54 protein-coding genes (2 of these 54 only partly in view) are annotated in these 56,430 nt (G+C 70.2%); 29 read left to right on the top strand and 25 right to left on the bottom strand.

Going from position 1 to position 56,430, the window contains the following annotated elements; all coding sequences use genetic code 11:
• Window positions 1-226, bottom strand: the beginning of a protein-coding gene (locus WFG93_RS04815) for a DUF3097 family protein (RefSeq protein WP_336645194.1). 617 nt of this gene lie to the left of the window's left edge; only the first 226 of its 843 coding nucleotides appear in the window; it begins with the start codon at window positions 224-226; the stop codon falls past the left edge of the window.
• 122 nt (window positions 227-348) lie between these two features.
• Between WFG93_RS04815 and WFG93_RS04810 the strand changes: the two genes are divergently transcribed.
• The 4 genes from WFG93_RS04810 (at window position 349) to WFG93_RS04795 (ending at window position 4,557) form a co-directional block, all read left to right on the top strand.
• Complete coding sequence (locus tag WFG93_RS04810) at window positions 349-2,337, top strand: TPM domain-containing protein (protein WP_336645193.1); 1,989 nt, start codon at window positions 349-351, stop codon at window positions 2,335-2,337.
• 59 nt (window positions 2,338-2,396) lie between these two features.
• Window positions 2,397-3,137, top strand: coding sequence for a PspA/IM30 family protein (locus tag WFG93_RS04805; RefSeq protein WP_336645192.1), 741 nt, complete (start codon window positions 2,397-2,399; stop codon window positions 3,135-3,137).
• Window positions 3,138-3,199: 62 nt separating this feature from the next.
• Window positions 3,200-4,006, top strand: coding sequence for an arginase family protein (locus WFG93_RS04800; RefSeq protein WP_336645191.1), 807 nt, complete (start codon window positions 3,200-3,202; stop codon window positions 4,004-4,006).
• 68 nt (window positions 4,007-4,074) lie between these two features.
• Window positions 4,075-4,557 (top strand): Fe-S oxidoreductase, encoded by a 483-nt coding sequence (locus WFG93_RS04795; protein WP_336645696.1) that lies wholly within the window; start codon window positions 4,075-4,077, stop codon window positions 4,555-4,557.
• Here WFG93_RS04795 and WFG93_RS04790 read toward each other — a convergent pair.
• Together WFG93_RS04790 and WFG93_RS04785 are read right to left on the bottom strand one after the other, a co-directional pair.
• Window positions 4,536-4,997: an SIP domain-containing protein gene (locus WFG93_RS04790; protein ID WP_336645190.1), complete on the bottom strand. Its 462-nt coding sequence runs from the start codon at window positions 4,995-4,997 to the stop codon at window positions 4,536-4,538. The two genes, WFG93_RS04795 and WFG93_RS04790, sit on opposite strands and share 22 nt — an antisense overlap.
• Before the next feature lie 48 nt (window positions 4,998-5,045).
• Window positions 5,046-5,750, bottom strand: a complete 705-nt coding sequence (locus WFG93_RS04785; protein WP_336645189.1) for a tyrosine-protein phosphatase — start codon at window positions 5,748-5,750, stop codon at window positions 5,046-5,048.
• A gap of 159 nt (window positions 5,751-5,909) precedes the next feature.
• On the opposite strand from WFG93_RS04785, the gene WFG93_RS04780 reads away from it, so the two are divergent.
• Genes WFG93_RS04780 through WFG93_RS04755 form a run of 6 tightly spaced genes read left to right on the top strand, consistent with a single transcriptional unit; the run spans window position 5,910 to window position 11,861 of the window.
• A complete protein-coding gene (locus tag WFG93_RS04780) occupies window positions 5,910-6,818 on the top strand; it encodes an alpha/beta fold hydrolase (RefSeq protein ID WP_336645188.1) in 909 nt (302 codons plus the stop codon).
• Between the two features lie 38 nt (window positions 6,819-6,856).
• A complete protein-coding gene (locus WFG93_RS04775) occupies window positions 6,857-8,383 on the top strand; it encodes an ABC transporter substrate-binding protein (protein ID WP_336645187.1) in 1,527 nt (508 codons plus the stop codon).
• Window position 8,384: 1 nt separating this feature from the next.
• Window positions 8,385-9,332, top strand: a complete 948-nt coding sequence (locus WFG93_RS04770; RefSeq protein ID WP_336645186.1) for an ABC transporter permease — start codon at window positions 8,385-8,387, stop codon at window positions 9,330-9,332.
• Window positions 9,332-10,228 carry an ABC transporter permease gene (locus tag WFG93_RS04765; RefSeq protein WP_336645185.1) on the top strand — a complete coding sequence of 299 codons (897 nt, stop codon included), beginning with the start codon at window positions 9,332-9,334 and terminating at the stop codon, window positions 10,226-10,228. Before WFG93_RS04770 ends, WFG93_RS04765 begins: the two co-directional genes overlap by 1 nt.
• Window positions 10,225-11,028: an ABC transporter ATP-binding protein gene (locus WFG93_RS04760; RefSeq protein ID WP_336645184.1), complete on the top strand. Its 804-nt coding sequence runs from the start codon at window positions 10,225-10,227 to the stop codon at window positions 11,026-11,028. Before WFG93_RS04765 ends, WFG93_RS04760 begins: the two co-directional genes overlap by 4 nt.
• Window positions 11,028-11,861, top strand: coding sequence for an ABC transporter ATP-binding protein (locus tag WFG93_RS04755; protein ID WP_336645695.1), 834 nt, complete (start codon window positions 11,028-11,030; stop codon window positions 11,859-11,861). Before WFG93_RS04760 ends, WFG93_RS04755 begins: the two co-directional genes overlap by 1 nt.
• A 63-nt stretch (window positions 11,862-11,924) precedes the next feature.
• Here WFG93_RS04755 and WFG93_RS04750 read toward each other — a convergent pair whose 3' ends face one another.
• From WFG93_RS04750 to WFG93_RS04740, 3 genes are read right to left on the bottom strand one after another with little or no spacing between them, the layout of a single operon-like run.
• Window positions 11,925-12,428: a GNAT family N-acetyltransferase gene (locus WFG93_RS04750; protein ID WP_336645183.1), complete on the bottom strand. Its 504-nt coding sequence runs from the start codon at window positions 12,426-12,428 to the stop codon at window positions 11,925-11,927.
• Window positions 12,425-13,123, bottom strand: coding sequence for a uracil-DNA glycosylase (locus WFG93_RS04745; RefSeq protein WP_336645182.1), 699 nt, complete (start codon window positions 13,121-13,123; stop codon window positions 12,425-12,427). Before WFG93_RS04745 ends, WFG93_RS04750 begins: the two co-directional genes overlap by 4 nt.
• The gene (locus WFG93_RS04740) at window positions 13,123-13,905 is read right to left on the bottom strand and encodes an SDR family oxidoreductase (protein WP_336645181.1); all 783 of its coding nucleotides are present in this window, start codon (window positions 13,903-13,905) and stop codon (window positions 13,123-13,125) included. The genes WFG93_RS04745 and WFG93_RS04740 overlap by 1 nt, the downstream gene beginning before the upstream one ends.
• Window positions 13,906-14,060: 155 nt before the next feature.
• Between WFG93_RS04740 and WFG93_RS04735 the strand changes: the two genes are divergently transcribed.
• Entirely contained in the window at window positions 14,061-15,383 is a 1,323-nt protein-coding gene (locus WFG93_RS04735; RefSeq protein ID WP_336645180.1) for a bifunctional o-acetylhomoserine/o-acetylserine sulfhydrylase, read from the top strand.
• A 302-nt stretch (window positions 15,384-15,685) separates the two neighbouring features.
• Here WFG93_RS04735 and WFG93_RS04730 read toward each other — a convergent pair whose 3' ends face one another.
• Window positions 15,686-16,438, bottom strand: a complete 753-nt coding sequence (locus WFG93_RS04730; RefSeq protein ID WP_336645179.1) for a hypothetical protein — start codon at window positions 16,436-16,438, stop codon at window positions 15,686-15,688.
• A 438-nt stretch (window positions 16,439-16,876) separates the two neighbouring features.
• Here WFG93_RS04730 and metX point away from each other — a divergent pair, with 438 nt between their 5' ends.
• Window positions 16,877-18,082, top strand: coding sequence for a homoserine O-acetyltransferase MetX (metX, locus tag WFG93_RS04725; RefSeq protein WP_336645178.1), 1,206 nt, complete (start codon window positions 16,877-16,879; stop codon window positions 18,080-18,082).
• A 30-nt stretch (window positions 18,083-18,112) separates the two neighbouring features.
• Here metX and WFG93_RS04720 read toward each other — a convergent pair whose 3' ends face one another.
• From WFG93_RS04720 to WFG93_RS04700, 5 genes are all read right to left on the bottom strand, one after another.
• The gene (locus WFG93_RS04720) at window positions 18,113-18,826 is read right to left on the bottom strand and encodes an NUDIX hydrolase (RefSeq protein WP_336645177.1); all 714 of its coding nucleotides are present in this window, start codon (window positions 18,824-18,826) and stop codon (window positions 18,113-18,115) included.
• A 9-nt stretch (window positions 18,827-18,835) separates the two neighbouring features.
• Window positions 18,836-20,125, bottom strand: coding sequence for an MFS transporter (locus tag WFG93_RS04715; RefSeq protein WP_336645176.1), 1,290 nt, complete (start codon window positions 20,123-20,125; stop codon window positions 18,836-18,838).
• A 70-nt stretch (window positions 20,126-20,195) separates the two neighbouring features.
• Complete coding sequence (locus WFG93_RS04710; RefSeq protein WP_336645175.1) at window positions 20,196-20,528, bottom strand: thiamine-binding protein; 333 nt, start codon at window positions 20,526-20,528, stop codon at window positions 20,196-20,198.
• A 21-nt stretch (window positions 20,529-20,549) separates the two neighbouring features.
• Window positions 20,550-21,803, bottom strand: coding sequence for a hypothetical protein (locus WFG93_RS04705; RefSeq protein WP_336645174.1), 1,254 nt, complete (start codon window positions 21,801-21,803; stop codon window positions 20,550-20,552).
• Window positions 21,804-21,819: 16 nt separating this feature from the next.
• Window positions 21,820-22,653, bottom strand: a complete 834-nt coding sequence (locus WFG93_RS04700; protein WP_336645173.1) for an ADP-dependent NAD(P)H-hydrate dehydratase — start codon at window positions 22,651-22,653, stop codon at window positions 21,820-21,822.
• Between the two features lie 73 nt (window positions 22,654-22,726).
• On the opposite strand from WFG93_RS04700, the gene WFG93_RS04695 reads away from it, so the two are divergent.
• The gene (locus WFG93_RS04695) at window positions 22,727-23,794 is read left to right on the top strand and encodes an NADH:flavin oxidoreductase/NADH oxidase (protein WP_336645172.1); all 1,068 of its coding nucleotides are present in this window, start codon (window positions 22,727-22,729) and stop codon (window positions 23,792-23,794) included.
• A 37-nt stretch (window positions 23,795-23,831) separates the two neighbouring features.
• On the opposite strand, the gene WFG93_RS04690 is transcribed toward WFG93_RS04695, so the two are convergent.
• On the bottom strand, window positions 23,832-24,893 hold the full coding sequence (locus WFG93_RS04690) for a hemolysin family protein (protein WP_336645171.1): 1,062 nt from the start codon (window positions 24,891-24,893) through the stop codon (window positions 23,832-23,834).
• Window positions 24,890-26,206 carry a hemolysin family protein gene (locus WFG93_RS04685; RefSeq protein WP_336645170.1) on the bottom strand — a complete coding sequence of 439 codons (1,317 nt, stop codon included), beginning with the start codon at window positions 26,204-26,206 and terminating at the stop codon, window positions 24,890-24,892. Before WFG93_RS04685 ends, WFG93_RS04690 begins: the two co-directional genes overlap by 4 nt.
• 265 nt (window positions 26,207-26,471) lie before the next feature.
• On the opposite strand from WFG93_RS04685, the gene WFG93_RS04680 reads away from it, so the two are divergent.
• A complete protein-coding gene (locus WFG93_RS04680) occupies window positions 26,472-30,134 on the top strand; it encodes a multifunctional oxoglutarate decarboxylase/oxoglutarate dehydrogenase thiamine pyrophosphate-binding subunit/dihydrolipoyllysine-residue succinyltransferase subunit (RefSeq protein WP_336645169.1) in 3,663 nt (1,220 codons plus the stop codon).
• A gap of 105 nt (window positions 30,135-30,239) precedes the next feature.
• Here WFG93_RS04680 and WFG93_RS04675 read toward each other — a convergent pair whose 3' ends face one another.
• The 3 genes from WFG93_RS04675 to WFG93_RS04665 all read right to left on the bottom strand — a co-directional run bounded on the left by WFG93_RS04675 (window position 30,240) and on the right by WFG93_RS04665 (window position 32,433).
• Complete coding sequence (locus WFG93_RS04675; RefSeq protein WP_336645168.1) at window positions 30,240-31,532, bottom strand: GNAT family N-acetyltransferase; 1,293 nt, start codon at window positions 31,530-31,532, stop codon at window positions 30,240-30,242.
• A gap of 68 nt (window positions 31,533-31,600) precedes the next feature.
• Window positions 31,601-31,843 (bottom strand): zf-HC2 domain-containing protein, encoded by a 243-nt coding sequence (locus WFG93_RS04670; RefSeq protein WP_336645167.1) that lies wholly within the window; start codon window positions 31,841-31,843, stop codon window positions 31,601-31,603.
• The gene (locus WFG93_RS04665; protein ID WP_336645694.1) at window positions 31,840-32,433 is read right to left on the bottom strand and encodes a sigma-70 family RNA polymerase sigma factor; all 594 of its coding nucleotides are present in this window, start codon (window positions 32,431-32,433) and stop codon (window positions 31,840-31,842) included. The genes WFG93_RS04670 and WFG93_RS04665 overlap by 4 nt, the downstream gene beginning before the upstream one ends.
• A gap of 148 nt (window positions 32,434-32,581) precedes the next feature.
• On the opposite strand from WFG93_RS04665, the gene aroA reads away from it, so the two are divergent.
• Genes aroA through bcp form a run of 3 tightly spaced genes read left to right on the top strand, consistent with a single transcriptional unit; the run spans window position 32,582 to window position 35,430 of the window.
• Entirely contained in the window at window positions 32,582-33,907 is a 1,326-nt protein-coding gene (aroA, locus tag WFG93_RS04660) for a 3-phosphoshikimate 1-carboxyvinyltransferase (protein WP_336645166.1), read from the top strand.
• On the top strand, window positions 33,904-34,947 hold the full coding sequence (rsgA, locus tag WFG93_RS04655; protein ID WP_336645165.1) for a ribosome small subunit-dependent GTPase A: 1,044 nt from the start codon (window positions 33,904-33,906) through the stop codon (window positions 34,945-34,947). The genes aroA and rsgA overlap by 4 nt, the downstream gene beginning before the upstream one ends.
• A gap of 9 nt (window positions 34,948-34,956) precedes the next feature.
• Window positions 34,957-35,430, top strand: coding sequence for a thioredoxin-dependent thiol peroxidase (bcp, locus tag WFG93_RS04650; protein WP_336645164.1), 474 nt, complete (start codon window positions 34,957-34,959; stop codon window positions 35,428-35,430).
• 1 nt (window position 35,431) lies between these two features.
• Here bcp and WFG93_RS04645 read toward each other — a convergent pair whose 3' ends face one another.
• On the bottom strand, window positions 35,432-35,851 hold the full coding sequence (locus tag WFG93_RS04645) for a hypothetical protein (RefSeq protein ID WP_336645163.1): 420 nt from the start codon (window positions 35,849-35,851) through the stop codon (window positions 35,432-35,434).
• Window positions 35,852-36,058: 207 nt separating this feature from the next.
• Between WFG93_RS04645 and WFG93_RS04640 the strand changes: the two genes are divergently transcribed.
• A complete protein-coding gene (locus WFG93_RS04640; protein ID WP_071641453.1) occupies window positions 36,059-36,307 on the top strand; it encodes a WhiB family transcriptional regulator in 249 nt (82 codons plus the stop codon).
• Window positions 36,308-36,328: 21 nt separating this feature from the next.
• Here the strand turns inward: WFG93_RS04640 and WFG93_RS04635 are convergent, their stop codons facing one another.
• Window positions 36,329-37,807 carry a sensor histidine kinase gene (locus WFG93_RS04635; RefSeq protein ID WP_336645162.1) on the bottom strand — a complete coding sequence of 493 codons (1,479 nt, stop codon included), beginning with the start codon at window positions 37,805-37,807 and terminating at the stop codon, window positions 36,329-36,331.
• 52 nt (window positions 37,808-37,859) lie between these two features.
• On the bottom strand, window positions 37,860-38,252 hold the full coding sequence (locus WFG93_RS04630) for an Rv3235 family protein (RefSeq protein WP_336645161.1): 393 nt from the start codon (window positions 38,250-38,252) through the stop codon (window positions 37,860-37,862).
• Between the two features lie 138 nt (window positions 38,253-38,390).
• On the opposite strand from WFG93_RS04630, the gene WFG93_RS04625 reads away from it, so the two are divergent.
• Entirely contained in the window at window positions 38,391-38,984 is a 594-nt protein-coding gene (locus tag WFG93_RS04625) for a hypothetical protein (protein WP_336645160.1), read from the top strand.
• A gap of 25 nt (window positions 38,985-39,009) precedes the next feature.
• Here the strand turns inward: WFG93_RS04625 and WFG93_RS04620 are convergent, their stop codons facing one another.
• Window positions 39,010-39,288, bottom strand: coding sequence for a helix-turn-helix domain-containing protein (locus WFG93_RS04620; RefSeq protein ID WP_336645159.1), 279 nt, complete (start codon window positions 39,286-39,288; stop codon window positions 39,010-39,012).
• A 97-nt stretch (window positions 39,289-39,385) separates the two neighbouring features.
• Between WFG93_RS04620 and WFG93_RS04615 the strand changes: the two genes are divergently transcribed.
• Together WFG93_RS04615 and WFG93_RS04610 are read left to right on the top strand one after the other, a co-directional pair.
• Window positions 39,386-40,000 (top strand): hypothetical protein, encoded by a 615-nt coding sequence (locus tag WFG93_RS04615; RefSeq protein WP_336645158.1) that lies wholly within the window; start codon window positions 39,386-39,388, stop codon window positions 39,998-40,000.
• The gene (locus WFG93_RS04610; RefSeq protein WP_336645157.1) at window positions 39,997-41,238 is read left to right on the top strand and encodes an AAA family ATPase; all 1,242 of its coding nucleotides are present in this window, start codon (window positions 39,997-39,999) and stop codon (window positions 41,236-41,238) included. Before WFG93_RS04615 ends, WFG93_RS04610 begins: the two co-directional genes overlap by 4 nt.
• Here WFG93_RS04610 and WFG93_RS04605 read toward each other — a convergent pair.
• From WFG93_RS04605 to WFG93_RS04595, 3 genes are read right to left on the bottom strand one after another with little or no spacing between them, the layout of a single operon-like run.
• A complete protein-coding gene (locus tag WFG93_RS04605; protein ID WP_336645156.1) occupies window positions 41,162-42,382 on the bottom strand; it encodes a pyridoxal phosphate-dependent aminotransferase in 1,221 nt (406 codons plus the stop codon). The genes WFG93_RS04610 and WFG93_RS04605 overlap by 77 nt on opposite strands.
• Window positions 42,379-43,050, bottom strand: coding sequence for a GntR family transcriptional regulator (locus WFG93_RS04600; protein WP_336645155.1), 672 nt, complete (start codon window positions 43,048-43,050; stop codon window positions 42,379-42,381). Before WFG93_RS04600 ends, WFG93_RS04605 begins: the two co-directional genes overlap by 4 nt.
• Before the next feature lie 35 nt (window positions 43,051-43,085).
• The gene (locus tag WFG93_RS04595) at window positions 43,086-44,039 is read right to left on the bottom strand and encodes a carbamate kinase (RefSeq protein ID WP_336645154.1); all 954 of its coding nucleotides are present in this window, start codon (window positions 44,037-44,039) and stop codon (window positions 43,086-43,088) included.
• Window positions 44,040-44,181: 142 nt separating this feature from the next.
• On the opposite strand from WFG93_RS04595, the gene WFG93_RS04590 reads away from it, so the two are divergent.
• From WFG93_RS04590 to WFG93_RS04555, 8 genes are all read left to right on the top strand, one after another.
• Window positions 44,182-45,159, top strand: a complete 978-nt coding sequence (locus WFG93_RS04590) for a DUF2877 domain-containing protein (protein ID WP_336645153.1) — start codon at window positions 44,182-44,184, stop codon at window positions 45,157-45,159.
• A complete protein-coding gene (locus WFG93_RS04585; RefSeq protein ID WP_336645152.1) occupies window positions 45,156-46,451 on the top strand; it encodes a purine-cytosine permease family protein in 1,296 nt (431 codons plus the stop codon). Before WFG93_RS04590 ends, WFG93_RS04585 begins: the two co-directional genes overlap by 4 nt.
• On the top strand, window positions 46,448-47,056 hold the full coding sequence (locus WFG93_RS04580) for an ankyrin repeat domain-containing protein (protein ID WP_336645151.1): 609 nt from the start codon (window positions 46,448-46,450) through the stop codon (window positions 47,054-47,056). The genes WFG93_RS04585 and WFG93_RS04580 overlap by 4 nt, the downstream gene beginning before the upstream one ends.
• A gap of 25 nt (window positions 47,057-47,081) precedes the next feature.
• Window positions 47,082-48,632, top strand: a complete 1,551-nt coding sequence (gene fdrA, locus WFG93_RS04575) for an acyl-CoA synthetase FdrA (protein WP_336645150.1) — start codon at window positions 47,082-47,084, stop codon at window positions 48,630-48,632.
• A complete protein-coding gene (locus WFG93_RS04570) occupies window positions 48,632-50,056 on the top strand; it encodes a DUF1116 domain-containing protein (protein ID WP_336645149.1) in 1,425 nt (474 codons plus the stop codon). The genes fdrA and WFG93_RS04570 overlap by 1 nt, the downstream gene beginning before the upstream one ends.
• Window positions 50,053-51,684 carry a hypothetical protein gene (locus WFG93_RS04565; protein WP_336645148.1) on the top strand — a complete coding sequence of 544 codons (1,632 nt, stop codon included), beginning with the start codon at window positions 50,053-50,055 and terminating at the stop codon, window positions 51,682-51,684. The genes WFG93_RS04570 and WFG93_RS04565 overlap by 4 nt, the downstream gene beginning before the upstream one ends.
• Before the next feature lie 78 nt (window positions 51,685-51,762).
• On the top strand, window positions 51,763-53,283 hold the full coding sequence (locus WFG93_RS04560) for a cytosine permease (RefSeq protein ID WP_336645147.1): 1,521 nt from the start codon (window positions 51,763-51,765) through the stop codon (window positions 53,281-53,283).
• Between the two features lie 30 nt (window positions 53,284-53,313).
• Entirely contained in the window at window positions 53,314-53,802 is a 489-nt protein-coding gene (locus WFG93_RS04555) for a nucleoside deaminase (protein ID WP_336645146.1), read from the top strand.
• 56 nt (window positions 53,803-53,858) lie between these two features.
• Here the strand turns inward: WFG93_RS04555 and secA are convergent, their stop codons facing one another.
• Window positions 53,859-56,430, bottom strand: partial view of a preprotein translocase subunit SecA gene (secA, locus tag WFG93_RS04550; protein WP_336645145.1) — the 3' portion only. 185 nt of this gene lie beyond the right edge of the window; only the last 2,572 of its 2,757 coding nucleotides appear in the window; its start codon lies off the right edge, out of view; the stop codon is at window positions 53,859-53,861.

The following is a 56,430-nucleotide window of genomic DNA, read 5'->3' as shown; positions in this document are numbered from 1 at the left end:
GGCGGCCCTCGATCAGGAACCCGCCGCCGAGGGGGAAGCTGCGCCGACGGCCCTTCCAGTCCTCGAGCTCGACCATTCCGGCTTCCACGCGCGTGATCGCTCCGCAGTAGCCGTCCTGAGCCACTTCGACGACGAGATCCCGGGTCGCCTCGATCTCCGCGCTCGTCACCGTGCCGCGCCGACGCCACCCCTCCGCGAGCACGTCGGTGCCGTATCTGTCGTCCATGCCTTCCAGCGTATGTGTCTGCGCTGAGGGCGAACGGCGAACCCGCCGGGGATGCTGTCGCGCGCAGGTTCCAATGCATAGACTCGTCGCATGGGGCGCGGCTGCCGGTCGGAGGGAACACGATGACACGACGCGGGCTGACTGCGGTCGCACTGCTGCTCGCCCTGTTCGCGGGGGTCTTCGCCGCCGGTGCCGCATCCGCGACCGACCCTGGTCCGCTCGACGGGCGCATCACGGACCACAGCGGCGTCATGCGCGCCGCCGATGTCGCCGACGCGGAGCGCACCCTGAGCGCGCTGCGCAGCGAGAGCGGGATCGACCTGTTCTTCGTGCTGGTGCCGCGCTACACGAACCCCGAGGTCATGGAGGACTGGACCACGCGCACCGCCGAGGGCAACAGCCTGCGTGATGACCAGTACCTGGTCTCGGTCGCGACCGAGGGTCGCTCGTACACGATGTACCGCCCCGAGGGCGCCCGCATGAGCCCCTCGCAGCGCGACGAGATCCTCAACGCGATGTACGCCGACCTCGCGGCGAGCGACTTCAGCCACGCTGTCGTCGCAGGTGCGGACAAGGCGTATGACATCTACGTGCTGGGGCCGCAGCGTGCCGCGCAGGGCTGGACGATCTTCGCCATCGTCGCCGTCCTGGCGGTGATCGCCGTCGTCGTGCTGCTGCTGTTGCGTCGCGCGCGCAAGCGCGCCGCGGCCCGCGCGAAGGCGCAGGCGGATCTGGCCGAGCTGCATCGACAGGCCGGCGTGGCGCTGGTCCGCACGGATGATCTGGTGCGCTCCAGCGAGCAGGAGATGGAGTACGCCCGCGCGCAGTTCGGCGACGAGGCCATCGGCGGGTTCGTCTCGGCGCTGCAGACGTCGCGCGGCAACCTCAACGAGGCGTTCTCGCTGCAGCAGAAGCTGGACGACGAGGTGCCCGACACCGACGAGCAGAAGAGGGAATGGAACGAGCGCATCCTGCAGCTGTGCTCGCAGTCCACGCAGGTGCTCGAGGAGCGCAAGGCGGAGTTCGACGCCCTGCGCGAGCTCGAGCAGAACGCTCCCGCCGCGCTCGAGAACGTACGGCGGATGCGCGCCGCCGCCATCGCCGAGATCGAGCGCGCGGACGGCATCCTCGCCGCGCTCACCTCGACGTACGCGCCGGCGACCATCTCGGCGGTCTCCGAGAATCCCGCAGAGGCGCGGTCGCGTCTGGCGTTCACCGACGAGCAGATCGGGCAGGCCGAGGCGCTGATCGCCGCCGGACGGACCGGTGACGCCGCGGTCGCCATCCGCGCCGCGGAAGGTGCCGTACAGCAGGCGACGCAGCTCGAGGATGCGATCGAGAAGCTGCAGGACGACCTTCGCGCCACTGAGCAGCGGGCGGCAGGGCTGATCTCCGAGCTCACCGCCGACATCCAGACCGCACGTGCCCTGCCCGACATGCAGGGGGCGGTCGCGCAGGCCGTCAGCGCGACAGGCGCAGGTGTGCAGCAGGCGCAGTCCCGGCTCGGACCGAGCGGACGTGACCCGATCGATGCCCTGCGCATCCTGGACGCGGCCAACGCGTCTATCGACGCCGTGATCGCACAGGCGCGCGACGAGCAGGCGCGCATCGACCACGCCCTGCGCACCCTCGGCGCGGTGCTGCACCGTGCTGAGGTGCAGATCTCGACCGCCGAGTCGTACATCCTCAACCGCCGCGGGTCGATCGCGTCGACCGCTCGCACCCGCCTCTCCGAAGCGCAGGCGAACCTCGACCAGGCGCACGGCCTCGCGCAGCGCGATCCCGTGCAGGCGCTCGCGTACGCGCAGCGCGCGGACGCGCTCGCCGCGGAAGCGCTGCGGCTGGCGCAGAGCGACTACAACGGGTTCAGCGGAGGCGGCGGCGGAGGCGACACGCTCGGGGCGCTGCTGGGCGGCATCCTCATCGGTCAGGCGACCGGCGGACGCCACGGCGGTTGGGGTGGCGGTGGCGGCTGGGGTGGCGGCGGCGGCATGCTCGGCGGCGGCGGAACCAGCAGCGGCGGCGGCTTCTTCGGCGGCGGCGGAGGCGGCGGGGGCTTCTCCGTCGGCGGCTTCGGCGGCGGAAGCAGCGGCGGCGGCGGGCACTTCTGACCGCGGCGAGCCGGCGACACAGACATCGAACGACCATCCGACAAGAAAAGGAATCACACATGGCCAAGGAATCCATCTTCGGACGCATCTCCACGCTCGTCCGTGCGAACATCAACTCGCTCCTCGACCAGGCCGAGGACCCGCAGAAGATGATCGATCAGCTCGTGCGCGACTACACCAACAACATCGCGGACGCCGAGTCGGCGATCGCCGAGACGATCGGCAACCTGCGCCTGCTCGAGCGCGACCACGAGGAGGACGTGCAGGCCGCGCGCGAGTGGGGCAACAAGGCGCTCGCCGCCAGCCGCAAGGCCGACGAGCTGCGCACGGCCGGCAACACGACCGATGCCGACAAGTTCGACAGCCTCGCGAAGATCGCGCTGCAGCGCCAGATCGGCGAGGAGCGCGAGGCCCGCGCCGCCGAGCCTCAGATCGCCGCGCAGACCGAGATCGTCGAGAAGCTCAAGGGCGGGCTGAACGGCATGAAGGAGAAGCTCGGCCAGCTCAAGACCAAGCGCAGCGAACTGCTCGCCCGCGCCAAGGTCGCCGAGGCGCAGACCAAGGTGCAGGACGCGATCGGATCGATCAACGTCCTCGACCCGACCAGCGAGCTCGGCCGCTTCGAGGACAAGATCCGGCGCCAGGAGGCGCTCGCGCAGGGCAAGGCCGAGATCGCTGCCTCGTCGCTGGACGCGCAGTTCGAGAGCCTCGAGGACCTCGGCGAGCTCACCGAGGTCGAGGCCCGTCTGGCCGAGCTCAAGGCCGGCGGCACCTCCCGTCCCGCAATCGAATCGGAGTGAGAGCGAGGGGTGGGGGGGGCCCGCCGGGCGCCACCCACCCCTTCCCTCTCCTCGGGAGAGACATGACTCGTTTCCTCATCGTCCCGCAGTGGCAGGGCTCGCCGTCGGCACGCGCGATGCTGCTGACCGACGGCGCCGCCGCCATCGCCGGCGACCTACCACGCCGCGACACGGTCGTGCTGGATGCGCCGCTCGAGGCCGGCGACGCCCTGGGCACCGGCGTGCGCCGGCTGAGCTCACTGCTGCGCACCAGGGAGCTGCTGGCCGAGCGGATGCCGGCTGTCGAGGAGCCGGTCGTCGTCATCGGCGGCGACTGCAGCGTCACCGTCCTCGCCCTCTCGGCTCTCGACACGCAGGACCTGGCCGTGCTGTGGTGCGATGCGCACCCCGACCTGCATGTTCCGGAGTCCTCCCCCTCCGGCGCGTTCGCCGGCATGGCGTTGCGCGCCGTGCTCGGCGACGGTGAGCCGGCACTCGCGCTGTCACCCGCTGTACGGGCCGAGCGCGTCGTGCTGCTGGGCGCGCGCAGCGTCGATGCGGGAGAACAGGAGCCGCTGCGACGCATCCGAGCGATCTCGGCGGATGACGTACAGGATGCGGATGCCGTCGCCGCGGCCGTCCGCGCCACGGGTGCGGCCCGGGTGTGGGTGCACATCGACGTCGACGTCCTCGACCCGCCGGAGTTCGAGGGCGTGTCCGAGGCCGCGCCGTTCGGGGTCGGCGTGGCGGCCCTCACTGCAGCCGTCAAGCGCGTGCGTGCTGACGTCCCGCTCGCGGGAGCGACGATCGCCGGCTTCGCGCCGCGCACTCCCGCCGACGCCGTGCTGGACATGGGAGCGATCCTGCGTCTGATCGGCGCTCTGGTATGACTGCCCAGCCCGGGAGAGCCGACAGCACGAGTCTGCCGGGCCAGGTGTACGTGCCCGGTTCCGCCGACATGGACGAGAAGGTGCGCCGCGCCGCGCAGCAGGCGATCGAGCGCGGGCTACGCGTCGACCGCCTGATCCCCGCGCCGCTGCTGGACTCCCCGGTGAGCCTGGTGGGCTACTGGTGGGGCACGGCGGTCGGCTGGATCTGGGGCGCCCTCTGGAGCACCGGCCGCGTGCAGCGGCGGGGTGGGATGTGGGTGTTCCGCGGGCTGCCGCCATGGGCGTTCGCGCGCGGCGGCGTGTGCGTGGGCGGTTGCTTCCTCACCGGGGAACGCGACCCCTCCGACACTGTGCTGCGTCATGAGTACGTGCACCGCCGGCAGTGGCGTCGCTACGGCTTCCTCATGCCCGTGCTGTATCTGCTCGCCGGTCGCGATCCGCTGCGCAACCGCTTCGAGATCGAGGCGGGTCTGATCGACGGCGGTTACCTGCGACCGCAGCGGCGACCTCGCGGCGACGGAGCCGGATCTCAGTCCAGAGACAGGCCGTAGCGCGCGGGTGCGTGGATGTCGGATGCCGGCACGGCATGCACCTCGGTCAGGTGCTCGCCGATGTCGGCCGTGCTCAGCCAGCCGCCGAGCAGCGTGACCTCCGTGCGCAGCCGCTCGTGCGGGTCGTCGCACAGCATCTCGTCGGCCCAGGCCACCGCGGCGCGGGTGAGCGCCTCGCCGGTCGCATGCCGCGCAGTGCCGCGACCTGCCCGGCAGAGCCAGGTGACGGTCATCCGAGGCGGCGCGCTGATCCGACCGATGTGCGCGGCGTCGGGCACCTCGACGAACACCCGCCCCACCGCGCACAGCGGCAGCGTGGCGAGCATCAGTTCGAGATCGACGAGGGAGTGCTCGTCGGCGGTGATGAGGTACTGCACCTGAGGACGGCGGGCTGCGCGGCGAGCGGCGCGGCTGCCGGCGATCGACGGGATGGTGCTCATGGTGACATCAGTCTAGCACCGGGGAAGGGTTGCCTAACCTTCCCCGGTTCATTCCAGCAGGGCTGCCCGCAGAGCGTCCAACTCGGTGGAGGTGAGACCGGACGCCCGCAGGTAGGCCGCCGCCGAGCCGAAGCGGTCGTCGATGTCGTCGAGCAGACCCGCCATCACGTGGGCCGGAGACTCGGTCGCGAGTTCGATCGCGTTGGTGGCATCCGGCATGTGCGCACGCAGGTACTGCACCACGGCGATGTTGCGCTGCGTGGGCAGCTGCGATGCCGTCAACGCGTAATCGGCCACGACCGCATCGCGGTCGGCGCCGACCGCGCTGAGCGCGAGCGCCACGGTCACCCCGGTGCGGTCCTTGCCCACGGTGCAGTGCACGAGGGTGGGCTGCCCTGCGGCGATGACGCGCACCGCGTCCACCAGTCGCGTCGCGGATTCATCGACGAGGTGACGGTACATCGCCGCGAGATCCATGTTCTGGGCGAAGAACGAGCCGACCGAACCGAGGAAGAGCGGAACGCGCGTGATGGGCACGTCCGTGAGAGCCGAGGGCTCCCGGTCCACCTCGGCGTCGTCGCGCAGGTCCACGACGCGGGCCACGCGCTCGCGCAGAGCCGACCGACCCGCGGGGGTGAGCTGCGCGAGCTGGCCAGAGCGCAATAAGGCGCCGGGGCGCACCCGCGACGAACCGGCGAGCATTCCGCCGACATCCCGGATGTTCGCCACGCCGGGGATCTCGAGCACCGTCATCGGTCCAGCTTACGTCCGGCGCGGCGGCGGCCACACAGCGAGCGAAATGGGAATGCTGAAGTAAAAGCGTTTCATACCAAGCTCTTTGCTCAGTTGTCACCTCGCTTCCTTCTCGGATTGCTCTCGCGTTACCCGTGAAGCGCCCACGGATAGCAGAATATGGCCGTGGCCACAGACAGCAGCGAGTTCCGCTACCTGCCCTCGCAAGCCGAGGCGCTGGGAACCAGCGTGCCCTCAGCGCGGCGACTCGCGCTCACTCTGCCGGATGGACGCACTCTCAGTGCCCTGCACTTCGGCGAGGCGGCGCCCGAGATCACCCTGCTGCACGGCGCGGGCCTCAACGCGCACACCTGGGACGCGGTCGCACTGCTGCTGCGGCGGCCGGTGCTCGCCGTGGACCTCGCCGGACACGGCGAATCGTCCTGGCGCGACGACCTCGACTACTCCCCCGCTGCCCTCGCCGAGGACCTCGCGCCCGCCCTCGCCCGCTGGACCCGGCAGCCGCAGATCCTCATCGGGCACTCTCTGGGCGGCCTGACGGCCGGGGTGCTCGCGGCCCGGCATCCCGATCTCGTACGTGCTCTCGTGCTCGTCGACGTGGTCCCCGGACTCGACACCGCCGCCGCTCCGGCAGTGCTGCGCGATTTTTACACGGTGACCGACTTCACCTCCCGCACCGAAGCCGTCGAGCGGGCCCAGCGCTTCGGATTCGGCGGCACCCGGGAGGACACCGAGCGCGGCGTGTTCTTCAACACGCGGGAGCGCGATGACGGCCGGATCGAGTGGAAGCACCATTTCGCGCACATCATCGGGCACGCCTTCGACGCTCTCGAGAGCGCACGCGACGAGGGCAGCGACCCGTGGGCGGACCTGGTCGCCGCGTCCGCGCCGATCACGCTCGTGCGCGGCGCCCGCGGGTTCCTTCAGGACGCGGATGTCGAGGCACTGCTGCAGCGACGGCCCGAGGCTCGCGTTCTCACCGTCGACGCCGGCCACAACATCCAGGAGACCCACCCCGCGGCGCTCGCCGACCTCGGCATCGCCGAGCTCGCCGAGATCTCCCGCTGATCTCCTCCTCATCCGTTCGCCCCTCGAGAGGAACCACTTTGTCTTCGACCACAGTCCGTCACTCCCTCCGCGTGGCGGCGATCGGCGTCCTCGCCGCCGGCGCGCTCGTGCTCAGCGCGTGCACCGGAGCGCAGCAGCCCTCACCCGCCGCATCCACGACGCCGGATCCCGATGCGAGCCTGACCGTGGGACTGGTGCTCGAGCCGACCAACCTCGACATCCGCCACACGAGCGGTGCCGCACTCGAGCAGATCCTCGTCGACAACATCTACGAGGGACTGGTCACCCGCACGCAGGACAACGAGATCGTCGAGCGGCTGGCGGCTTCGTATGAGATCGCGCCCGACGGCCTGACCTACACGTTCACCCTCAATGACGGCATCACCTTCCACGACGGCAGCCCGCTCACCTCGGCGGACGTGGTCGCGTCGTACCAGACGGTCAAGTCGGATGCCAGCGTGCAGGGCAACGCCGAATTCGCCGGGGTCTCGGCGATCTCCGCCCCCGATGCGCAGACCGTGACGATCACACTCGCCCAGCCCGACCAGAACTTCCTCTTCGCGCTCACCGGCCCCGCCGGCCTCGTGTTCAAGAGCGGCGATGAGACCGACATGAAGACCGCCGAGAACGGAACCGGCCCCTACACGCTCGAGCGCTGGTCGAAGGGCAGTGCGATCAGCTTCGATCGCTTCGACGACTACTGGGGAGAGTCCGCCACCCTCGGCGAGGTGGTCTTCCAGTACATCCCGGACTTCACCGCCGGCGTCAACGCGGCCCTCGACGGCTCCCTCGATGTGCTCACGGCGGTCGATCCGAACCTCGTGTCGCAGCTCGAGGACAGCGGCGACTTCACCGTCACGACCGGGCGCACCACCGACAAGGGCACCCTGGCGTTCAACAACCGCAAGGCTCCCCTCGACGACGTGCGCGTGCGCGAAGCGCTGCGCCTGGCTGTCGACCATGAGGCTCTCGTCGAGGCGATCGGTGCGGGGCAGACGCTGTACGGACCGATCCCCGAGCTCGATCCGGGATACGAGGACCTCAGCGCACTGGTCCCTTACGACCCCACCCGGGCGAAGGCGCTGCTGAAGGAGGCCGGGCATGCCAAGCTGGATCTCACGCTGACCATTCCGTCCTTCTACGGAACCACCGTCGCCCAGGTGCTCGTCTCGGACTACGCCAAGGTGGGGGTGTCGCTGGAGGTGCAGCGCGTGGAGTTCGCGACCTGGCTGGACGACGTGTACACGAACCACGACTACGACCTCAGCTTCGTGCTGCATGTCGAGCCGCGCGACTTCGGCAACTTCGCCAATCCCGACTACTACTTCGGTTACGACAACCCCGAGGTGCAGAAGCTGTACCAGCAGTCGCAGACCGAGATCGACGCGGACAAGTCGGCGGCGCTGCTGGCGAAGGCCGCGCGCATCGTCTCGGGCGATCACGCCGCGGACTGGCTGTACAACGGCGCCACCCTCACGGCTCACACCTCCGCCGTCTCGGGTTTCCCGAAGGACTCCATCAACTCGCGCATCGACCTCGCCGGCGTGACGAAGTCCGCCGAGTGACGTGCTCCGCTACGCGCTGACACGAGGAGCTCTGCTGATCGCAGGGCTCCTCGTGTCGAGCGCGATCATCTTCCTCACCCTCCGGGTGCTGCCGGGAGACGTCGCGCAGCTGATCGCCGGCACGCAGGCGGATCCGGCGACCGTGGCAGCGCTGCGCGAATCGCTCGGTCTGAACGAGCCGCTGCCGGTGCAGTACACCGACTGGATCGGCGGGATCCTGCACGGCGACCTCGGAACGTCGCAGCTCAGCGGGGCGTCGGTGAGTGCGGAGCTGCTCGAGAAGGCCCGGGTCACCGTGCCGCTCGGGCTCATGGCGCTCGCGATCGCGCTGCTGATCGCCGTGCCTTTCGGCATCCTCTCCGCCCTGCTGCGCGGCAGCGGCGGCGGGACGGCGCTGAGCGTCGGCGCCCAGGCGATCGCCGCGGTCCCCGTGATCTGGGCGGGCATGATGCTGGTCGTGGTGTTCGCGCACTGGCTGGGCTGGTTGCCCGCGCAGGGGTTCCCGCGCTCCGGCTGGGCCACGCCCGCCAAGGCGCTGGAAGCACTTGCGCTGCCCGCTCTGACCATCGGGATCGTCGAGGGGGCGATGCTGCTGCGCTTCGTGCGCAGCGCGACGCTGCAGGCCGCCGGGCAGGACTTCGTGCGCACCGCCGCCGCGAAGGGGCTCACGCGACGTCAGGCTCTCATCCGACACGGCATCCCGGCAGTGGGGCTCTCGATCGTCACCGTGCTGGGACTGCAGGTGGCCGGCATCATCGTCGGCTCGGTGGTGATCGAGCAGCTGTTCACCCTTCCCGGGATCGGCCGGATGCTGGTCGCGGATGTGGGCACGCGCGACCTGGTCAAGGTGCAGAGCGAGCTGCTGGTGCTGACCGGCTTCGTACTGGTCATCGGCTTCATCGTCGACCTCGTGCACCACGCCGTCGACCCGCGACAGAGGGAGACGTGATGGCACGCAGGTCACGACCAGTCTGGTTGCGCGCGCTGCTCTCGTCGTGGACGGGACGATTCGGTGCGGGCATGGTCCTGCTCATCGTGCTGACCGCGGCGGTGTCGACGTGGTGGACGCCGTTCGATCCGATGCTCTCCGAGATACGCGACCGCTGGGCGCCGCCCTCGTGGCCGCACCTGCTCGGCACCGACGCCACCGGACGCGACATCCTCAGCCTGCTCATGGCCGGCGCCCGCACCACGGTGTTCGTCGCAGCGGGCGCGGGGATCGTCGCGACCGTCGTCGGCATCGCGCTCGCCGCCCTCGGCGCGCTGACCGCCCGGTGGGTGCGGGAGGCGACGGCCGTGCTGGTCGACATCCTCATCGCATTCCCGGTGCTGATGATCGCCATGATGATCTCCGCCGTCTGGGGCGGATCGCTGTGGGTCGTCGTGTTCGCGGTCGGAATCGGCTTCGGGGTGAGCATCGCGCGCGTCACGCGGCCCGAGCTGCGGCGGGTGCAGCAGAGCGATTTCGTCATCGCGGGACGCGCGAGCGGGCTCACCGCCACGCAGAACCTCGTGCAGCACCTGCTGCCGAACGTCGCACCGGTGTTCATCGTGCAGCTGTCGTGGTCGATGGCGGTGGCGGTGCTCGCCGAGGCCGGCCTGTCGTACCTGGGCTTCGGCGCGTCGCTCACCGAGGCGTCCTGGGGCACGCTGCTCGCCGACCTGCAGCGCTACATCGGCGTGCATCCGCTCACGGTCGTGTGGCCGGGTGTCGCGATCACGCTGACCGTGCTCGGTCTGAATCTGCTCGGCGACGCGCTGCGCGAGGCGACCGATCCCACGCTCTCGCGTCGTACCGCCTCGGCCGACCCGGCACTGGTCGCAGAGGGGACGGTGGTGGCATGAGCCTCGACGTCGACGACCTCGTCGTGGAGATCGACGGGCGCCGCCTGCTCGACGGCGTCACGTTCCATGTTCCCGACGGCCAGCGCTGCGGACTGATCGGCGAGTCCGGCTCCGGCAAGTCGCTCACCGCGCTGGCCGTGCTGGGGCTGCTGCCCGCCGGGGCCACCGCGCACGGCAGCATCCGCCGGAACGGCACTGAGCTGCTCGGGCTGCCGGATCGCGCACTCGCCCGGGTGCGTGGCGACGAGATCGGGATGATCTTCCAGGAGCCCCGCTCGGCACTCAACCCCATCCGCACGGTCGGGCGTCAGATCGCCGAGGCGGTGCGCATCCACGAGCGCATCGGCCGTCGCGAGGCGCGCGCACGTGCCATCGCGGAAGCGGCCCGCGTGCAGCTGCCCGACCCGGAGTCGATCGTCGACCGCTACCCGCACCAGCTCTCCGGCGGGCAGCGCCAACGGGTCGCGATCGCCATGGCTCTCGCCTGCCGCCCGCAGCTGCTCATCGCCGACGAACCCACCACCGCGCTGGACGTGACGATCCAGGCCGAGGTGCTGCGGCTGCTGCTGGGGCTGGTCGACGAGCACGGGATGTCGCTGGTGTTCATCACGCACGACCTCGCCGTTCTCGCCCAGGTGGCCACCCACGGCGTGGTGCTCGAGAACGGGAGGGTGGTCGAGCAGGCCCCGATCGCGACGCTGCTGCACTCGCCCTCCTCCCCGGTCACCCGCGCGCTGCTGCGCGACGCCCTCGCGACGTCCTGGCATCCGGACTCGCCGGACGAGGAGGAGTACTCATGATGCGCAATGATCAGCGCCCGTCGGCGACGGCGTTGCAATCGTCGCTCATCGCCGCGGAGGGCGTGGGGCGGCGCTACGCGGCACCGCGGCGCACCGTCTTCGAGCGAGTGCGCACGGAGGTCGCGCTGCACCCGACCGACCTGTCGATCGCCGAGGGCGAGTCCCTCGGGGTGATCGGTGAATCCGGTTCTGGCAAGTCGACGCTCGTGCGCCTGCTGCTGGGGCTGGACCGGCCCACCTCGGGCCGGGTGCTCGTCGCCGGGCGGGAGGTGGATGCCGGCGCGCGCGCCCGGTCGCTGCACTGGCTGCGGCGCCTGACCGGCCTCGTCTTCCAGGACCCGTACGCGTCGCTCGACCCGCGGATGAGCGTGGGACGGATCGTCGCCGAACCGCTGCGGGCCCTGGACATCCCCGGCGACCACCGCGCCCGTGTGCACGAGGTGCTGCGGCAGGTCGGTCTCAGCGCCGAGATGGCTGCCCGCCATCCGCACGAGTTCTCCGGGGGTCAGCGGCAGCGCATCGCCCTCGCGCGCGCGATCGCTCATCGCCCCCGCATCCTCGTCGGCGATGAGCCGATGTCGGCTCTGGATGTCACCGTCCGCGCGCAGATCCTCGGATTGCTCGCGCAGCTGCGCGAGCAGGAGGGCCTCACCCTCATCATGGTGTCGCATGACATCGGACTCGTGCAGAGCCTGAGCGACGCGGTCGCCGTGATGAAGGACGGGCGGATCGTGGAGCGGGGGCCGACCGCGGCGGTGCTGCACCGCCCGGCCGAGCAGTACACCCGCCGTCTGCTCGCGGCTGTGCCGACGATTCCCTATCCACTCCAGTAGATCGAGAGTCGCGGAGCAGCCGCCACTCCGCCAGCCCGAGTGACTGCGCGGACTGCATCCGCGTCAGAGCGACTTCTGCATCAGGTGCACGCCCATCCGCTGCCCGAACTTCTCACCGACCTCGGTCAGGTGGCCCGCGTCGTGGAAGCCGGCTCGGCGGTGCAGCGCGATCGACGCGTCCGCGCCGTGATCGGCGATCACCGCGATGATCTGGCGCAAGCCGGCATCCCGACACGCGTCGAGGAACACCCCCAGCAGCATGCCGCCCACTCCCCTGCCCACCGCGTCGGGTGCGAGGTAGATGGAGTTCTCGATTGTGAAGCGATAGGCCGACTTCGCCGACCAGGGCTGGCCCAGGGCATAGCCGAGCAGCTCGCCGGCCTCGGTGTGCGCGACGAGGAACGGGATGCCCGCGTCGGCGATCCGCCGGCGCTTGGCGTCCCAGTCGGCGACGGTGGACTCGACCTCGTCATAGGTCACCGTGGAGGTGCGCACATAGTGGTTGTAGATGTCGCGGATCGCCGGCAGGTCGGCATCCGTCACCGGACGCACCCGCACACCGCTCACGCCTCCCCCGCCACGCGCCAGTCGATGGGGGCGGCGCCGGCATCCTGCAGCAGCGCATTCGTGCGCGAGAACGGGCGCGATCCGAAGAAGCCGCGGCTCGCAGAGAGCGGCGAGGGGTGCGGGGACTCTATCACCGCCGTGTCGCCGAGCAGCGGGCGCAGGCGGGCGGCGTCGCGCCCCCAGAGCACCGCCACGAGCGGCTGATCACGTGCGACCAGCGCGCGGATGGCGAGTTCGGTCACCTGCTCCCAGCCCCAGCCCCGGTGTGACGTGGGCGCACCCGGACGCACGGTGAGCACCCGGTTCAGCAGCAGCACGCCCTGGTCGCTCCATGCGCTGAGGTCGCCGTGCGGCGCGGGAGGGATGCCGACATCCGACTCCCTCTCGCGATAGATGTTCACCAGGCTGCGCGGCAGCGGCCGCGTCCGGCGATCCACGGCGAACGCGAGGCCGATCGAGTGCCCGGGCGTCGGATACGGATCCTGCCCGACGATGAGCGCGCGCACCTGCGTGATCGGACGCCGGAACGCACGCAGCACGTCGTCGCCGGCAGGCAGGTAGCCGCGTCCGGCCTCGGTCTCGGCCCGCAGCCGATCGCCCAGCTCGGCGATCAGCGGTTGAGCGGGCGCGAGAGCCTGCGCCCAGCCGGCGTCCAGCTGTCCCGACTCGGCGAGCTCAGCGAGCGTGTGGCTCATCAGTCCCCGGTGCGCACGTGCAGCGGCCCGCGTGCCAGCAGGTGATGCGCGGCCTGCGCGAGCGGACGCATCGTGACCAGATCGAGGTTCACCCGCCGGGGCGCGTTCAGCGCGTATGCGATCATCTCGGCGACATCCGCGGCGATGAGCGGCTCGTCGACTCCCGCGTACACCGACTCCGCCGCGACCCGATCGCCGCCCAGCCGGTTCAGCGCGAACTCCTCGGTGTGCACCATGCCGGGCGCGATCTCGGCGACCCTGATCGGCTCGCCGTGCAGCTCCTGGCGCAGGGCGTTCACGAGCATCGACTCCGCGGCCTTCGCCGCGTTGTACCCGGCACCGCCCGGGTATGCGTGCTGCGCGGCCGTCGAGGTGACGAACAGCGTGTCGGCGTGGCCGTCGGCGGCGGCGGCGCGTCGCAGCAGCGGCAGCAGGCCCGACACGAGGCGCTGCGTCGAGATGACGTTCGCCTCGTACATCCACCTCCAGTCAGCCACCGACCCGTCTTCGACGCTGTCGGTGCCACGGGCGCCTCCGGCCACCTGCACGAGTGCATGCACGGGGCCCCCGCGTTCGAGCGTCACGACGAGGTCCTGCACCGCGTCGGCATCGGTGAGATCGCACGCGATCGCCTCGGCGCCGGTCTCCGTCGCCAGCGCCCTGAGACGGTCGGCGCGGCGCGCGACCGCCACGACGTCCCAGCCCTGCGTGCGCAGCGTGCGCACGGTCGCCTCACCGATACCCGAACTCGCGCCGGTCACCACGGCCCGTCTGATCACCATGGCTCCACCGTATGCGCTATCCGCGTCCGACCCCGACCCGCGCGCGTGTTACGTAACATTTCCCGACGCTTGTCGGCGCGCGTGCTGCTTCGTAGTGTCACTGGGGAGCACCCGCCATACCCGACATCCATTCCTCACCTCCCTGGGAGTACGTCATGACCGCAGCCGAGAACTGGCGCTTCGAGACCAAGCAGATCCACTCGGGCGCCGCGCCCGACCCGGTCACGAAAGCCCGCGCCACGCCGATCTACCAGACCACCTCGTACGTGTTCGACAACGCCGACCACGCCGCGAACCTGTTCGCGCTGGCCGAGTTCGGCAACATCTACACCCGCATCCAGAACCCGACTCAGGACGTGCTCGAGCAGCGCCTCGCCGCGCTCGAGGGCGGCACCGGCGCTCTGGTGCTCTCCAGCGGTCAGGCGGCGTCGACCTTCGCGATCCTGAACATCGCTCAGGCGGGCGATCACTTCGTCGCATCCAGCGCCATCTACGGCGGCACCTACAACCTCTTCAAGTACACCCTCGCCAAGCTCGGCGTGGAGGTCACCTTCGTCGAGAACCAGGACGACCTCGACGAGTGGCGCGCCGCCGTGCGGCCGAACACCAAGCTCTTCTTCGCCGAGACCATCGGCAACCCGAAGATCAACGTGCTCGACATCCGTGGCGTCGCCGACGTCGCGCACGAGAACGACCTGCCGCTGATCGTCGACAACACCATCGCCACGCCCTACCTCATCCGGCCGTTCGAGCACGGCGCGGACATCGTCACGCACTCGGTGACGAAGTTCCTGGGCGGTCACGGCACCACCATCGGCGGCGCGATCATCGACGGAGGCACCTTCGCCTGGTCGCAGCACGTCGACAAGTTCCCTGGCCTCACCGAGCCCGACCCGTCGTACCACGGCGCGTCGTACACCACCGCGGTCGGCGATGGACTCGCGTACATCATCAAGGCCCGCGTGCAGCTGCTGCGCGACCTGGGCTCGGCGATCGCGCCGCAGAGCGCCTGGAACCTCATCCAGGGCATCGAGACCCTCTCGCTGCGCATCGAGCGCCACGTGCAGAACGCGCAGGAGATCGCGGAGTGGCTCGAGGACCACGACGACGTCGCGTCGGTGAACTACTCCGGGCTTCCCTCGTCGCCCTGGTACGCCAAGGCCAACGAGTACGCCCCGAAGGGCGTCGGCGCGGTGCTGTCGTTCGAGCTCAAGGGCGGCGTGGAGGCCGGCCGCGAATTCGTGAACAGCCTGGACCTGTTCAGCCACCTCGCCAACATCGGCGACGTGCGCTCACTGGTCATCCACCCCGCATCGACCACGCACTCGCAGCTCTCGCCCGAGCAGCAGCTCTCGGCGGGCGTGACGCCGGGCCTGGTGCGCCTGTCGGTCGGTCTGGAGAACGTCGACGACCTCAAGGCCGACCTCGAGAGCGCCCTCGCCGCGGCCCGCCGCGTGGCCGAAGCCGCTCGCGCCTGAGCCTGCTCCACTTCCGACGCGGATGCCCCGGCCGGTCGGTTCGGGGCATCCGTGCCTCCAGTGCTTGTGCCTCCGGCCGGCCTTCGGGCGCTGACCGCGCCGTCGCCGGGAGCCATGCGTCGGTCATGGCGCCCGCATGACCAGCATCCGGCTCCCCGCCCCCGCGCGCGGCTGCCGCCGGCCCCGCAGGCGACCCTGGCCGGGAGCCATGCGTCGAGTAAGCGCGCCGCATGACCAGCATCCGGCTCCCCGCCCGCGCCCGCGGCTGCCGCCGGGCCGCATGACCAGCATCCGGCTCTCCCTCATACGTCGGGCGCTGCCATCCGCGCGGCCCGGGCTCGCGCCAGCCGGGAGAGGAATGCGGAGGCATCGGCCAGGTCGGATTCGGTGAGCCGGATGACGATCCAGCCGAGGCCCTCGAGTTCGCGCTGGCGGCGGATGTCTGCGCGCCACTGGTCCTTGTCCGTGCGGTGCCCGTCGCCCTCGTACTCGAGCGCGATCTTGAGCTCCGGGTAGGCGAGGTCGAGACGGGCAACGAACGCCCCGCGGTCGTACACGGCCCACTGCACCACGGGTTCCGGTAATCCGCTCTCGACGATCAGGACCCTCGTCTCGAACTCCTTCGGCGACTCGACGCGCTCGCGCGCGAGGTCCAGTGCTCGGCGGACCACCGCGCATCCCGGAAATCGGCCCCACTCCTCGAGCCGGCGCTGGATCTGCTGGCGGGTTGTCATCGGTCTCGGTGCCTTGATTCCCGGGTAGTTGTCGGCGCCGGTGAGCAGCGCGTCGAAAGCCGACACCAGCTGAGCGAAGCTGAGCTCGGATCGCGTCGTCAGCACGGCGGCGACCGGGTCCACGACTGCGGCGCCGGTGAAGATCATCCGCTGGGCACGGTGCGGGGCCAGCCGCCTCCCCTTCACCCCCGCGCCGCGCGGGGGTGCCGCGTCCGGCGGAACGCAGACGTGCAGCGGCTCGGTCGCTGCCCATGTCGTCGGAAGCGGCAGGCCCCATATGCGCATGGCTGTGGGGCCGACGAACACCTGCCCAGGAAGCATGATCGTGCGATAGCAGTCCACAAGATCGCGAAAGCCCTCCGGCGCACTTCTCGCGCGAGCACCGTGGAAGGGGCGAGCGAGATCGCCCGCGTCCCTCCGCGACCGCCCCACTCCCGCGGCGGCCGCGGCGCGAATGGTGAAGCGATCGCCGAGTCGGCGAGGAAGGGGCTGCAGTCGGCGCATCCCGTCATCATCGTCATGCGGAGGTTCGGGCGGATCAACGATCCCGGCATCCGTGCACAACTCGCCGGTTCCCGCGCACTGTGCAGGAACCCGCTCCTACCCTGCCCGGGAGCTCGATGCCGGCTATGCGAGGCCGAGAACAGGCATTCGGCTCCCGCCCGCGCCGGAGCCATGCCGGTCCAAGCACCAGGGCAACCAGCGGGCCGAACCCGTAACGTGCCGGGCGCGTGCAGGCGGACAGGCGAGAATGGGGGCATGGACTGGCAGACCACCTCCGAGGACACGGTGCCGTCAGCGCCGGTGACCGAGGCGGACGTGCGTCTGCTGCGCGCCCGCCCGCCAGCGACGGGCGCCTGGCGCGACGGCGACCCGGTGGGCGATCGCCGTTTCACCCTGCTCGGGGACTTCCGCACCGAGACCGGTGCGCTGCTGCCCGCCACCCGCCTGGCCTGGGAGTCCTGGGGCACGTTGAACGACGCCCGTGACAACGCCGTGCTGATCCTGCACGCGCTCACCGGCGACAGCCACGTGCGCGGCCCGGCAGGCGCCGGGCATCCGACGGCCGGTTGGTGGGAGCCGATCGTGGGGCCGGGAGCCGCGATCGACACCGACCGCTGGTTCGTGATCGCACCGAACATGCTGGGCGGATGCCAGGGCTCGACGGGACCTGCGAGCATCGCTCCGGACGGCCGGGAGTGGGCGTCGCGTTTCCCGTACCTCACCATTCGCGACCAGGTCGCCGCGCAGATCCGCCTCGCCGACGAGCTGGGCATCGGCCGCTGGGCCGCGGTGGTCGGCGGGTCGATGGGTGGCATGCACGCCCTGGAGTGGGCGGTGATGCAGCCCGAGCGCGTCGAGCGACTGGCCGTGCTCTCCTCTCCCCCGGTGACGACCGCCGACCAGCTGGCGCTGAACTTCGTGCAGCTCGAGACGGTGCGAATGGACCCGCGCTTCGCCGGCGGCGAGTACTACGACGCCGCGCTCGGCCAGGGTCCGCACCGCGGCCTCGCACTGGCGCGGCGGATGGCGCTGCTGAACTATCGCAGTCCGATCGAGCTCAACCAGCGCTTCCAGCGCTCCTGGCAGTCCGAGGTGTCTCCGCTGGGTCGTGGCGGACGCTTCGCCGTCGAGTCGTACCTCGACTTCCACGGCAACAAGTTCACCCGACGCTTCGACGCGAACAGCTACCTCACCGTCGTCGAGGCGATGAACTCGCACGACATCGGCCGCGATCGCGGCGGCGTCGAGCAGGCCCTGCACACGGTGAGCGCGAAGACGCTCGTGCTGGGCATCGACAGCGATCGGCTGTTCCCCGTGGACGGTCAGCAGCGCATCGCGCGCAGCATCCCGAACCTCATCGACGACGAGGCGGTCGTCATCACCAGTGACTTCGGCCACGACGGCTTCCTCATCGAGACCGACCCGGTCGGTGCGCACCTGGAGCGTCTGCTGGCGTCCTGAGCCGGCGTGGCGCCGCCGATCAGCCGATGCTCAGCTGCGCTCGTAGATCCACGGCAGCGCGTCCATCGTCAGCCGATGGCGTGCGCCAGCGGCGCCCGGAGCATCCGGATGCTCCTCGTCGCCCGCCCACAGGGCACGCAGCCCCTCATCGAGCCGCTGCATGCGCGTCTCGAAGCGCGAAAACGCGCCGGCGTGCGCGAAGGCGTCGTCGACAGTCGAGCGCCCGGTGAGGGTGTGCAGCGTGACCCAGGTGGGCGGGAAGAGCGTCAGCTCGCCGGCGGCGTGACGACTCAGCGCCTCCGCGGGCGACAGCCAGGCCGCCTCCTCGATCTCGCCGGCATTCGGCCGCACGGGGTCGCCCTGCTCGCGCGCGAGGAAGAACCAGGTGCGGAAGCGCGCCGGCGTCTCGGCGGGCGGCACCCAGCGCGAGAGCGTACGCAGGCCGCGGATGCGGATGCCGGCCTCCTCGCGCGTCTCGCGGACCGCCGCATTGCGCGCGGCCTCCTGCTCTCCCGCCGGCACATCACCGTCGCCGGGCTCGACCGGCACGAGACCGGGATCGGCGGCAGCAGCGCTCGCATCCGGCTCCCCGGCGGCGTCGCCCGGATCCACACGGCCGCCGGGGAACACCCAGGCACCCGGGAAGGAGCCGGTGCGGGGCCGGCGCAGCAGCAGCGTCTGCAGACCCGCAGGGCCGTCGCGCAGGACCACCGCCGTAGCGGCGACGCGCATCGGGGCATCCATGCGGCCACTCTAGTGGCCGCGCACCGCCGTCCCCGCGCACTCCGCAGTCGCGGTCAGCGCCGTCCCGGCAGCCCCCGCGGTCTCGGCACTCGCCGCCTTCCCCGCAGCCCCCGCGTTCGCCGCCCTCACAGGCGCCGGTCGCTGCCCCCGGTAGGCGATCAGCACGATCCCGAGCCCCAGCGCTGCCAGCACCGCGCCCACCCATTCCGGTGCGGTGAAGCCGAAGCCGAGCGAGATCGCCGCTCCGCCGAGGAAGGCACCGAGGCTGTTGCCGATGTTCAGCGCGGAGTGGTTCAACGCCGCCGCGATCGACTGGTTGTCGCCGGCGACATCCATCAGACGGGTCTGGATCGCCGGGCTGAGCACCGAGGCGATCACGCCGACGAGCATGGCGGTGACGATCAACGGCACCACCGAGAACGACAGCAGGGCGAGCAGCACGAGCACCACCGCGAGCGCGGCGAGACCCCACACGAGGGTGCGACGCAGATCACGGTCTGCCAGACGACCGCCCGCGAGGTTGCCCACGGTCATGCCGACCCCGACCAGCACCAGTGTCAGCGGAACGACCCACTGCTCAGCACCGGCGACCTCGGTCACCAGCGGGGCGATGTAGCTGTAGACGGCGAAGAACCCGCCGAAGCCGATCGCGCCCATGCCGAGGGTGAGCCAGACCTGCGGCACGCGGAACACGCCGAGTTCCGATCGCAGAGTGCGGCCGGGATCACCCGGATGCGCGGGCACGAAGAAAGCGATGCACACCACTGCGAGCGCGAACACGCCGGTGACGACGAGGAACGCGGTGCGCCAGCCCCACTGCTGCCCGAGGTAGGTGCCCAGCGGCACGCCGACGACGTTGGCGACCGTCAGCCCCGTGAGGATGAACGCGACGCCCTGCGCGCGCTTGCCAGGCCCGAGCATGTCGGCCGCGACGAGCGCGCCGATGCCGAAGTAGGCGCCGTGCGGCAGGCCGGCGAGCAGGCGCGACGCGCCGACCAGCCCGAAGCCCGGCAGCACGACGGTGAGCGCATTGCCGAGGGTCAGCGCGATCGCGAGCACCAGCATCACGCGGTGCCGTGGGAAGCGCGCCACCGCGCCGGCGATGGTGGGCGCGCCGATCACGACGCCGAGCGCATAGAGCGAGATCAGCACACCGCTCTGACCGATGGCCTGGGCGCTGCTCACTTCCCACACGTCGGGCAGCAGATCCTGGGCGATCTCCGGCAGCAGGCCCATGATGACGAATTCGGTCATGCCGATGCCGAAGCTGCCGACGGCGAGGGAGAGGAGCGCCCTCATCGCCGCCCCCCTCGAAAGATTCGAGGGAGTCACCCGCCCATGCTACCGGCCGGATGCTGAGACCCAGGCCCTACCGGCCTGTCGCGTCACCCTCGGCGGACGCGTCGATCGCCGCTTCGAGGCGCTCGATCTTCCCCTGAAGCTCCCCGCTGTAACCCGGCCGGATGTCGGCCTTGAGCACGAGGCTCACCCGCGAGCCGAACGGCATGACCGCCTCGGTCGCGCGCTTGACGACGTCCATGACCGAGTCCCAGTCCGGACCCTCGATCTCGGTGAACATGCTGGTGGTGCGGTGTGCCAGACCGGAATCGCGCACCACCTTGACGGCCGCCGCGACGGCGTCGTGCACGGATGCGTCCTCACGGCCGTCGCCCGACGGGGCGACGGAGAAAGCGACGAGCATGGTTCCTCCTCGGGTGATCGATCAGCGGCGCCCGACCGGGGTGCGCAGCAGCGCGCGCACCCCGAGGACGAGCAGTACCACGAGCATGACATTGCGCACGCTCAGCAGCAGCACCGGCAGCGGAGCGGCGGCGAGAAGACCGTCGTAGGTCAGCGGGTAGACGGCGAAGGTGAGAGCGCACAGCAGCAGGACGAGCGCCGCAGCGGTCTCGGCGCGCCGGCTGTCGTACACGATCCACATGATCGCGGGAGGGATCAGCCAGGTCTCGAACTGCGGAGAGCCGACCTTGTTGGTGACGATGAGCGCAGTGACCAGGGCGAGCGCGAGCGGTGGCAGCAGCTGCTGCCACCGTGCCCCGCGGCGCCACTGTCGGATGCCGAGCAGCACGATTCCGGCGACGGCGAGGATCATCACCGGCGTGGTGAGTTCGGCCACCGTCGCCGCTGCCGGGGCGACGATCTGATATGTGAGGATGTCGAAGCTGTACTCGATCCGTGCGGCGCCGGCGCGCACCATCCACAGCAGCGGCGTCGCGGCGACGGCCTCGATCTGCAGCCCGCGCCCGCTCTGCTCGGTGAGGAATCCGAGCAGAGCAGCGGCATCGCCGGCGAGCAGCAGCAGCACGACGACGATCCCGCCGGTGATCGACGCGGCGACGAGGACGAGCCGGCCCGGGCGCCGACCCGCAGCGACCGCTGCCACCAGCACGGCCCCCGGCCAGATCTTGATCCACGCGCCGACGGTGAGCGCGGCGGCGGCGAACCGCGGGTGCCGCACCAGCCAGATGCCACCGGCCACGGCGAGGGGCACGGTGACCGCGTCGATGCGGTACAGCGCGATCGGACCGAGCAGCAGCAGCGCGGCGATCCAGAACCACGCGGCCAGACGGCGCCGCCCGCCGCCGCGCCCGAGCAGCACCACGAGCGCGAGCGCATCGCCTGCGGTCACCAGGAGCGCCCATGCCATCAGATACGCGGGAGCCGGGCCCACCAGCGCGGCGAACGGCGTCGACAGCAGCTGAGTGAGCATCATGGGCAGCAGGGCGAGCTGAGGGTAGACCCAGGTGTCGGTGACGCCGACGACACTCCCCCCGCCCAGCGCCGTCCGCGCCCACGGCTGATAGACGTGCACGACGTCGCCCATCGGCTGACTGGGCAGCACCCACCCCGCCACGGCGATGCCGGCATGCGCGGCGATGAACGCAGCCCACAACGGCCAGAGGCCCGGGTTGCGGCGCGACAGCGCCACGGGCGCGGGCGCCGATGGCCCCGTCACGGGCGACGCTCCGCTCTCATGGGCGCAGCTGTGCGTATGCGGCGGGCAGCGCCTGCGCGACGTCGAGCGCGACGATCGGATGCCCGGCTGCGCCGTCGACGGCACCGGCGGCCAGGCCCGCCGCCTCACCGTGCCACCACGCAGCGGCAGCGGCGACGGCGGCGAGCGAGCGATCCGGGTTCGCCGCCAGCACCGCCCCGATGACACCGGCGAGCACATCACCCGTTCCGGCCGTCGAGAGCCACGCCGGGCCGTTGCCGACGGCGATGACGGCTTCGCCCGGCACGGCGACGAGGGTGCGCGCACCCTTCAGCAGCACGCAGGCGTCGACTCGCTCAGCGGTCTCCACCAGCGCTGCCACGCGCTGGTCCTCCTGGCTCAGATCGGCCGGCGCGAGCCGCAGATGCTCGCGCAGTCCCGCCAGCTCCCCCGCGTGCGGGGTGAGGATGCGCGGGGCGCTCGCGTCGACGGCGAGATCGAGCGCACCGGCGTCGACGACCACAGGCGCCGAGCCGTTCAGGATCTGCTCCAGCGCCGAGCGCTCCTGCGCGCTGCGCTGCGACGCCTCTGTTCCCGAGCCGATGACCCAGGCGCCCACGCGGGTGCGGCCGACGTCGGGTCGGGCGACGGTCTCCGGGCGGGCGGCGCGCACGGCGTCCCGCGCGTCCCCGGTGTACAGCACGTATCCCGCGCCGGCGCGCCAGGCAGCCGTGACGCCGAGCACCGCCGCCCCCGGGTACATCTCCGATCCGGTGCGCAGGGCGACCACCCCGCGGGAGTACTTGTCGTCGTCCGCTGTGGGCACGCGCAGCAGCTTCGCGGTCTCGCCCCGGGTCCATTCACGCAGCATGAGACCACGTTAACGCCCCCGCACGGCGACCGCTGCCGACGCCGACATGCTCCGGCGGCGGTAGCGTCGAGGTGTGAGCCAGCTCTTCTCCCCTCTGACCCTCCGCACCCGAACCTTCCGCAACCGCCTGTGGGTGTCGCCCATGTGCATGTACAGCGCCGTGGACGGCATCCCGCAGCGCTGGCACCACACCCACCTCGCGCAGTTCGCGTCCGGCGGGGCGGGCCTGATCATGGCGGAGGCGACCGCCGTCGTGCCGGAGGGGCGCATCTCGCCGCGCGACACCGGACTGTGGTCGGACGAGCAGCGCGACGCCTGGTCGGGCATCGTCGACGACGTGCACGAGAACGGCGGTCTGCTCGGTGTGCAGCTCGCGCACGCCGGACGGATGGCGTCGACGTGGTGGCCGTGGGCCGACGGGCGCGGCAGCGTGCCGGCGGAGGAGGGCGGATGGCCGACCGTCGCCCCGTCGGCGCTCGCGTTCGACGGCTATGCGCAGCCGACCGCGCTGGACGCCCAGGGCATCGACGACGTCGTCGCCGCATTCGCCGCGGCGGCGCAGCGAGCGGTGGATGCCGGATTCGACGCGCTCGAGGTGCACGGCGCCCACGGCTACCTGCTGCACGAGTTCCTCTCGCCACTGGCGAACGTGCGCGACGACGAGTACGGCGGCTCGCTCGAGAACCGCGCACGCCTGCTGCTGCGTGCGGTTCGGGCCGTGCGCGAGGCCGCCGGCGACGTGATGCCGGTGTTCGTCCGCCTCTCGGCCACGGACTACGCCGACGGCGGCTTCACCCCCGACGAGGCCGCTCGGGTGGGCAGGTGGGCGATGGATGCCGGCGCGGATCTCGTGGATGTGTCCAGCGGCGGCATCGTCGCCGGCGCGCACATCGACTACCGGCCGGGCTACCAGGTTCCTTTCGCGCAGACCGTGCGCGCCGCCGGAGAGGTGCCCACTGCTGCTGTCGGGCTGATCACCTCGGGCGAGCAGGCCGAGCAGGTGCTCGCCTCCGGCGCCGCCGACGCGGTCTTCGCCGGTCGGGAATGGCTGCGCGACCCGCACTTCGGCCTGCGCGCGGCGCATGAACTGGGCGACGAGGTGCCCTGGCCGCCGCAGTACCGCCGCGCGCTCTGGCGCTGACACCGCGGTGCCGCGCGCTCCGTGCTGAGCGCGCGGATCAGCGGCCGTACCCGCGCCGAGTGGCGTCCTGCACCTCGCCGACGAGTTCCTCGAGGATGTCCTCGAGGAACAGCACGGCGGTGGTGCGGCCGGTGTCATCGCGCACCCGAGCGAGGTGACGCCCCGCTCGGCGCATGGCGGCGAGCGCGTCCTCGAGGTCGGTGACATCCTGCACGGGCAGCATGTGATGGATGCGCTTGGCCGGCAGCGGCAGCGAGACCTTCTCGTCGGGCTCCGGTCCCTCCGAGGCACGCAGCACGTCCTTCAGGTGCACGTACCCGATCGGCGCGCCCTCGTCGTCCACGATGACGTAGCGCGAGAAGCCGTACCGGGCCACCGCCTTCTCCACATCATCGGGAGTCGCGGTGTCCGGCAGCGTCACGAGATCGGCGAGAGGCACCGCGATGTCCCTGGCCTTCTTGTCGGTGAACTCCACCGCCGCCGCGACCGCGCCGGACGAATCCGTCAGCACGCCCTCCCGGCGCGAGCGGTCCACGATCGTCGCGACCTCCTCCAGGGTGAACGTCGACGCCGCTTCGTTCTTGGGCTCGACCCGGAACAGGCGCAGGACGGCGTTCGCGATCCCGTTGAGGGCCCAGATGACGTGCCGGAACACCCGCGACACCCATACCAGCGGCGGCGCGAGCAGCAGGACTGCACGATCGGGAACGGAGAACGCGAGGTTCTTCGGCACCATCTCGCCGAATACCACGTGCAGGAACGACACCAGCGCGAGCGTGATGACGAACGCGCTCACCCCGATCACCGTCGGATCCCAGCCGAGGGCGTGCATGGGCACCTCGAGCAGGTGGTGGATCGCCGGTTCGGAGACGTTCAGGATCAGCAGCGAGCAGATCGTGATGCCCAGCTGCGAGGTCGCGAGCATGAGCGTGGCGTGCTCCATCGCGTACAGCGCCGTGCGCGCCGCACGAGAACCGCGCTCGGCCAGCGGCTCGACCTGCGAGCGGCGTGCGGAGATCACGGCGAATTCCGCGCCGACGAAGAACGCGTTGGCGACGAGCAGCACCACCAACCAGACCAGTCCCGCCCAGTCGCTCATCGCTCCTCCTCCGCCGCGTCCTCGACCGGGTCGGCCGTGTAGCGGATGCGGTCGACGCGGCGACCGTCCATGCGCACGACCCGCAGCACGCCGCTGTCGATGCGCACCTCGTCGTCGATCGCGGGCACCCGCTCGAGCCGGCTCATCATGAAGCCGCCGATCGTGTCGTACACGTCGCCGGCGGGCACCTCGATGCCGGTGCGCGCGAGCAGCTCGTCCGGGCGCAGCTCGCCGGGGAAGGTCGTGGAGCCCAGCCGGCGCACGATGCCCGCACGCGAGCGGTCGTGCTCGTCCGAGACCTCTCCGACGATCTCCTCGACCAGGTCCTCGAGGGTGACGATCCCCGCGGTTCCACCGTACTCGTCGACGACCACCGCGAGCTGGTATCCCTTGCTGCGCAGCTCAGCCACGAGCACGTCGAGGTGCACCGTGCCGGGAATGCGCAGCGGCTCGGTGCTCAGCGCGCCGACGGGCACGTCGGCGCGCTTCTCACGCGGCACCGAGACGGCCGCCTTGACGTGCACCACGCCGGTGATGTCGTCGAGGTCGTCGTCGTAGACCGGGAAGCGACTGTGCCCGGTGCGGCGGGCGAGCTGGATGACGTCGTCCGCGGAATCGCCCACCGCGATCGCGTGCATGCTGGGGCGCGGGGTCATGATGTCGTCCGCGGTGAGTCGCGCGAAGGTGAGACTGCGATCCAGCAGCGTCGCCGTGTCCTTCTCGAGCACGCCCTGACTGGCCGATCGGCGCACCAGCGACGAGAGCTCCTCCGCGCTGCGGGAACCGGAGAGCTCCTCCTTCGGCTCGACGCCCATGCCGCGCAGCACCGCGTTCGCGCTGCCGTTGAGCAGCAGCACGGCGGGTTTGAACACCGCCGTGAACGCGGTCTGGAACGGGATGACGATCTTCGCAGTGGCACGCGGAAGCGCGAGGGCGAAGTTCTTCGGCACCAGTTCGCCGAGGATCATCGACAGGATCGTGGCGATCAGCATCGCGACGGTGACCGAGATCGGCGTCGCGGCGGCATCCGGCACCCCCCACACCTCGAGGGCGGGACCGAGCAGCTTCGAGATCGCCGGCTCCATGGTGTACCCGGTGAGCAGGGTCGTCAGGGTGATGCCCAGCTGCGCCGACGACAGGTGGGTGGAGGTGATCCTCAGGGCCCGGATCGTCAGTCCGAGGCGGGACTCGCCGCGCGCCTGCCGCGCCTCCAGCTCGGCGCGGTCGAGATTGACCAGCGCGAACTCACTGGCGACGAACAGGCCGGTCCCGACGATGAGCAGCAGCCCCACGCCCAGCAGCACGAATTCCATCAGCTGATCCCCTCGACTTCTTCGAGAGGCGGGCAGTGGGGCGAGGTACTGCAAGAAGGAGGGTCGTCCATGGTGCGCACGATCATACAGAACGGCGCTGTGCCCGGGCGGCGGGTCGCGGCGAACGGCGCGAAACGGCGGCGCGCTCAGGCTTTTCGGAAACCGTTTGGCGTTAGGCTGGATGACTGTTACGCAAGTGCGGCCCGGCGCGGGAATCGGCGGCGAGTCGCGGAACAGCTTCAGCGATGAAAGAGGGCGATAGAGCGTGTCGAACCAGGTGACCGGCGTGGGCGGCGACGGGGGGTTCGGAGCCAACTCGTGGCTCGTGGACGAGCTCTATGAGCAGTACCAGAAGGACCGCGACTCGGTCGACAAGGAGTGGTGGCCGATCCTCGAGAAGTACACCCCGGATGCCGCGGCGCAGAGCGCCGACGCGCAGCTGTCCACTCCCGCGCACCCGGTCACGGCTCCCATCCCGGTGATCGGCGCTCAGCCGGTCGCGCGGACCACGGCAAAGCCCGCCAAGCAGGCACCCATCCCCGCACAGGCCCCCAAGCGCGAGGCGAAGGACGAGGCTCCGGCGGAGGAGGAGCGCGTCACACCGCTGCGCGGCATGCCGAAGACCCTCGCCGCGAACATGGACCAGTCGCTGTCGGTGCCCACCGCGACGAGCGTGCGCACCATCCCGGCGAAGCTGATGATCGACAACCGGATCGTCATCAACAACCACATGTCGCGCACGCGCGGCGGCAAGGTGAGCTTCACGCACCTGATCGGCTGGGCGCTGATCCGCACGCTCAAGGAGTTCCCCAGCCAGAACGTGTTCTACGCAGAGGTCGACGGCAAGCCGTCGGTCGTCGCGCCCGCGCACGTGAACCTCGGCATCGCAGTGGACGTGCCCAAGCCCGACGGCACACGCGCCCTCCTGGTGCCCAGCATCAAGCGCGCCGACACGATGACCTTCGGCGAGTACCTGACCGCATACGAGGACCTCATCGCCCGTGCGCGCAGCAACAAGCTCACGGCGGCGGACTTCGCCGGCACCACGGTCTCGCTGACCAACCCCGGCGGCATCGGCACCGTGCACTCCGTGCCGCGGCTGATGAAGGGCCAGGGCTGCATCATCGGCGCCGGTGCGCTGGACTACCCGGCCGAGTTCCAGGGCTCCAGCCAGCGCACGCTCACCGAGCTGGGTATCGGCAAGACCATCACCCTCACCAGCACGTACGACCACCGCGTGATCCAGGGCGCAGGGTCCGGCGAGTTCCTGAAGAAGGTGCACGAGCTGCTGATCGGCGAGCGCAGCTTCTACGACGACGTCTTCGCGTCGCTGCGCATCCCCTACCAGCCCATCCGCTGGAACGCCGACATCGCCGTCGACCTCGCCGAGCGGGTCGACAAGCAGGCGCGCGTGCAGGAGCTCATCAACTCGTATCGGGTGCGCGGGCACCTGATGGCGGACATCGACCCGCTGGAGTACGTGCAGCGCTCGCACCCCGACCTCGAGATCGAGAGCCACGGGCTGACCTTCTGGGATCTGGACCGCGAGTTCGTCACCGGTGGCTTCGGCGGCAAGCGCGTGATGAAGCTGCGCGACATCCTCGGGGTGCTGCGCGACTCGTACTGCCGCACGCTGGGCATCGAGTACATGCACATCCAGGACCCCGAGCAGCGCCGCTGGTTCCAGGAGAAGATCGAGGTCAAGTACGTCAAGCCCGGCCACGACGAGCAGCTGCGCGTGCTGCGCAAGCTCAACGAGGCGGAGGCGTTCGAGACCTTCCTGCAGACGAAGTTCGTCGGCCAGAAGCGCTTCTCGCTCGAGGGCGGCGAGTCGCTCATCCCGCTGCTGGACGAGGTTCTGCAGGGCGCGGCAGGCGCGGGCCTGGACGGCGCGGCGATCGGCATGGCGCACCGCGGGCGCCTGAACGTGCTCACCAACATCGCCGGCAAGACGTACGGGCAGGTGTTCCGGGAGTTCGAGGGCTCGCTCACGCCCGGCAACCAACGAGGCTCCGGTGACGTGAAGTACCACCTCGGCACCGAGGGCACGTTCGTCGCGGAGGACGGCGCCGAGCTGCCGGTCTACCTCGCGGCCAACCCGTCGCACCTGGAGACCGTCGACGGCGTGCTCGAGGGGATCGTGCGCGCCAAGCAGGACCGCAAACCGATCGGCACGTTCGCCTGGCTGCCCATCCTCGTGCACGGCGACGCGGCGTTCGCCGGTCAGGGCGTCGTGGTCGAGACCCTGCAGATGTCGCAGCTGCGCGGGTACCGCACCGGCGGCACCGTGCACGTCGTCGTGAACAACCAAGTGGGCTTCACCACCCTGCCGACCGACTCGCGCACCTCGGTGTACGCCACTGATGTCGCCAAGACCATCCAGGCGCCGATCTTCCACGTGAACGGCGACGACCCGGAGTCGGTGATCCACGTCGCCAAGCTCGCGTTCGAGTACCGTGAGCGCTTCCACCGCGACGTCGTCATCGACCTGGTCTGCTACCGCCGTCGCGGTCACAACGAGGGCGACGACCCGTCGATGACCCAGCCGCTGATGACCGATCTCATCCAGGCCAAGCGCTCGGTGCGCAAGCTGTACACCGACGGCCTCGTGGGTCGCGGCGACATCACCGAGGAGGAGTACGACCAGGCCAAGGCGGACTTCCAGAGCCGCCTCGAGGTCGCCTTCGCCGAGACGCACGCAGCGGAGACCGGCGCCAGCCCGATCGAACCCGACCTGCCCCCGGTGGACGCGCAGGTCGGCGCGCCGGAGGTCACCGGCGTGCCGCTCGAGGTAATCCACCTCATCGGCGACGCGCACGCCAACAAGCCGGACGGGTTCACCGTGCACTCGAAGCTGCAGCAGCAGCTGGACAAGCGCGTGACGATGAGCCGCGAAGGCGGGATCGACTGGGGCTTCGGCGAGCTGCTCGCGTTCGGCTCGCTGCTCGTGGAGGGCACCCCGGCGCGCCTGGCCGGCCAGGACTCCCGCCGCGGCACCTTCGTGCAGCGCCACGCCGTGCTGCACGACCGTCGCAACGGTCAGGAGTGGCTGCCGCTGGCCAACCTCTCCGACGGACAGGGGCGCTTCTTCGTCTACGACTCGCTGCTGAGCGAGTACGCGGCACTCGGGTTCGAGTACGGCTACTCGGTGGAGAACCCCGACGCCCTGGTGCTGTGGGAGGCGCAGTTCGGCGACTTCGCCAACGGCGCGCAGACGGTGATCGACGAGTACATCTCGGCCGCCGAGCAGAAGTGGGGACAGCAGTCCAGCGTGGTCATGCTGCTGCCGCACGGCTACGAGGGCCAGGGACCCGACCACTCCTCCGCGCGTATGGAGCGCTTCCTGCAGCTGTGCGCGCAGGAGAACATGATCGTGGCGCGGCCGTCGACCCCGGCATCCTACTTCCACCTGCTGCGCCGCCAGGCGTACGCCCGGCCCCGCAAGCCGCTGATCGTGTTCACGCCGAAGGCCATGCTGCGCCTGCGCGGCGCGACCAGCGAGGTCGAGGACTTCACGCAGGGACGCTTCGAGCCGGTCTTCGACGATGACCGCGGTCTCGACCGCGGCGCCGTCAAGCGGGTGCTCGTGCACTCCGGCAAGATCCACTGGGATCTGCGCAGCGAGCTCGAGAAGAACCCCGACCCTCAGATCGCGCTGGTGCGGCTCGAGCAGCTGTATCCGACGCCGATCGACGAGCTCAAGGCGATCACCGACTCGTACCCGAACGCCGAGCTGGTCTGGGTGCAGGACGAGCCGGAGAACCAGGGCGCATGGCCGTTCCTCGCCCTGGAGTTCGCCGAGGTCCCCGGCGATCGTCAGTTCCGCGCGGTGACGCGTCCGGCGGCAGCATCGCCGGCGACCGGATCGTCGAAGGTGCACGCCGCCGAGCAGGTCGCCCTGCTCAAGGAGGCGCTGACCCTGAGCTGATCTCCCGCACGCGCCCTGCAGCGCCGTGTGACGACGATGCCGCCCCTCTCACGAGGGGCGGCATCGTCGTTCCAGGCCCTGTTCCGGCCGGCGTTCCGGCGCGACTCAGTACCAGATGCCCAGCAGCGGCGCGGGTGCGGTGAGGAACGCCGCCGAAAGCGCCGCCACCGCCTCTTCCGTGCCTCGCACGCGTCCGGCCGCGGCGAGCTGCGCTGCCGGGACCGCGCCGGCGTAGATCGCGGAGAGCTCGACGATGCTCATCTCGACCTCCGCAGGTGCGTCGGAGACGCTGACCCGGCACGTCCCGCTGTCGTCGACCCGCACCCGCCAGCGCCCTCCGGCGATCCCGAGCGGGTCGTGCACATCCAGCACCGTGTCCAGCGCAGCGCGGTACGTGCGCGCGGTCAGAGAAGCGGGCACATCGAGCAGTCGCAGCCAGCCGTGATCGTGCACCTCGACCGTGACCGCGCGCTGATCGGCGACCAGCCACGGCAGCGGGTCGTCGACCGGCCGCTGGTCGACGACGGCGCGGGCGACGAGGTCGTGCTGCAGCACGAACTGCCACAGCGCACGCAGGGCCTCATCGTCCGTCGCGATCATCATGCGGATCTTCAGTTCGGAGCGGAAATGATCGGGCAGTTCGGACAGCGTGTAGGCCATCGCGCCGCGCACCGCGCCGTCTACGTCGAGATAGCGGATGCCGCGCACCGCGGCCGCCTGCTTGTCGCCCTCGGCGAGGCCCGCCATGCGCGTCCATCGTCCCCGCCAGCCGGCGATCTGCCCGGAGCGGTCACCGCGTGCCGCTTCGTGCAGCGTCTCGAGATCGGCGGCGAGCGTCGGCTTGTCGGCGTAGAGCACTCTGCCCGCGACCGGGCCGCCGGCCCAGCCCGCCCGAACGGTGTCGATCGTCAGCCGCGCGACGGGGATCGCCGGGCCGAATCCGTAGCGCGAGTAGATCGTCGCCTCGGATGCCGTCAGCCCGGCCACCGCCACCCCTGCGGCGGCGGCGGCACGCAGCTCGCCCTCCAGCAGGCAGCGTGCGATGCCGCGCCGACGGTGCGTGCCCGCGACGGTCACCGAGCTGATGGCCCACATGGGCAGCTCAGCGCCGGGCACGGTGAGCGGGGTGACCCAGCCGTTCACGGTCGCGATCGGCCAGGAGCCGGCGTCCGGGTCGAACACGCCGATGTTGCGCCGGGTGCGCATGGTCTCGCGCATCTGCGCCAGCTCCGCCTCCGTGGGGTTCTCGTCGAGGAACCCGCGCGCGTCGGCACGGAGGAATCCGGCGCCGTCGGCGGGATCGTCCATGTCGATGAGGCGGTACTCGAGACCTCTCTCACGCAGTCGGCTCTGTGACTGCGGGTCGACGGGAACAGGACGATCGGTGATGACGGTCATCGCTCCAGCCTACGGCCGGGGCCGCGGCGGGCATCGCGCGAGCACCGTGCAGGCGTCGCGCAGCTCGCTCAGTGCGTGGCCTGCACCGCCCGCAGGCGCGCGATCACCTGGTCGCGCAGCTCCTCGGGAGCGGCTTCCTTGCAGGCGCGCGCGACGACCTCGGTGAGGGTCTTCGCCACCAGCGCCTCGTCCTTGCAGGACTGGCAGTTCTCGAGATGCTCGCGGATCTCGGCGTGACCGGTGCGGCACACCTCGTTGCGGAGGTACTCCTCCAGATCGCGTCGCGCCTTCTCGCAGCCGCAGTCGGTCATGACCTGCTCCTCGGTTCGGCCGCCCGGATTCCCCGTTCGGCGGCATAGTCGGCCAGCAGCTCGCGGAGCATTCGCCTGCCACGGTGCAGACGGCTCATCACGGTGCCGATGGGGGTCTTCATGATGTCGGCGATCTCCTGGTACGAGAACCCCTCGACATCGGCGAGGTAGACCGCGAGGCGGAAGTCCTCGGGCACCTCCTGCAGCGCGTCCTTCACGACCGAGGCCGGCATGTGGTCGATCGCCTCGGCCTCCGCCGAGCGGCTGTGCGAAGCCGTCGTCGACTCCGCACCGCCCAGCTGCCAGTCCTCGAGTTCGTCGATGGTCCCCTGGAACGGCTCACGCTGACGCTTGCGGTAGATGTTGATGTACGTATTGGTGAGGATGCGATACAGCCAGGCCTTCAGGTTGGTGCCCTGCGTGAAGCTCGACCACGCGCCGTACGCCTTCACGAACGTCTCCTGCACGAGGTCGGCCGCGTCGGCCGGGTTGCGCGTCATGCGCATCGCGGCGGCGTAGAGCTGATCCATGAAGGGGATCGCCTGCTCCTCGAAATCGCGTCGAGGATCGCTGGAAGCTGTCTCGTCCATCACCGGCCAGTCTAGGCGGGCGAGCACCTGCGCATCATCGGCGAAGGTGAGGGCGTGTGGAGCGCTCTCGTGGCGTTCTCGCAGCGCGGCCGTCGTCATCCGACACCCTCCTCTCCGTGCATCGCGGGCTTCACTAGGCTAAGAACCGATGAGCACTGAACGGTATTCCCCCGCACCCGTCCGAGGTCCGTACCTCGCGCCGGACGCCGAGCACGCCGTGCGCGCTGCGGTGAGCATCCCCGGCTCGAAGTCCCTGACCAATCGCGAGCTGGTGATCGCGGCCATCGCCGACGGGCCGGGCCGGCTCATCCGCCCCCTGCACTCCGACGACTCACGGCGCATGGTGGACGCGCTGCGCCTGCTCGGGGTGGGCATCGAGGAGGCGCCGTCGGATGGCGAATTCGGCCCCGACCTCGTCGTCACCCCCGCACCGCTGCGCGGCGGGGTGACCATCGACTGCGGACAGGCCGGGACCGTGATGCGCTTCCTCGCGCCGCTGGCCGGGCTCGCCCGCGACGAGATCCACCTCACCGCGGATGAGAGCGCGCTGCACCGCCCGATGGGCGCACTCATCACCGGCCTGCGCGACCTCGGTGTGGACGTCGACGACGAGGGGACCTGGTCGCTGCCGTTCACGGTGCGCGGCCATGGCCGCATCCGCGGCGGACGCGTCGAGATCGACGCCTCCGGATCGAGCCAGTTCGTCTCCGGGCTGCTGCTGGCCGCCCCGCGCTTCGACGTCGGCCTGCACCTGGTGCACACCGGCGAGCGGCTGCCCAGCCTGCCGCACATCGATATGACCATCGAGTCGCTCAGCCGCCGCGGCATCCGCATCGAACGTCCGGCCGTCGGGGAGTGGCTGGTCGAGGCCGGCGTGCCGCGCGCGAAGGATGTCGCGATCGAGCCGGACCTGTCCAACGCCGCGCCCTTCCTCGCCGCGGCCCTGGCCACCGGCGGCGAGGTGACCATCCCCGGCTGGCCGCTGCACTCCACGCAGCCCGGCGCGCTGCTTCCGGACATCCTGCACGCTCTGGGCGCGCACACCAGCCGGCACGGCGGTGCGCTGACCGTGCGGGCCGGCGACGGCATCCGCGCTCTGGACATCGACCTGTCGGCGGCGAGCGAGCTCACCCCGACCATCGCGGGCCTCGCAGCTTTCGCCGACGGGCCGACCACAATCCGCGGGGTCGGTCACATCCGCACCCACGAGACCGACCGCATCGCCGCGCTGGTGGGAAATCTGCGCGCGCTGGGCGGCGAGGCGGAGGAGCTCGCCGACGGGCTGCGCATCCACCCCCGCCCGCTGCACGCCGGCGACTGGCCCGCCCACCACGACCACCGGATGGCGACCACGGGAGCCCTGATCGGCCTGCGCGTACCCGGCGTGCACATCGACGACATCGGCACGACCGCCAAGACGCTGCCGGAGTTCACCCTGCTCTGGGAGCGCATGCTGAAGGGCCCCATCGCGTGAGCTGGCTGGGCGGGGACGACGAGGTCGACGCGTTCGACGAGTTCGACGAGAGCCGGATCCGCACCCGCCCCAATCCGAAGGCCAACCGGCCGCGCACGAAACGGCGTCCCGCTCACGAGGACGCCGAGACCGGGCGGGTCCTCGGAGTCGACCGCGGTCGCTACAGCGTGCTGCTGGGCGAGGGCACCGCCGACGAGCGCACCGTCACGGCGGCGCGCGCGCGTGAGCTGCGGCGCACCGCGATCGTCACGGGTGATCAGGCGCGCGTGGTGGGAGACCTCTCCGGTGGGGAGGGGACCCTGGCGCGCATCGTCGGACTCGCCGAGCGCACCTCTCTGCTGCGGCGCAGCGCCGACGACACCGACCAGGTCGAGCGCGTCATCGTCGCGAACGCCGATCAGATGCTCATCGTCGTGGCCGCCGCGGACCCCGAACCGCGCACACGGCTCGTCGACCGCTACCTCGTCGCGGCGCTGGACGCGGGGATGCGCCCGCTGCTCGTGGTGACCAAGACCGATCTCGCCGACCCGGCCGAGTTCCTGGCGCACTTCGACGGCCTGGATCTGACCGTGTTCACCAGCGCCCGCGGGCACATGCCGCTCGAGCAGATCGGGCACGCGCTCACCGGACACGCGACGGTCTTCGTCGGACATTCCGGTGTCGGCAAGTCGACGCTCGTGAACGCGCTCGTCCCCGACGCGCACCGTGCCACCGGGCACGTGAACGAGGTCACCGGACGTGGACGGCACACCTCCTCCTCGACGGTGTCGCTGCGCTACCGCGATGCCGACGGCAGCGGGTGGGTGATCGACACCCCCGGGGTGCGCTCCTTCGGCCTGGGGCACGTCGACCCGTCCAGCATCCTCGCGGCGTACACCGAGCTGGCGGAGATCGCCGAGGACTGCCCCCGCGGCTGCACGCATCTGCCGGATGCCGTGGACTGCGCGCTGAACGAGGCCGCCGCGAACGGCACCCTGGGCAACACCGGCCGCGCACGCCTGGAGTCGCTGCAACGGCTGCTGACGACGTTCGGCGTATAGGCTGGCCGGGTGACCACACGCCTGGAACCCGGTGCCCCCGCCCCCGATTTCGCGCTGCTCGATCAGGACGGCTCGCGCGTCTCGCTCGCCGACCTGCGCGGCCGGCGGGTGATCCTGTACTTCTATCCCGCCGCCATGACGCCGGGCTGCACGACCGAGGCGTGCGACTTCCGCGACAGCATCTCGTCGCTGCAGGGCGCCGGATACACCGTCGTGGGCGTGTCCCGTGACGAACCCGAGAAGCTGCGCGCATTCCGTGAGCGGGACGGGCTCACCTTCGCGCTGCTGAGCGACCCCGATCACGCCGTGCACAGCGCGTACGGAGCGTGGGGCGAGAAGATGAACTACGGCAAGGTCGTCGAGGGCGTCATCCGCTCGACGTTCGTGATCGACCAGGACGGCACCATCGCGCTCGCGCAGTACAACGTCAAGGCCACCGGCCACGTCGCGCGCCTGCGCAAGGCCCTCGGCATCGACGCCTGAGTCAGCTCGCGCGCTCGTCGTCCTCGTCACCGCGGCGCAGGCGCGGGTCGGAGGCGCCATCGCGAGCGGTGGCCCTGATCAGCAGGATCAGCCCCACCAGAGCGGTGCCGCCGACTCCGATCGTGAACAGCCACACCTTCGGCTCGATGCTCAGCGAGGCCAGGCCCAGTGCCACACCGAGCACCTGGAAGACGATGCCGCCCGATCGCGCCCACGACGCCCGTCGCAGGGTGCCCCAGGCGAAGGCGCCGAGCGCAGCGGCTGCCAGCAGGGTGAGCACGATCAGCGCGACCCCGCTGACGGTCGAGGAGGTCTGACCCGCGCCGAGGGCGAACAGCTCCATCAGGCACACCGCGGCGAGGGCGACGGCCTCGAAGGCCAGGACGATGGCGGCGGCGATGGCGGGACCGGACGGACGCACGCGGACTCCTCCCAAGAGCTGTCAGAAAACCCTTGATTTCAGTTTGTTTCTGTAACACAATGGTCAAGGCCATGTGCTCCCACATCGGAGTGGGGCGGGCGAAATGCCTGCATCACCAGGGTAGCTGACCCCCGATCCGCTCCCGCACCCGTGCGCCGCGAAGGCGACGCCCCCACCCCGAAACATCAACATCTGAGGAGCCCTTGTATGGACTGGCGCGATAAAGCAGCCTGCCTGACCGTCGACCCCGAGCTGTTCTTCCCCGTCGGGAACACCGGACCGGCCGTCGATCAGATCGAGAAGGCCAAGGCCGTGTGCGCCACCTGCACCGTCACCGAGATCTGCCTGCAGTACGCCCTGGAGTCCGGGCAGGACTCCGGCGTGTGGGGCGGTCTGTCCGAGGACGAGCGCCGCGCCCTCAAGCGCCGCGCGGCCCGCGCTCGTCGCGCCGGCTGAGTCGCTCCGCCGGACGGGGGCTCAGACGTCGATCCACCGCATGGGGATCTCGATGATCACCTCGGTGCCCTCCCCCTCGGCGCCCTTCCACTCGATGCTGCCGCTCAACTCTCCCTGGATCAGGGTCCGCACGATCTGCGTGCCCAGTCCCTGACCGACCCGCCCCTCGGGCAGGCCGTGTCCGCTATCGGCCACGGTGACCCGCAGCTGCTCGGCGGTGCGGGTCGCCTCGATGCGCACGATGCCCTCCTGACCGGCCAGTCCGTGCTCGACGGCATTCGTGACGACCTCGGTCAGCGCCAACGCGAGCGGGGTGGCGTATTCGCTGGGCAGCACCCCGAACCGCCCCTCCAGCTGCGTGCGCGCGCGGGTGTTCGGCGCGGCGGCGACCTCGGCGACGAGCTTGAGCACGCGGTCGAAGACCTCGTCGAAGTCCACCGTCTGCGCCAGCCCGCTTGCGAGCGTGTCGTGCACCACGGCGATCGACTCGACCCGGCGCATGGCCTGGGTCAGCGCCTCGCGCGCCTCATCGGAGTGCGTACGCCGCGCCTGGATGCGCAGCAGGGATGCGACGGTCTGCAGGTTGTTCTTCACCCGATGGTGGATCTCGCGGATCGTGGCGTCCTTGGTGATCAGCTCCTGCTCCTGGTGACGCAGCTCCGACACGTCGCGGCACAGCACGATCGCGCCGATCCGGGTGCCGTGGTCCTTCAGCGGGATGGCGCGCAGCGACACCGTCACCCCGCGCGCCTCCATGTCGGTGCGCCAGGGCGCGCGGCCGGTGACGACGACGGGCAGTGACTCGTCCACCTGGCGCGACGGGGGCACGAGCCGGGTGGTCACCTCGGCGAGCGCCTCGCCCTCGAGCTCATCGTCGAAGCCCATCCGGTTGAAGGCCGACAGCGCGTTCGGGCTGGCGAAGGTGGTGATGCCGTCGACATCGAGCCGGATGAGCCCGTCGGATGCGCGCGGCGCGCCGCGCCGCGGTGCGGTCGGGGCGGACAGGTCGGGGAACTCCCCGGAGGAGATCATCCGGAACAGGTCGTTGGCGCACTCGTCGAAGCTGATCTGCTGCCGGGAGGGCATCCGCACCTCGCCGAGGTTGGTGTGCCGAGTGAGCACGCCGATGATCTCGCCCTCCTCCTGGCCGTCGCGGCGGCGGATGGGCACCGCGCGCACGCGAGTCGGCGTCTCCTCGAACCAATCCGGCGACGAGGAGTCGACGATCGTGCCGGACTCGAAAGCGGACACCACCTGCGTGCGCCACTGCGGTCGCACCTTCTCGCCGACGAGGTCGCGGTAGAACAGGGTCGCCGCGCCGCTCGGGCGCGAATGCGTCACGGCGACGAACGAGCCGTCGGCGGTCTTGATCCAGATCACCATGTCGGCGGAGGCGAGGTCGGCAAGCAGCTGCCCGTCGCCGGCCAGCCGATGCAGCCACTCCACATCGGCGTCGGTCAGAAGGCCCTGGGCGTGGACGAGATCGCTGAGTGTTGACACGGCATCAGCCTACTGGGACGCCCGCGCCGGCTCATCGAGCGGCGACCGCTGCTCAGAGGATCGCGAGCGAACTCGCCCGCCAGCGGCTGTCGAAACCCTCGAGACGGATCGCGACCGCGCGGGTGCGCGCGGGGCCCGCCACGATCACGACCGCCTCGACGATGTTGTCGACCGGCGCGCTCTGCCGGATGGACAGGATCTGGAAGCTGGGTCGGGACGGGGACTGTCCGCGTGCGCTGCGCGCCCGGGCGGAGAGGTTCGCACGGGTGACCAGGGCGCGGAAGGCGTCCTCGCTGAACCAGCGCGCCAGCTGATCGACCTCGCGAACCCCGGCGAGCACTTCCAGCGCCCCCTGGGTGAGACTGCGCAGCAGCGGAACGGGGTCCGGCAGCTCGGCGGCGGAGGTGGGCTGCGGTGCGAAGTACTCGTTCCACGTCGTCGTCATGACCCGTTCCCCCCGGGTGGTGTATTCTCCAGCGAATCCCCCGAAAATAACACAGCGATCGTCGTGCTTCGAGGGCCCTCGGGAAGATCTGTGGATAACCCCGACGGCAGGGGGACGATCTCCCCTACTGTCGATCGCGTGAATTGGGAGCACCTCTTCGACGATCTCGAAGGCCAGCTCGCGGCGGAGTGGGAGTCCGAGCGCGTCGCGCTGGATGCGGAGTCCGAGCGGCTGCGCATCTCGAAGCTGAGCCTGCACGCGCGGCTGCGCGTGATGGCATCGACCGAGACGCGGGTGGTGCTGGAGCTGGCCGGCGGTGAGCGCTGGGACGCGGTGCTGCGCGCGGTCGGGGCGGACTGGGTCGGCGTGCGCGCCGGCGGTGACGCCCGCCTGCGCATCGCCCCGCTGTCGGGGATCGAGTCGGTCTCGGTGGACCACGGCGTGCTGCTGGCGAGCCTCACCGCGGAGCCTCCCGCGCCGGGCCTGCGGAATCGGATGACCCTGGGGTTCGTGCTGCGCGATCTCGCCCGCCGGCGTGTGCCGGTGACCGTGGCGCGTCGCTGCGGCGATCCCGAGCACGGGACGATCGATCGGGCGGGAGCCGATCATTTCGACCTCGCCGTGCACGACGTCGACGAAGTGCGTCGCGCGCGAGCGGTGCGGGCCTTTCGCAGCATCCCGTTCGGCGCGCTGTCGTGGGTGCGGGTGGAGGAGGTGGCGACGGCGATCTGATGGTCGCGCCGAAGGGCGCCGCGGCTCAGTCGCGGCGCAGCGGGCTGGTCCCCCACACCTCGGGGAAGCTTGCTTCGTGCGACTGGCGCCACAGCGCCATCCGCCGCGCCTCCTCGGACTGCGCCTCGAGGTATTCGGCGATGCTCGCGTGCTCGACGCGCCAGCGCGGCGGCGAGCCGAGCTGCGCGCCGCGCAGTCGCCCCTGGTGCACGAGGTCGATGACTTCGTCGACCTCGATGCTGAGCAGCTCGGCGACCTGCGCGGGCGCGAGGAAGCGCGGCTCCGTTCCGGATGCGTGCGGCATGACCACATTCTCTCCCGCACCCGGTGCGGAACCCGTGCGAGACCCGCCGCTGTGGATAACTTCCGCGCGGTCGCGGCAGATCTGTGACCATGTCTGCATGATGCCCGCGCGTGGTCGCCGTCCGTTCTTCGGGGATGTCCGATTCCTCATCGGCGTCGCCCTCGTCGTCGTGTCCGTCGTCGGCGTCTGGATGCTGGTGTCCTCGTCGCGGAGCACCACCCCGGTGCTGCAGGCCACTCGCACCGTGCTGCCCGGTGAGAGCATCAGCGCCGCCGAGCTGCAGGTCGTCGAGGTCGGCCTGGGTTCCACGGCCGAGGCGTACCTGGCACCGCAGACCCTCGAGCCGGGCGCCGTCGCGACGCGCACCCTGGTCGAGGGCGAGCTGGTGCCGCTGTCCGCCGTCGGCGCGGCGGACGACATGCGCAGCACGACCGTGGTGGTCAGCAGCACGGCGGTCCCTGCCGATGTGGTGCCGGGAACGGTGGTCGAGCTGTGGCACGCGCCGCCGCGCGAGGACGGCCGCGCATTCGACGAGCCGCGCATCCTCGTGGCCGATGCGGTCGTCGCCGCCGTCGCCGAGGAGGAGGGGATGCTGACCGGGGAGCGGACGAAGGTGGAGCTGGTGGTCGATCGTGCCGATGTGGCCGACGTGCTGGCGGCGATCACCGGCGGCGATGCCATCTCGCTCGTGCCGACGGGGGCGCGCTCGTGACCGTGCTGCTGATCGCCGACACCGGGGCCGAGTGCGCCATGCTGGCCGCGGACCTCGAGCTGGAGGGCGTGCAGGCGCGCATCGTCGCGCCCGAGCAGCTGGGCGCGCTTCCGCTCGCCGATGTCGACGCACTGCTGGTCCCGGCCACCCGCGCACTCCTCACCGCTCATCTGGTCGGCGCATGTGATCGTGCCGGAGTGCGGCTGGTGCCGATGGGTGCTGCCGACTCCCGCACCGACTCACGCACGGCAGCGCGGTTCGGCCTGCCCGCGCCGCTGGCGTACGACACTCCGGCTTCGCACATCGTCGACATCCTCACCCGCGGCGCGGCCGTGCGCGCACCGGCACCCATGAGCCCCTCCCGGCTGCTCGCAGTCTGGGGGCCGCAGGGCGCACCCGGTCGCACCACGCTCGCCATCCAGCTCGCGGTGGAGCTGACCAGGGCGGGCCGGCGCACCGCCCTGGTCGACGCCGACAGCGTCGCTCCGTCGATCGCGCTGCAGCTGGGTCTGGGCGACGAGTCCCCCGGCCTGGCGGCGGCCTGCCGGCGCGCGCAGCTGGGCAGCCTCGACGTCGACGAGCTCGCCCGGCTGTCGCTGCCGGTCGAGACCTCGGGCGGCACGATCGACGTGCTGACCGGATTGAACCGTCCGAACCGGTGGCCCGAGCTGGCTCCGTCCCGCCTGCGCAGCGCGTTGAGCGTGACGCGCGACTGGCAGGACGAGGTGATCGTCGACGTGGCGGCCGCCTTCGACGAGGACGACGACCAGCTCGGTCCCGACGCGCCGGTCCGGCACGGCGCGACGGCAGCGGCGCTGCTGGAGGCGGATGCCGTGATCGCCGTTGTCGCCGCGGACCCGCTCGGGGTGAGCAGGTTCCTGCACGGATACGCCGAGCTGCGTCACCTGATCGGCCAGACGCCGGTCACCGTCGTCGCCAATCGCGTGCGCCCGGGCCCGCTGGGCGTCGACGCCAGGGGCCAGATCCGCCGCACGCTCAGCCGGTTCGCGGCCATCGACGACGTCGCGTTCGTGCCCAGCGATCCGCGCGCCGTCGACGCCGCCGCCCTGCACGCCCGCGCAGTGGCCGACGTCGCGCCGCGCTCTCAGCTGGTGAGCGCGGTGCGGCGCGTCGCCGCCGGACTTGGCGTGCGCGGCGACGTCACTGCCGATAGCTCGACAGGAAGTTCCCGAGCCGCTCGACGGCTTCGCTCAGCACGCGCGGCTCGGGCAGTGTGACCACGCGCAGGTGGTCCGGCGTGGGCCAGTTGAACCCGGTGCCCTGCACGAGCAGGATCTTCTCCGAGACGAGCAGGTCGTACACCAGCCGCTCGTCGTCGCGGATCTCGTGCACCTCGGGATCCAGTCGCGGGAACGCGTACAGCGCCCCCGCCGGGCGCACGCAGCTCACTCCGGGGATCGACTCCAGACCGCGCCAGGCGACGTCGCGCTGCTCGTGCAGACGCCCAGTCGGCGCGATGAGCGCATCGATCGACTGCACCCCGCCGAGCGCGGCCTGCACTGCATGCTGCGCGGGTACGTTCGGGCACAGCCGCGTCGAGGCGAGCAGGGTGATGCCCTCCAGGAAACCGCGCGCATGCGACTTCGGACCGGTGATGACCAGCCAGCCCGAACGGTATCCCGCCACCCGGTAGGTCTTGGACAGTCCGTTGAACGTCAGGCAGAGCAGATCGGGCGCGAGCGTCGCGGTGGGCACGTGCTGCGCGTCGTCGAAGAGGATGCGGTCGTAGATCTCGTCGGAGAGCAGGAGCAGGTCGTTCTCGCGGGCGATCTGCACCAGACCTTCGAGCACCTCACGGGAGTAGACCGCGCCGGTGGGGTTGTTCGGGTTGATGATCACGATGGCCTTGGTCTGCGGCGTGACCTTCGCACGGATGTCGTCGAGGTCGGGCTGCCAGCCGTTCTCCTCGTCGCAGAGGTAGTGCACGGGCGTGCCGCCGGCGAGCGAGGTCATCGCGGTCCACAGCGGATAGTCCGGGGCGGGGATGAGCACCTCGTCCCCGCCGTCGAGCAGCGCCTGCATCACCATGGTGATCAGCTCGGACACGCCGTTGCCGAGGTAGACGTCATCGGGATCGAAGCGCGGGAAGTCCGGGATCTCCTCGTAACGGCTCACGACCGCCCGGCGGGCGGTTATCACGCCCTTGCTCTCGCTGTAGCCGTGCGCGGTGGGCAGTGCGGCGAGCATGTCGCGCACGATCTGGTGCGGGGCCTCGAAGCCGAAGGTCGCCGGGTTGCCGGTGTTCAGCCGGAGGATCTGATGCCCCTCCGCCTCCAGGCGCGCCGCCTCGATCAGTGCCTTGCCGCGGATCTCGTAGAGAACGTTCTTCAGCTTCGACGACTGGTCCAGTGCGCGGGTCATTCCGCCAGGATACCGGGGCGCAGTCGCAGCGATGCCGCATGCGAGAGACGCTCGCGCCGGCTGCTGTCGACGTGGGCGTGCGCGAGCGTCGCCGCCCTCTCGCCGTCGCGCTCGCGGATGGCGTCGAACAGCTCCACGTGCTCGTCGGCGATGTGAACGAGGTCGTCGTGCTGCACCAGCGACCAACGCAGCCGACTGCGGATGCTCTCCATGATCTCGCCCAGCAGCCGGTTGTCGGCGAGCTCTACGACGATCTCATGGAAGTCCGCCGCCGCGCGCCGAGAGACCACGCGGTCGTCGTGCGCCGCGCTCTGCTGCTCCTCCTGCAGCGCGAGCTGCAGCCGCTCCAGACCGTCGCGACGGTGCCGCTCGGCGGCGAGGCGAAAGGCCATGGGCTCGAGCACCTGCCGCACCTCGTCCAGGTCGGCGAGGTCGGCGGTGGTGAACTCGCGCACGATCGCCCAGGTGCGCGGTCGCAGCTCGACCAGCCCCTCCCCCTCCAGCACCTTCAGCGCGTCGCGGACGGGAACCCGGCTCACGCCGAACTCACTCGCCAGGTCGCGCTCGATCAGCTTGCTGCCGGGCTCGCGGACGCCGTCGAGGATCGCGTCGCGCAACCACGAGGCGACCCTGCTGGACTCCAGCCCCCGGTCGTCTGCTCTGCTCACACCGTCATCCTCGCACCTCCCCGCCGCTTCGGCGATCAGGCCGTCGCGGCGGGCTTCTTCTCGACCCAGCGGATGCCCTCCTTCAGCGTCGGCAGTATCTCCGTGCCGATGCGGCGGGCGAGCAGGTCGTCCAGACGATCCAGCGGACCGATCAGCGTGCGACCGCCGGCGCGCGCGACGCGGATGGCGGCGTCGATCTTGGGCTGCATCGATCCCTCGGCGAACTTCATCGCGGCGACCGCATCCGCCGAGGCGGTGTGGATGTCGCGCTGCTCGGGCGTGCCCCAATTCTCGCTGACGTAGTCGCCGTCGGTGAGCAGGATGAGGGTGTCGGCGCCGATGTCGGCGGCGAGAGCGGCGGACGCGAGGTCCTTGTCGACGACCGCCTGCACACCCACGTGACGACCCTTGGCGTCCACGCGCACCGGGACGCCGCCGCCTCCCACGCACACCGCGAGAGTGCCGGCCTCCAGCAGCCGGCGGATCAGCGGCGCCTGCACGATCGACAACGGGTCGGGCGAGGGCACGACGCGGCGGAAGGCCTTGCCGTCCTTGGCGATGGTCCAGCGGTACTCCGCGGCAGCCTCGGCCGCGTCGTGCGCGGAGTACTGCGGACCGATGAGCTTGGTGGGGCGCTCGAAGGCGGGGTCCGATTCGTCGACGATCGTGGTGGTGATGACTCCCGCGACCTCGCGCGATCCGTTCAGCGCGTTGGAGAGCTCCTGCTGCACCACGTACCCGATCATGCCCTGGGTCTCGGCCCCGAGGATGTCGAGCGGATAGGCGGCCACGTCCTGGTAGGCGAGGTTCTGCAGAGCGAGCAGTCCGACCTGCGGGCCGTTGCCATGCGTGATGACCATCTCGTTCTCGCTCGCCAGTGACGCGAGCGCCTCACAGGTGGAGCGGACGTTGGCCCGCAGGTACTCCGCGGTCATCGGCTCGCCACGACGAGCGAGGGCATTGCCGCCCAGTGCCACCACGATGCGCATGTTTTCTCCCTTGTCGACTCGAACCCGTACTCCGAACTCGAGGATGGTATTCCATTTGAACAAATGGTATACCTATACCGAAGACATTCACAGCGTCCCCGCCGCCTCACCCGGCAACGGCGGACGCCTCGGAGAGAAGACGATGACCCCCGTCGCCACCCCTGTCGCGCTTCGCGCGCACACCTGGGATGCTGCGCTTGAGGAGACGCTCTCAGGCGGCAGCGATGCCCCGGTGCTCGGCATTGCCTCGGCGCCCCGCATCGCCGCGGTGCACTCGGTGCACACCTGGGTCGTCAACATCCGCTGCGGGGATGACCTCATCGCGCTGGCCCACCAGCGCCTCGACGACGCTCCGTGGACCGTCCGCATCGCGCACGATGACTGGCCCGCTCTCACCGCGTCGCGCGTCGACGACGCCGTCGCGCTCAGCCCGGGCGGCATCACGCTGTCGCGCGCCTCCGGAGCGGTGCGCATCGGACTCGCTCCTGACGCCGCGCGCCGGCTGATGCCTGCGGAAGGGGCGCCGGCCCCGAGTGCGCTGCGCCGCACTCTCGAGATCCTCAGCGCGATCCCCTCCCCCGCAGCCGCGACCCCGTTCGGAGCTCTCGCCGCGGATGCCCTCGCCGCCGGCATTCGCCGCCTGCGCGTCAGTGCACGGCAGCTGCTCGACGCCCCCTCCCCGGAAGCGGCGGATGCCGTCGCCCGCTCGGCCGACCGGCTGATCGGGCTCGGCGAGGGGCTGACCCCCTCCGGCGACGACGTGCTGACCGGACTGGCGTTCGTGGCGGCGCACCCGGGCCTCGCCCTGCGCCCGCTGCTCGACCCGCTGAGCACGGTCGCCGCTGCAGCTGAGGCACGCACCACCCTGCTCAGCGCCGTCACCCTGCGGGCGGCGCTCGACGGGCGCGCCCGCCTGCGGATGCACGACCTTCTCCTCGCCCTCATCGACGCCGACGAACCTCGCCTGCGCGATGCCATCATCCGCACCGCCGCCATCGGCCACACCTCCGGGTACGACATCCTGACCGGCATCCGTCTCGGTCTGGAGCTGGCGCGCGATGCGCCCACCGGTCCCGCCCCCACCCTCCGCACGAACAGCAGAACAGAGGAGCACCCATGAGCGACACCACGGCAACCGAAGCCAGCGCTTCCGCCGAGTTCGAGCACGAGCCGGTGCCCTTGAGCCACCGCAAGTCGCTCTTCACCGTGTCCGCGGTGTGGTTCGGCTTCCCGATGATCCTCACCAACGCCGTCCCCGGCGGCCTGGTCGTCGCCATGCTCGGATTCTGGCGCGGCGTCGGAGCCATCCTCGTGGCCAACGCGATCATGTTCGTCTACGTGAGCCTGCTCAGCTGGCGCGCGGGGCGCACCGGTAAGAGCTTCTCGCTGCAGGCCATCGAGACCTTCGGCACAGCGGGATACGCGATCGCCTCCGGCTTCCTCTCCACCGTCGTCGTCGGATGGTTCGCGTTCAACACCGGCGCCACGGGAGCCAGTCTCAGTGAGGCATTCGGGTGGAACGAGACCCTCGTCGCCGCCCTCGCCGGCATCGTGTTCATCGCGGTCACCTACCTCGGCATCCGCGCTCTGTCGGTACTCGGCGCGATCGCGGCGCCGCTGTTCATCGTCGCCGTGCTGATCGCAGTCGGCATCGCCTCTCAGAACCACGACTTCGCCGCCGTCTTCGACTACGCCGGCGTGGGCGGGGAGGCGATGTCGTTCGGAGTGGCCGTGACGGCCATCATGGCGACCTTCGCCGACTCCGGCACCATGACCGCGGACTTCACGCGCTGGGCCCGGACCGGCAGGCAGGCGGTGCTGGCCACGGTCACCGCGTTCCCCATCGCCAGCCTCGTCGCTCAGCTCAGCGGCGCGCTGTTCGTCGCCGCGGGAGCGATCGCACTGCCCGCGGACAACGGCGGCAACTTCGCCCCGATCCTCACCGGCACGGGCAACCCGCTGCTGAACGTCTTCCTGCTCGTGTTCGTCGTGATCAACCTCGGATCGGTGTGCACCCACTGCCTCTACAACGGCGCTCTCGGGTGGTCGCATCTGACCCGCTCCCGGATGCGGCTGCTGACGCTCATCCTCGGCGTGATCGGCGTGGCCGTCGCCGTGCTCGGTGCGTGGCACTACTTCGTGAACTGGCTCGCGCTGCTGGGGGTGCTCGTGCCTCCGCTTGGTGCCGTGCTGATCGCGGATCAGATCATCCTCGCGCGTCGCAGCGCCGGCCGCCCCGCCGAGCGGTTCCGCTTGAACGCCCTCCTCGCGTGGGCCGTCGGCGCGGTCGCCGCCCTGCTGTCGCATTTCTTCGCCCCGGCGCTCTCGGACGCCGTGGTCGGCCTGATCGTGGGATGCCTCGCGTATCTCGCCCTGGAACAGCTCTCATCAACGAAGGAGACAACCCGATGACCAGCACGCAGACCGTGGAGCAGCGCTACCTCGACAGCGCCGCCGCCGGAGACCTGGACGGCGTGACCGCCGCCCTCGCCGACGGCGCCGACAAGAACGCCGTCGACCACGAGGAGGCGAGCGCCATCCTGCGCGCGGCTCGCGGCGGCCATCTCGATGTGGTGCGCGCGCTCATCGCGGAAGGCGTCGACATCGACGCCCAGGACCAGACGTGCTCGAACCCGTTCCTGTTCGGCTGCATCAACGACGACCTCGAGCTGGTGAAGACGATGGCCGAGGCCGGGGCGGATCTCAAGCGCCTCACCCGCATGGGGGGCAACGGCCTCACCCCCGCCGCAGAGAAGGGTCACCTCGAGGTCGTGCGCTACCTGCTCGAGAACACCCGCATCAACGTGAACCTCACCAACAACCTCGGCTGGACCGCGCTGATCGAGACGATCATCCTCGGCGACGGCGGCCCGGTCCGTCAGCAGATCGTCGAGCTGCTGCTCGCGCACGGAGCGAAGCCTGGCATGCCCGACCCGTGGGGCGTGCCCCCGGTCGAGCTCGCCCGTCAGCGCGGCTTCGACGAGATCGTGGCGATCCTCGAGAGCCACCAGGCCTGAAACTCCCCCGGAAAGGACGATGACGATGACCAGACACATCGAGATCAGGAAGAACACCTACCTGGATTCCGTCTCGCTCATGTCGATGAGCACCAAGGCCAACGCGGTGGAGGGCGTCACGCAGGCGCTGCTCGGCATGGCCACCCCGATGAACAAGGAGGTGCTGGCCAACGTGGGCGTCGACGACCCGGCCGTCGACGAGGCCCGCCCGAGCGATCTGATGATCGTGATCGACGCGAGCGACGAGACCATCGAAGCCGCCATCTCGGCAGTCGACGACATCATCGCCCGCAAGGGCAGCGGCGCGCACTCCGCGCACGAGGTGCGCTACCGCACCCTCGACGGCGCGTTCGCCGAGGAGCCGGATGCCAATCTCGTGCTCATCTCGGTCAACGGCGCCTTCGCCGCGCGCGAGGCGCGCAAGGCACTCAACGCCGGCAAGAGCGTCATGATCTTCTCGGACAACGTCTCGGTCGAGGACGAGCTCTCGCTCAAGCGCCTCGCGCACGAGAAGGGACTCATCGTGATGGGCCCGGACTGCGGCACCGCCATCATCAACGGCACCGGCCTCGCCTTCGCCAACGCGGTGCGCCGCGGCAGCATCGGCATCGTCGGCGCCTCAGGCACCGGCAGTCAGGAGGTGTCCGTGCGCATCCATGACTTCGGCGGTGGGGTGTCGCAGCTGATCGGCACCGGAGGACGAGACCTGTCGACCGAGATCGGCGGCATCTCGATGATCGACGGCATCCGCGCCCTCGACGCCGACCCCGAGACCTCGGTCATCGTCGTCGTCTCCAAGCCGCCGGCCGAGGAAGTCGCCGAGAAGGTGCTCGCGGTCGCCGGCGAGGCCACCAAGCCCGTGTTCGTGACCTTCCTCGGCTCGGATCGCGCCGAGTCCGGGTACGACAACGTGACGATGGTGACCGCCGGAACCAAGCCGCTGGCCATCGCCGCCGTCGTCGCCTCCGGCATCGACGAGTCGACGCTCGACAAGCACCCGCTGAACACCCCCCTGATCGAGGAGGTGCGCGCCCAGCTCGCCCCCGAGCAGAAGTACGTGCGCGGGCTGTTCTGCGGCGGCACCCTGTGCGACGAGTCGATGTTCGCGGCCCTCGCGAAGTACGACAACGTGTACTCGAACATCCAGAAGGACCCGACGCACCGCATCGGCGCCACGGACCCCTCGCGCGAGCACACCTTCCTCGACATGGGCGACGACGACTTCACCAACGGCCGTCCGCACCCCATGATCGACCCCTCGCTGCGTCTGCAGCGCATCGTCGAAGAGGCGAAGGACCCCTCGGTCGGTGTCATCGCCATGGACTTCGTGCTGGGCTTCGGCGCGCACGAGGACCCGGTCGGGGTCACCATCCCGGCGATCACCGAGGCGAAGGCCCTCGCCACCGAGCGCGGCCAGCACCTCGAGATCCTCGGGTATGTGCTGGGCACCGATCTGGACACCCCGAACCTCGCCGAGCAGATCGCCAAGCTCGAGGCCGCGGGCGTGACCATCGCCTCCTCCTCCACCAACCTCGGGCTGCTCGCCCGTGAATTCGTCGCGAAGGGTGACAACTGATGAGCGTCAACGACCTGTTCTCCTCCACTCTGAAGCCGGTCAACCTCGGCCTGGACATGTTCGCCGACGACCTGAAGGCGCAGGGCGTCGCGCCGGTCCTGATGGACTGGACCCCGCCCGGCGGCGGCGATCCGGCGATCGTCGACGCGCTCAGTCGTCTGGAGGACCCCGCCCTCGCCGAACGCATCGACGCGGCCAACCAGGTCGCGCTCGAGCGCATCCTCTCGGCACAGCCGTTCCTCGAGGGCTTCGGGCAGGCGATCGACACGGTGCCCGGGATGACCGCGAAGACGATCCTGCACGCCGGACCGCCCATCGAGTTCACCCGGATGTCCGGGCCGATGAAGGGCGCCGTCACCGGGGCACTCGTGTTCGAGGGTCTGGCGACGGACATCGACGAGGCGTTCGAGCTGGCCGCGTCCGGCGAGATCACCTTCTCGCCGTGTCACGAGCACCAGTCGGTCGGCTCGATGGCAGGCGTCACGAGCGCGAGCATGTGGGTGCACAAGGTCACCAACCGCACGCACGGCAACACGGCGTACACCAACCTCTCCGAGCAGCTGTCGAAGATCCTGCGCTTCGGCGCGAACGACCAGTCGGTCATCGACCGGCTGAACTGGATGCGCGACGTGTTCGGTCCCGTCCTCGCCGGTGCGATGGCGTTGAACGAGGACGGCATCGACCTGCGTCTGATGCTCTCGCAGGCGCTGCACATGGGCGACGAGGCGCACAACCGCAACGTCGCCGGGACCACGCTGCTGATCCAGGCGCTCGCGCCGTACATCCTCGAGACCGACTTCACGACCAGACAGAAGCGCGAGGTCTTCGATTTCGTCGCGTCCTCGGACTACTTCTCCGGCCCGACGTGGATGGTCGCCGCGAAGGCGTCGATGGATGCCGCGAACGGCGTGGCCGACTCGAGCATCGTGACCACCATGGCGCGCAACGGCGTCGAGTTCGGCATCCGAGTCGCGGGCACCGGCGGGCAGTGGTTCACCGGACCGGCACAGGAGGTCATCGGCCCGATGTTCGCCGGCTACACGCGTGAGGACTCCGGGCTGGACATGGGCGACTCGGCCATCACCGAGACCTTCGGCATCGGCGGCTTCGCGATGGCCGCAGCCCCGGCGATCGTGGCGCTCGTCGGCGGCACCGTCGACGAGGCGATGGGCTATTCGCGCACGATGAACGCGATCACCACGGGCAACAACCCGAACATCACCATCCCCGCGCTGGACTTCATGGGAGTTCCCTCCGGCATCGACGTCCGCAAGGTCATGGAGACCGGCATCCTGCCGATCATCAACACGGCCATCGCGCACAAGGAGCCCGGCATCGGCATGATCGGCGCGGGCATCACGCATCCGCCGGTAGAGGCCTTCCAGAAGGCGCTGCGCGCCCTCGTCGACACGGTCAAGCCATGACGTCGCTGGCGCCCGCCACCACGGGCACGGAGCTGAAGTGGTGGAAGCGGGGGGACATCGCGGCGTTCTTCGCGCTGTTCACCAACAACCTCACCAACATCATCACCTTCACGGCACTGCTGACCATGGCGGGCCTGCCGGTGGGGATGGTGGTGGGGCGCATCGCCCCCGCCTTCGGGATGGCGATCCTCATCACGTCGTCCATGTACGTATGGTTCGCCCGGCGGCTGGCGGCGAAGGAGGGCCGGGGTGACGTGGTCGCCCTGCCCTCCGGGCCCAGCGCACCGTCGATCTTCACCGTGACCTTCCTCGTCATCCTGCCGGTGTACTCCAGCACGCAGGACGCCGAGCTCGCGGTCGGCATCGGCTTGGTGTGGGGCTTCCTCGAGGGATTGATCCTGTTCGTCGGATCGTTCTTCGGCGATCTGCTGCGCCGTGCCGTGCCCCGCTCGGTCCTGCTGGCGTGTCTGGCGGGCCTGGGACTGCTTCTGCTGGCGATGAACCCGATGCTGCAGGCGTTCCAGTTCCCGGTGGTCGCCTTCCTCGTGCTGGTCATCGTCTTCATCAACTGGTTCGGACGCTCACCTTTCCTCGGCAAGGTGCCCACCGGACTGCTGCTGCTGATCGTGGGCACCGCCGCGGCCTGGGTGTTCGGGCTGCAGACGCCGGAGGCAGTGCAGGCCGCCCTCGTGCACGCGGGATGGCACCCACCGCAGGTGGCGATCGGCAGCTTCTTCGACGGGATCGCGCACTCCGCGCCGTTCCTCGCCTCGGCGGTGCCGCTGGCGTTGGCGAACTACGTGTTCGACCTCGAGAACATCGAAGCCGCCGAAGCGGCGGGCGACCACTACCGCGCACGTCCGGTGATGCTCGTCAACGGCGGGGCCACCATGATCGGCGCGCTCATGGGCAACCCGTACCCGGTGACCGTGTACATCGGCCACACCGCGTACAAGGAGATGGGCGCGGGCATCGGCTACACCATGCTCAACGGCATCACCATGTTCGCCGTGGGGCTGTTCGGCATGAGCGCGCTGCTGCTGTCGATCGTGCCCATGGCCGCCATCGCCCCGATCCTCATCTACATCGGCATCGTCACCGCTGCGCAGTCGGTGCGCGAGACGCCGAAGGTGGAGCTGCCGGTGATATTCGTCGCGCTGTTCCCGTGGATCGCGAACTGGGCGAACAGCCTGGTGGGCAACACCCTGAAGTCGGTCGGCACCAACGCCGCCGAGGTGGGCGCCGACGCGCTGAACGCCGCCGGCACCTACTTCTCCGGCATCACCACGCTCGGCAACGGCGCTCCGCTGTCGTCGCTGCTGTGGGGGATGATCGCGATCTTCGCGATCCGTAATCGGCCGCTCTCGGGCGCCCTCATCAGCGCGCTCGCCGGCATCCTCGCCCTGCTGGGTATCATCCACGCCGGTGTGCCGGGCCTGCCCGCGACGTGGGATCTCAGCGACACCCACGTCATGTTCCTCGTGGCGTACCTCATGGTGGCCGCGCTGTTCCTCGCGAAGTGGGTGCAGGACCGCACCACGTCCACGACGGTGATGTTCACCGCCGCGGACGAGGTCACCCTGAGCAGCGCCGTCTCGCCCAGCCTCATCCAGTCCTCGAAGGGCTGACCAGAAGGCGGGTCCGGGCGCACCGAGCCCGGACCCGCCGGATACCCGCAGAATCGGTGCACACGAGAACGGATGGCCATGTCCTCCCCCACCATCGACCCGACCCTCGTCGATCCCGGCGCCGAACGCGTGGCGGTCTACGCCGCTCGCGGCTACGCCGACGACGTCCTGCCGATCCGCCCGAAGGATCGCACCTGGAAGACCCCGCAGTTCATCACCGTCTGGATGGGTCCCATCCACAACATCCTGTCGTACTTCACGGTGATGACCTTCTTCGCGCTGGGCCTGAACGCCTGGCAGGTGGTCGCGGCGATCATGACCGCGGCGGTGATCGTCTCGATCGGCTACATCCTCAACGGCCAGGCCGCCGCGAAGTACGGCGTCCCCTTCGCGATGCAGCTGCGCGAGGCCTTCGGCCACAAGGGCGCGCTGATCCCGACCTGGGTGCGTGGCATCATCGCCGGGTTCATGTTCTTCGGCATCACGAGCGTCTCCTCCGCGCAGGCCTTCGACGTGGTCTTCGAGACCATCTGGCCGGGCTTCTCGCAGATCGGCGGCGGGGCCGACATCCTCGGCCTGCCGATTCCGACGGCCATCTCCTACGCGATCACGTGGGTGATCACGGTGGCGCTCTTCCTCGGCGGCCAGGCGTTCCTCGGCCGGTTCAGCAACTGGGCGAACCCCGTGGTGTACATCCTCGTGGTCGTCGCGGTCGTGCTGGCCGTCATCAACGCCGGCGGGCTGGGTGCGGTCTTCTCGACGCGCGTCGTCGACTCGCCGGTGACACCGCTGATCTTCGTCACCTGCGTCTCGATCCTCGTGTCGAACTGGGCGGGCCCCATCGTCAACACCGGTGACTACACCCGCAACGCCACCTCGATGCGCGCCCCGACCGTCGGCTTCCCGATCGGCGTGATCGGCTCCTATCTGCTGTTCGCCCTGGTGACCGTGTCGTTCGTCGCGGCGCTGCAGGTGGTGACTGGCGGCGACTTCGACATCAACCGGCCCGGGGTGTTCATCCAGGCCATCAACGACGGCGTCGGCAACCCGTTCGTCGTGGTGCTGCTGATCCTCGCCATGAACGTCGGCGCGATCGCCTTCGTCGTGTTCGGCAACATGCTGCCTGCCGGGCTGCAGCTGACCGCACAGCTGCCGAAGCTGTTCACCCTGCGCCGCGGTGCCATCCTCGCCGCCGTCATCGGCACGCTCATCGTGCCCTGGAAGTTCGTCGAGAACACCGACGCGCTGTTCCTGTTCTACTCGCTGATCGGCTCGATGTTCGGTCCGATCGTCGGGATCATGCTCGCCTCATACTTCCTCGAGCGCCGCCGCACCCTCGACATCGACGGCATCTACGCCGACTACCGCGGCGGCGAGAAGGGATCGCTTCCGGCCTACAACTGGCGGGCGCTGGGCGTGCTGTTCGCGAGCTTCGCGATCACGATGATCGGCCGCGTGCCGGGGGCCGCCGCGGTGGACTTCCTCGTGCAGGTGAACAACCTCGCGTTCTTCTCGGGTCTGATCATCGGCTTCGTCGGCTACGCCGGGCTGACCGTGCTGACCCGCCGCGACGACCGCCGACCGGCGTCCGCCGCCTGACCCGCATCACCACAGACAAGGAGACAGATCATGACTGAATCGACACCCTCCCCCGAGACCCTCGACGCCTACTTCCGGCCCGCCGTGGACGCCACGCTGGCGGGCATGCGCGCGGGTACCGGCGGTCCGTTCGGCGCCACGCTGGTGAATCCGGAGGGCGAGATCGTCGTCGCCGTCGGCAACACCGTCATCCGGGACACCGACATCTCCGGTCACGCCGAGATGGTCGCGGTGCGCGAGGCGTGCCGCAAGCTGAACACGCTCGACCTGTCCGGGCATGTGATGTACGCCACCTGCGAGCCGTGCCCGATGTGCGTGGGCGTCATGATGTGGGCGGGCATCACCACGTGCTACTACGCGTCCACCCACGTCGATGCGGGCGAGAACGGATTCAGCGACGTGCACCTGCGCCGCTATCTGGACGGCAGCGACACCTCCACGCTGGACATGATCCACCTCGACAGCGGCCGAGAGGACTGCGCGTCCATCTGGACGGAGTTCCAGTCCCTCACCAGCTGAGCCCGGATGCACGAAGGGCCGGTTCCCGCGGGAACCGGCCCTTCGTCATACGCGGGCTACTTCTTCTTCTTGCTCTGCGCGCGTCGCTGCTCGCGGTTGCCGGAGGGCTGCTCGTCGGCATCCACCTGCTGCCCGAACGCGCCTCGCGCGGACGCGGACGCACGGGCGGTCGCCGCCTGCTGCACCCGACCTCGCCCGTCGCGCACCTCGACGCCGCCGGCGTCATCGGGAGCGGAGTACTCCAGCTTCTGCTCGGGCTGCGAGTCGACCAGCCCCTTGGCCTCGACCTCGGTCTGGTCGTCGCCGGCGCGACGCACCTCGACCTCGAGGTTGTACAGGTAGCCGACCGACTCCTCCTTGATCTGCCCCATCATGGCCTGGAACATCGCGTAGCCCTCACGCTGATACTCGATCAGCGGGTCGCGCTGCGCCATGGCGCGCAGGCCGATGCCGTCCTTGAGGTAGTCCATCTCGTAGAGGTGGTCGCGCCAGCGGCGATCCAACACCTGCAGCACCACGCGGCGCTCGAGCTCGCGCGTCGCCGCCTCGCCGAGCGCCTCCTCACGCTTCTCGTAGGCGATCTTCGCATCCGAGAGCAGTTCGCGCTTGAGCCCCTCCGCCGTGATGGCGCCCTTGCGGTCGCCCGCCTCGGCGACGACCTCGTCGATGGTGACATCCATCGGGTACAGCGTCTTCAGCTCCGCCCACAGGGCATCGAAGTCCCAGCTCTCAGTGTGACCGGAACCGGTGTGGTCGTCGACGATGCCGCCGATCGCGTCCTCGATGAAGTGCTGCACGCGGTCGGCGATGTCGTCGCCGTGCAGGATCTGACGGCGGTCAGCGTAGATCGCCTCGCGCTGGCGGTTGAGCACGTCGTCGTACTTCAGCACGTTCTTGCGCATCTCGGCGTTGCGCGCCTCGACCTGCGACTGCGCGCTGCGGATGGCGCGGCTCACCAGCCCCGACTCGATCGGCACGTCGTCGGGGAAGTTCGTGCGCGCCAGGATGGCCTCTGCGGCACCGGACTGGAACAGGCGCATGAGGTCGTCGGTGAGGCTGAGGTAGAAGCGGCTCTCACCCGGGTCGCCCTGACGGCCGGAGCGTCCGCGCAGCTGGTTGTCGATGCGGCGCGACTCGTGGCGCTCGGTGCCGAGCACGTACAGGCCACCCGCCTCGGTCACCTTGACGCCGTCCTCGGCGACCTGCTTCTTCATCGCCTCGTAGGTGTCGTCCCACGCGGCCTCGTACTCCTCCGGCGTCTCCTCGGGGTCGAGTCCCTTGGCCCTGAGCTCCTGCACGGCGAGGAACTCGGCGTTTCCGCCGAGCATGATGTCAGTGCCTCGTCCGGCCATGTTCGTCGCGACGGTGACCGCGCCGAGCTTTCCGGCGAGCGCGACGATCTCCGCCTCGCGCGCGTGGTTCTTCGCGTTGAGCACCTCGTGCTTCACGCCCTTCTTCGCCAGCAGCCGCGAGAGGTACTCGCTCTTCTCGACGCTCACCGTTCCCACCAGCACGGGCTGACCGGAACGGTGGCGCTCGGCGATGTCCTCGACGACCTGCGCGAACTTCGCCTGCTCGTTCTTGTAGACCAGGTCGGGCTGGTCCTTGCGGATCATCGGGCGGTTGGTCGGGATGGGCACCACGCCGAGCTTGTACGTCGACATGAACTCGGCAGCCTCGGTCTCGGCGGTTCCGGTCATGCCGGCCAGCTTCTCGTAGAGGCGGAAGTAGTTCTGCAGCGTGACCGTGGCCAGGGTCTGGTTCTCGGCCTTGACCGGCACGCCCTCCTTGGCCTCGATCGCCTGGTGGATGCCCTCGTTGTAGCGCCGCCCGACGAGGATGCGGCCCGTGTGCTCGTCGACGATCATGACCTCGTCGTTCATCACGACGTAGTCGGTGTCGCGCTTGAACAGCGCGATCGCCTTTATGGAGTTGTTCAGGAACGAGATGAGCGGGGTGTTCGCCGACTCGTAGAGGTTGTCGATGCCGAGGTAGTCCTCGACCTTCTCGATGCCGGGCTCGAGCACGCCGATCGTGCGCTTCTTCTCGTCGACCTCGTAGTCCACGCCCGGCTCGAGCGTGCGCGCGATCTTCGCGAACTCGGTGAACCACCGGTTCGCCTCGCCGGAGGAGGGACCGGAGATGATGAGTGGCGTGCGCGCCTCGTCGATGAGGATGGAGTCGACCTCGTCGACGATTGCGAAGAAGTGCTCGCGCTGGACGAGGTCCTCCTGACGCCAGGCCATGTTGTCGCGCAGGTAGTCGAAGCCGAACTCGTTGTTCGTGCCGTACGTGATGTCAGCGGCGTACTGCTGGCGGCGCACCTCGGGCGTCTGACCGGACACGATCGTGCCGGTGGTCATCCCCAGCGCGCGATGCACACGTCCCATCAGTTCGGACTGGTAGGAGGCGAGGAAGTCGTTCACCGTGATGATGTGCACGCCCTCGCCGGCGATGGCGTTGAGGTACGACGGGAAGGCCGCGACGAGCGTCTTGCCCTCACCGGTCTTCATCTCGGCGATGTTGCCGAAGTGCAGGGCGGCGCCGCCCATGATCTGCACGTCGTAGGCGCGCATGCCGAGGGTGCGCCGTGCCGCCTCGCGCACGGCCGCGAAGGCCTCCGGCATG

Origin of the sequence: Microbacterium sp. USHLN186 (genome assembly GCF_037145155.1) — a bacterium.
Lineage (GTDB): Bacteria > Actinomycetota > Actinomycetes > Actinomycetales > Microbacteriaceae > Microbacterium.
Note: the sequence above shows the minus strand (reverse complement) of the source record. Positions and strands in the feature narration are given on the sequence as shown.

Coding starts and splice junctions, on each gene's coding strand:
- WFG93_RS04810 (WP_336645193.1), top strand. CDS start 349: ATGACACGACGCGGGCTGACTGCGGTCGCACTGCTGCTCGCCCTGTTC.
- WFG93_RS04805 (WP_336645192.1), top strand. CDS start 2,397: ATGGCCAAGGAATCCATCTTCGGACGCATCTCCACGCTCGTCCGTGCG.
- WFG93_RS04800 (WP_336645191.1), top strand. CDS start 3,200: ATGACTCGTTTCCTCATCGTCCCGCAGTGGCAGGGCTCGCCGTCGGCA.
- WFG93_RS04795 (WP_336645696.1), top strand. CDS start 4,075: ATGGACGAGAAGGTGCGCCGCGCCGCGCAGCAGGCGATCGAGCGCGGG.
- WFG93_RS04790 (WP_336645190.1), bottom strand. CDS start 4,997: ATGAGCACCATCCCGTCGATCGCCGGCAGCCGCGCCGCTCGCCGCGCA.
- WFG93_RS04785 (WP_336645189.1), bottom strand. CDS start 5,750: ATGACGGTGCTCGAGATCCCCGGCGTGGCGAACATCCGGGATGTCGGC.
- WFG93_RS04780 (WP_336645188.1), top strand. CDS start 5,910: ATGGCCGTGGCCACAGACAGCAGCGAGTTCCGCTACCTGCCCTCGCAA.
- WFG93_RS04765 (WP_336645185.1), top strand. CDS start 9,332: ATGGCACGCAGGTCACGACCAGTCTGGTTGCGCGCGCTGCTCTCGTCG.
- WFG93_RS04760 (WP_336645184.1), top strand. CDS start 10,225: ATGAGCCTCGACGTCGACGACCTCGTCGTGGAGATCGACGGGCGCCGC.
- WFG93_RS04755 (WP_336645695.1), top strand. CDS start 11,028: ATGCGCAATGATCAGCGCCCGTCGGCGACGGCGTTGCAATCGTCGCTC.
- WFG93_RS04745 (WP_336645182.1), bottom strand. CDS start 13,123: ATGAGCCACACGCTCGCTGAGCTCGCCGAGTCGGGACAGCTGGACGCC.
- WFG93_RS04740 (WP_336645181.1), bottom strand. CDS start 13,905: ATGGTGATCAGACGGGCCGTGGTGACCGGCGCGAGTTCGGGTATCGGT.
- WFG93_RS04735 (WP_336645180.1), top strand. CDS start 14,061: ATGACCGCAGCCGAGAACTGGCGCTTCGAGACCAAGCAGATCCACTCG.
- WFG93_RS04730 (WP_336645179.1), bottom strand. CDS start 16,438: ATGCTTCCTGGGCAGGTGTTCGTCGGCCCCACAGCCATGCGCATATGG.
- metX (WP_336645178.1), top strand. CDS start 16,877: ATGGACTGGCAGACCACCTCCGAGGACACGGTGCCGTCAGCGCCGGTG.
- WFG93_RS04720 (WP_336645177.1), bottom strand. CDS start 18,826: ATGGATGCCCCGATGCGCGTCGCCGCTACGGCGGTGGTCCTGCGCGAC.
- WFG93_RS04715 (WP_336645176.1), bottom strand. CDS start 20,125: ATGAGGGCGCTCCTCTCCCTCGCCGTCGGCAGCTTCGGCATCGGCATG.
- WFG93_RS04710 (WP_336645175.1), bottom strand. CDS start 20,528: ATGCTCGTCGCTTTCTCCGTCGCCCCGTCGGGCGACGGCCGTGAGGAC.
- WFG93_RS04700 (WP_336645173.1), bottom strand. CDS start 22,653: ATGCTGCGTGAATGGACCCGGGGCGAGACCGCGAAGCTGCTGCGCGTG.
- WFG93_RS04690 (WP_336645171.1), bottom strand. CDS start 24,893: ATGAGCGACTGGGCGGGACTGGTCTGGTTGGTGGTGCTGCTCGTCGCC.
- WFG93_RS04685 (WP_336645170.1), bottom strand. CDS start 26,206: ATGGAATTCGTGCTGCTGGGCGTGGGGCTGCTGCTCATCGTCGGGACC.
- WFG93_RS04675 (WP_336645168.1), bottom strand. CDS start 31,532: ATGACCGTCATCACCGATCGTCCTGTTCCCGTCGACCCGCAGTCACAG.
- WFG93_RS04670 (WP_336645167.1), bottom strand. CDS start 31,843: ATGACCGACTGCGGCTGCGAGAAGGCGCGACGCGATCTGGAGGAGTAC.
- WFG93_RS04665 (WP_336645694.1), bottom strand. CDS start 32,433: ATGGACGAGACAGCTTCCAGCGATCCTCGACGCGATTTCGAGGAGCAG.
- aroA (WP_336645166.1), top strand. CDS start 32,582: ATGAGCACTGAACGGTATTCCCCCGCACCCGTCCGAGGTCCGTACCTC.
- WFG93_RS04640 (WP_071641453.1), top strand. CDS start 36,059: ATGGACTGGCGCGATAAAGCAGCCTGCCTGACCGTCGACCCCGAGCTG.
- WFG93_RS04630 (WP_336645161.1), bottom strand. CDS start 38,252: ATGACGACGACGTGGAACGAGTACTTCGCACCGCAGCCCACCTCCGCC.
- WFG93_RS04620 (WP_336645159.1), bottom strand. CDS start 39,288: ATGCCGCACGCATCCGGAACGGAGCCGCGCTTCCTCGCGCCCGCGCAG.
- WFG93_RS04615 (WP_336645158.1), top strand. CDS start 39,386: ATGATGCCCGCGCGTGGTCGCCGTCCGTTCTTCGGGGATGTCCGATTC.
- WFG93_RS04605 (WP_336645156.1), bottom strand. CDS start 42,382: ATGACCCGCGCACTGGACCAGTCGTCGAAGCTGAAGAACGTTCTCTAC.
- WFG93_RS04595 (WP_336645154.1), bottom strand. CDS start 44,039: ATGCGCATCGTGGTGGCACTGGGCGGCAATGCCCTCGCTCGTCGTGGC.
- WFG93_RS04590 (WP_336645153.1), top strand. CDS start 44,182: ATGACCCCCGTCGCCACCCCTGTCGCGCTTCGCGCGCACACCTGGGAT.
- WFG93_RS04585 (WP_336645152.1), top strand. CDS start 45,156: ATGAGCGACACCACGGCAACCGAAGCCAGCGCTTCCGCCGAGTTCGAG.
- WFG93_RS04580 (WP_336645151.1), top strand. CDS start 46,448: ATGACCAGCACGCAGACCGTGGAGCAGCGCTACCTCGACAGCGCCGCC.
- fdrA (WP_336645150.1), top strand. CDS start 47,082: ATGACCAGACACATCGAGATCAGGAAGAACACCTACCTGGATTCCGTC.
- WFG93_RS04570 (WP_336645149.1), top strand. CDS start 48,632: ATGAGCGTCAACGACCTGTTCTCCTCCACTCTGAAGCCGGTCAACCTC.
- WFG93_RS04565 (WP_336645148.1), top strand. CDS start 50,053: ATGACGTCGCTGGCGCCCGCCACCACGGGCACGGAGCTGAAGTGGTGG.
- WFG93_RS04560 (WP_336645147.1), top strand. CDS start 51,763: ATGTCCTCCCCCACCATCGACCCGACCCTCGTCGATCCCGGCGCCGAA.
- WFG93_RS04555 (WP_336645146.1), top strand. CDS start 53,314: ATGACTGAATCGACACCCTCCCCCGAGACCCTCGACGCCTACTTCCGG.